At 73.2% G+C, this 55,497-nt stretch carries 54 protein-coding genes and 1 riboswitch (2 of these 55 only partly in view); of the genes, 28 read left to right on the top strand and 26 right to left on the bottom strand.

The window, feature by feature from the left end; translation table 11 throughout:
- Nucleotides 1-519: the 5' portion of an RNA 2',3'-cyclic phosphodiesterase gene (gene thpR, locus ACH4C6_RS25715; RefSeq protein ID WP_398110948.1), read on the bottom strand. Its footprint begins 54 nt before the window's first position; 519 of the gene's 573 nt are visible here — the first part of the coding sequence; it begins with the start codon at nt 517-519; its stop codon lies off the left edge, out of view.
- A gap of 112 nt (nt 520-631) precedes the next feature.
- Here thpR and ACH4C6_RS25710 point away from each other — a divergent pair, with 112 nt between their 5' ends.
- Nucleotides 632-1,219 (top strand): Uma2 family endonuclease, encoded by a 588-nt coding sequence (locus tag ACH4C6_RS25710; RefSeq protein ID WP_398110947.1) that lies wholly within the window; start codon nt 632-634, stop codon nt 1,217-1,219.
- 6 nt (nt 1,220-1,225) lie between these two features.
- Here the strand turns inward: ACH4C6_RS25710 and ACH4C6_RS25705 are convergent, their stop codons facing one another.
- Both ACH4C6_RS25705 and ACH4C6_RS25700 read right to left on the bottom strand, forming a co-directional pair.
- Complete coding sequence (locus ACH4C6_RS25705) at nt 1,226-2,602, bottom strand: MFS transporter (protein WP_398110946.1); 1,377 nt, start codon at nt 2,600-2,602, stop codon at nt 1,226-1,228.
- Between the two features lie 27 nt (nt 2,603-2,629).
- Nucleotides 2,630-3,067 (bottom strand): MarR family winged helix-turn-helix transcriptional regulator, encoded by a 438-nt coding sequence (locus ACH4C6_RS25700; RefSeq protein ID WP_398110945.1) that lies wholly within the window; start codon nt 3,065-3,067, stop codon nt 2,630-2,632.
- A gap of 155 nt (nt 3,068-3,222) precedes the next feature.
- On the opposite strand from ACH4C6_RS25700, the gene ACH4C6_RS25695 reads away from it, so the two are divergent.
- Entirely contained in the window at nt 3,223-3,450 is a 228-nt protein-coding gene (locus ACH4C6_RS25695) for a ribbon-helix-helix protein, CopG family (protein ID WP_398110944.1), read from the top strand.
- Here the strand turns inward: ACH4C6_RS25695 and ACH4C6_RS25690 are convergent.
- Nucleotides 3,420-4,874 carry an NCS2 family permease gene (locus ACH4C6_RS25690; RefSeq protein ID WP_398110943.1) on the bottom strand — a complete coding sequence of 485 codons (1,455 nt, stop codon included), beginning with the start codon at nt 4,872-4,874 and terminating at the stop codon, nt 3,420-3,422. The genes ACH4C6_RS25695 and ACH4C6_RS25690 overlap by 31 nt on opposite strands.
- A gap of 118 nt (nt 4,875-4,992) precedes the next feature.
- Here ACH4C6_RS25690 and ACH4C6_RS25685 point away from each other — a divergent pair, with 118 nt between their 5' ends.
- From ACH4C6_RS25685 to ACH4C6_RS25675, 3 genes are all read left to right on the top strand, one after another.
- Entirely contained in the window at nt 4,993-5,268 is a 276-nt protein-coding gene (locus ACH4C6_RS25685) for a DUF2530 domain-containing protein (protein ID WP_398110942.1), read from the top strand.
- 124 nt (nt 5,269-5,392) lie between these two features.
- Nucleotides 5,393-6,238 (top strand): class I SAM-dependent methyltransferase, encoded by an 846-nt coding sequence (locus ACH4C6_RS25680; RefSeq protein ID WP_398110941.1) that lies wholly within the window; start codon nt 5,393-5,395, stop codon nt 6,236-6,238.
- Nucleotides 6,239-6,371: 133 nt separating this feature from the next.
- Entirely contained in the window at nt 6,372-8,765 is a 2,394-nt protein-coding gene (locus ACH4C6_RS25675; protein WP_398110940.1) for an HAD-IC family P-type ATPase, read from the top strand.
- A gap of 21 nt (nt 8,766-8,786) precedes the next feature.
- On the opposite strand, the gene ACH4C6_RS25670 is transcribed toward ACH4C6_RS25675, so the two are convergent.
- The 3 genes from ACH4C6_RS25670 to ACH4C6_RS25660 all read right to left on the bottom strand — a co-directional run bounded on the left by ACH4C6_RS25670 (nt 8,787) and on the right by ACH4C6_RS25660 (nt 13,118).
- A complete protein-coding gene (locus ACH4C6_RS25670; RefSeq protein WP_398110939.1) occupies nt 8,787-11,951 on the bottom strand; it encodes a sacsin N-terminal ATP-binding-like domain-containing protein in 3,165 nt (1,054 codons plus the stop codon).
- A gap of 88 nt (nt 11,952-12,039) precedes the next feature.
- Complete coding sequence (locus ACH4C6_RS25665) at nt 12,040-12,243, bottom strand: DUF397 domain-containing protein (protein WP_398110938.1); 204 nt, start codon at nt 12,241-12,243, stop codon at nt 12,040-12,042.
- The gene (locus ACH4C6_RS25660) at nt 12,240-13,118 is read right to left on the bottom strand and encodes a helix-turn-helix domain-containing protein (protein ID WP_398110937.1); all 879 of its coding nucleotides are present in this window, start codon (nt 13,116-13,118) and stop codon (nt 12,240-12,242) included. Before ACH4C6_RS25660 ends, ACH4C6_RS25665 begins: the two co-directional genes overlap by 4 nt.
- A gap of 335 nt (nt 13,119-13,453) precedes the next feature.
- Here ACH4C6_RS25660 and ACH4C6_RS25655 point away from each other — a divergent pair, with 335 nt between their 5' ends.
- Nucleotides 13,454-14,323, top strand: coding sequence for a helix-turn-helix domain-containing protein (locus ACH4C6_RS25655; protein WP_398110936.1), 870 nt, complete (start codon nt 13,454-13,456; stop codon nt 14,321-14,323).
- Nucleotides 14,324-14,361: 38 nt separating this feature from the next.
- Here ACH4C6_RS25655 and ACH4C6_RS25650 read toward each other — a convergent pair whose 3' ends face one another.
- Complete coding sequence (locus ACH4C6_RS25650; protein ID WP_398110935.1) at nt 14,362-15,288, bottom strand: DUF3027 domain-containing protein; 927 nt, start codon at nt 15,286-15,288, stop codon at nt 14,362-14,364.
- A gap of 272 nt (nt 15,289-15,560) precedes the next feature.
- On the opposite strand from ACH4C6_RS25650, the gene ACH4C6_RS25645 reads away from it, so the two are divergent.
- The 4 genes from ACH4C6_RS25645 (at nt 15,561) to ACH4C6_RS25630 (ending at nt 19,109) form a co-directional block, all read left to right on the top strand.
- Nucleotides 15,561-16,991 carry an MFS transporter gene (locus tag ACH4C6_RS25645; RefSeq protein ID WP_398110934.1) on the top strand — a complete coding sequence of 477 codons (1,431 nt, stop codon included), beginning with the start codon at nt 15,561-15,563 and terminating at the stop codon, nt 16,989-16,991.
- 117 nt (nt 16,992-17,108) lie between these two features.
- Entirely contained in the window at nt 17,109-17,582 is a 474-nt protein-coding gene (locus tag ACH4C6_RS25640; RefSeq protein ID WP_398110933.1) for a DUF2771 domain-containing protein, read from the top strand.
- A gap of 23 nt (nt 17,583-17,605) precedes the next feature.
- Nucleotides 17,606-18,271 (top strand): futalosine hydrolase, encoded by a 666-nt coding sequence (locus ACH4C6_RS25635; RefSeq protein ID WP_398110932.1) that lies wholly within the window; start codon nt 17,606-17,608, stop codon nt 18,269-18,271.
- On the top strand, nt 18,261-19,109 hold the full coding sequence (locus ACH4C6_RS25630) for a 1,4-dihydroxy-6-naphthoate synthase (protein ID WP_398110931.1): 849 nt from the start codon (nt 18,261-18,263) through the stop codon (nt 19,107-19,109). Before ACH4C6_RS25635 ends, ACH4C6_RS25630 begins: the two co-directional genes overlap by 11 nt.
- A 34-nt stretch (nt 19,110-19,143) precedes the next feature.
- On the opposite strand, the gene ACH4C6_RS25625 is transcribed toward ACH4C6_RS25630, so the two are convergent.
- Nucleotides 19,144-19,527, bottom strand: a complete 384-nt coding sequence (locus tag ACH4C6_RS25625; protein ID WP_010035896.1) for a cold-shock protein — start codon at nt 19,525-19,527, stop codon at nt 19,144-19,146.
- A 258-nt stretch (nt 19,528-19,785) separates the two neighbouring features.
- Nucleotides 19,786-21,402 (bottom strand): recombinase family protein, encoded by a 1,617-nt coding sequence (locus ACH4C6_RS25620; protein WP_398110930.1) that lies wholly within the window; start codon nt 21,400-21,402, stop codon nt 19,786-19,788.
- Nucleotides 21,403-21,547: 145 nt separating this feature from the next.
- Between ACH4C6_RS25620 and ACH4C6_RS25615 the strand changes: the two genes are divergently transcribed.
- A complete protein-coding gene (locus ACH4C6_RS25615; protein ID WP_398110929.1) occupies nt 21,548-21,796 on the top strand; it encodes a hypothetical protein in 249 nt (82 codons plus the stop codon).
- Here the strand turns inward: ACH4C6_RS25615 and ACH4C6_RS25610 are convergent.
- Together ACH4C6_RS25610 and ACH4C6_RS25605 are read right to left on the bottom strand one after the other, a co-directional pair.
- Nucleotides 21,775-22,407: an HAD family hydrolase gene (locus tag ACH4C6_RS25610; protein WP_398110928.1), complete on the bottom strand. Its 633-nt coding sequence runs from the start codon at nt 22,405-22,407 to the stop codon at nt 21,775-21,777. The genes ACH4C6_RS25615 and ACH4C6_RS25610 overlap by 22 nt on opposite strands.
- A 494-nt stretch (nt 22,408-22,901) precedes the next feature.
- Nucleotides 22,902-23,924, bottom strand: a complete 1,023-nt coding sequence (locus ACH4C6_RS25605) for a hypothetical protein (protein WP_398110927.1) — start codon at nt 23,922-23,924, stop codon at nt 22,902-22,904.
- A gap of 152 nt (nt 23,925-24,076) precedes the next feature.
- On the opposite strand from ACH4C6_RS25605, the gene ACH4C6_RS25600 reads away from it, so the two are divergent.
- The 4 genes from ACH4C6_RS25600 to ACH4C6_RS25585 all read left to right on the top strand — a co-directional run bounded on the left by ACH4C6_RS25600 (nt 24,077) and on the right by ACH4C6_RS25585 (nt 29,522).
- Nucleotides 24,077-26,617: a helicase-associated domain-containing protein gene (locus ACH4C6_RS25600; protein ID WP_398110926.1), complete on the top strand. Its 2,541-nt coding sequence runs from the start codon at nt 24,077-24,079 to the stop codon at nt 26,615-26,617.
- Between the two features lie 195 nt (nt 26,618-26,812).
- Entirely contained in the window at nt 26,813-26,944 is a 132-nt protein-coding gene (locus tag ACH4C6_RS25595; protein ID WP_398110925.1) for a hypothetical protein, read from the top strand.
- 42 nt (nt 26,945-26,986) lie between these two features.
- A complete protein-coding gene (locus ACH4C6_RS25590; RefSeq protein ID WP_398110924.1) occupies nt 26,987-27,175 on the top strand; it encodes a hypothetical protein in 189 nt (62 codons plus the stop codon).
- 703 nt (nt 27,176-27,878) lie between these two features.
- Nucleotides 27,879-29,522 (top strand): DNA repair helicase XPB, encoded by a 1,644-nt coding sequence (locus tag ACH4C6_RS25585; protein ID WP_398110923.1) that lies wholly within the window; start codon nt 27,879-27,881, stop codon nt 29,520-29,522.
- Nucleotides 29,523-29,538: 16 nt separating this feature from the next.
- On the opposite strand, the gene ACH4C6_RS25580 is transcribed toward ACH4C6_RS25585, so the two are convergent.
- Nucleotides 29,539-29,730, bottom strand: a complete 192-nt coding sequence (locus ACH4C6_RS25580) for a hypothetical protein (RefSeq protein ID WP_363119841.1) — start codon at nt 29,728-29,730, stop codon at nt 29,539-29,541.
- Nucleotides 29,731-30,005: 275 nt separating this feature from the next.
- Between ACH4C6_RS25580 and ACH4C6_RS25575 the strand changes: the two genes are divergently transcribed.
- Nucleotides 30,006-32,066 carry a HelD family protein gene (locus ACH4C6_RS25575; RefSeq protein ID WP_398110922.1) on the top strand — a complete coding sequence of 687 codons (2,061 nt, stop codon included), beginning with the start codon at nt 30,006-30,008 and terminating at the stop codon, nt 32,064-32,066.
- Here ACH4C6_RS25575 and ACH4C6_RS25570 read toward each other — a convergent pair.
- Nucleotides 32,063-32,788: a copper homeostasis protein CutC gene (locus ACH4C6_RS25570; protein WP_398110921.1), complete on the bottom strand. Its 726-nt coding sequence runs from the start codon at nt 32,786-32,788 to the stop codon at nt 32,063-32,065. The two genes, ACH4C6_RS25575 and ACH4C6_RS25570, sit on opposite strands and share 4 nt — an antisense overlap.
- A gap of 99 nt (nt 32,789-32,887) precedes the next feature.
- Nucleotides 32,888-33,565, bottom strand: coding sequence for a maleylpyruvate isomerase family mycothiol-dependent enzyme (locus ACH4C6_RS25565; RefSeq protein ID WP_398110920.1), 678 nt, complete (start codon nt 33,563-33,565; stop codon nt 32,888-32,890).
- Nucleotides 33,566-33,612: 47 nt separating this feature from the next.
- Here ACH4C6_RS25565 and ACH4C6_RS25560 point away from each other — a divergent pair, with 47 nt between their 5' ends.
- Nucleotides 33,613-34,275, top strand: coding sequence for a hypothetical protein (locus tag ACH4C6_RS25560; protein WP_398110919.1), 663 nt, complete (start codon nt 33,613-33,615; stop codon nt 34,273-34,275).
- A gap of 10 nt (nt 34,276-34,285) precedes the next feature.
- The gene (locus tag ACH4C6_RS25555; protein WP_398110918.1) at nt 34,286-35,365 is read left to right on the top strand and encodes a GNAT family N-acetyltransferase; all 1,080 of its coding nucleotides are present in this window, start codon (nt 34,286-34,288) and stop codon (nt 35,363-35,365) included.
- Here the strand turns inward: ACH4C6_RS25555 and ACH4C6_RS25550 are convergent.
- Both ACH4C6_RS25550 and ACH4C6_RS25545 read right to left on the bottom strand, forming a co-directional pair.
- The gene (locus tag ACH4C6_RS25550) at nt 35,335-35,622 is read right to left on the bottom strand and encodes a DUF4031 domain-containing protein (protein ID WP_398110917.1); all 288 of its coding nucleotides are present in this window, start codon (nt 35,620-35,622) and stop codon (nt 35,335-35,337) included. The genes ACH4C6_RS25555 and ACH4C6_RS25550 overlap by 31 nt on opposite strands.
- 7 nt (nt 35,623-35,629) lie before the next feature.
- Nucleotides 35,630-36,013, bottom strand: coding sequence for a hypothetical protein (locus ACH4C6_RS25545; protein ID WP_376327012.1), 384 nt, complete (start codon nt 36,011-36,013; stop codon nt 35,630-35,632).
- A 55-nt stretch (nt 36,014-36,068) separates the two neighbouring features.
- Here ACH4C6_RS25545 and ACH4C6_RS25540 point away from each other — a divergent pair, with 55 nt between their 5' ends.
- Nucleotides 36,069-37,004, top strand: coding sequence for a MurR/RpiR family transcriptional regulator (locus ACH4C6_RS25540; protein ID WP_398110916.1), 936 nt, complete (start codon nt 36,069-36,071; stop codon nt 37,002-37,004).
- A 46-nt stretch (nt 37,005-37,050) separates the two neighbouring features.
- On the top strand, nt 37,051-38,010 hold the full coding sequence (gene murQ, locus ACH4C6_RS25535) for an N-acetylmuramic acid 6-phosphate etherase (RefSeq protein WP_398110915.1): 960 nt from the start codon (nt 37,051-37,053) through the stop codon (nt 38,008-38,010).
- Between the two features lie 82 nt (nt 38,011-38,092).
- On the opposite strand, the gene ACH4C6_RS25530 is transcribed toward murQ, so the two are convergent.
- On the bottom strand, nt 38,093-40,141 hold the full coding sequence (locus tag ACH4C6_RS25530) for a hypothetical protein (protein ID WP_398110914.1): 2,049 nt from the start codon (nt 40,139-40,141) through the stop codon (nt 38,093-38,095).
- Between the two features lie 189 nt (nt 40,142-40,330).
- Here ACH4C6_RS25530 and ACH4C6_RS25525 point away from each other — a divergent pair, with 189 nt between their 5' ends.
- From ACH4C6_RS25525 to ACH4C6_RS25515, 3 genes are all read left to right on the top strand, one after another.
- Nucleotides 40,331-40,900 carry a hypothetical protein gene (locus ACH4C6_RS25525; RefSeq protein WP_398110913.1) on the top strand — a complete coding sequence of 190 codons (570 nt, stop codon included), beginning with the start codon at nt 40,331-40,333 and terminating at the stop codon, nt 40,898-40,900.
- 85 nt (nt 40,901-40,985) lie between these two features.
- Nucleotides 40,986-41,123: a hypothetical protein gene (locus ACH4C6_RS25520; RefSeq protein ID WP_398110912.1), complete on the top strand. Its 138-nt coding sequence runs from the start codon at nt 40,986-40,988 to the stop codon at nt 41,121-41,123.
- A gap of 1 nt (nt 41,124) precedes the next feature.
- Nucleotides 41,125-41,505 carry an ABC transporter permease gene (locus tag ACH4C6_RS25515; RefSeq protein ID WP_398111139.1) on the top strand — a complete coding sequence of 127 codons (381 nt, stop codon included), beginning with the start codon at nt 41,125-41,127 and terminating at the stop codon, nt 41,503-41,505.
- Here the strand turns inward: ACH4C6_RS25515 and ACH4C6_RS25510 are convergent.
- From ACH4C6_RS25510 to thrC, 6 genes are all read right to left on the bottom strand, one after another.
- The gene (locus ACH4C6_RS25510; protein ID WP_398110911.1) at nt 41,499-43,049 is read right to left on the bottom strand and encodes a carboxylesterase/lipase family protein; all 1,551 of its coding nucleotides are present in this window, start codon (nt 43,047-43,049) and stop codon (nt 41,499-41,501) included. The genes ACH4C6_RS25515 and ACH4C6_RS25510 overlap by 7 nt on opposite strands.
- Nucleotides 43,050-43,142: 93 nt before the next feature.
- Complete coding sequence (locus ACH4C6_RS25505) at nt 43,143-44,264, bottom strand: NADH:flavin oxidoreductase (protein ID WP_398110910.1); 1,122 nt, start codon at nt 44,262-44,264, stop codon at nt 43,143-43,145.
- 194 nt (nt 44,265-44,458) lie between these two features.
- Nucleotides 44,459-46,081 carry a chaperonin GroEL gene (gene groL / locus ACH4C6_RS25500; protein WP_037759437.1) on the bottom strand — a complete coding sequence of 541 codons (1,623 nt, stop codon included), beginning with the start codon at nt 46,079-46,081 and terminating at the stop codon, nt 44,459-44,461.
- A 394-nt stretch (nt 46,082-46,475) separates the two neighbouring features.
- Nucleotides 46,476-46,679, bottom strand: a complete 204-nt coding sequence (locus ACH4C6_RS25495; RefSeq protein WP_010035953.1) for a cold-shock protein — start codon at nt 46,677-46,679, stop codon at nt 46,476-46,478.
- A 447-nt stretch (nt 46,680-47,126) separates the two neighbouring features.
- Entirely contained in the window at nt 47,127-47,402 is a 276-nt protein-coding gene (locus ACH4C6_RS25490; protein ID WP_003991133.1) for a MoaD/ThiS family protein, read from the bottom strand.
- 126 nt (nt 47,403-47,528) lie between these two features.
- The gene (thrC, locus tag ACH4C6_RS25485) at nt 47,529-48,815 is read right to left on the bottom strand and encodes a threonine synthase (RefSeq protein ID WP_398110909.1); all 1,287 of its coding nucleotides are present in this window, start codon (nt 48,813-48,815) and stop codon (nt 47,529-47,531) included.
- An 18-nt stretch (nt 48,816-48,833) separates the two neighbouring features.
- Nucleotides 48,834-48,989, bottom strand: a riboswitch (SAM riboswitch).
- A 152-nt stretch (nt 48,990-49,141) separates the two neighbouring features.
- On the opposite strand from thrC, the gene ACH4C6_RS25480 reads away from it, so the two are divergent.
- From ACH4C6_RS25480 to otsB, 3 genes are all read left to right on the top strand, one after another.
- A complete protein-coding gene (locus ACH4C6_RS25480) occupies nt 49,142-50,086 on the top strand; it encodes a glucosyl-3-phosphoglycerate synthase (RefSeq protein WP_398110908.1) in 945 nt (314 codons plus the stop codon).
- A gap of 74 nt (nt 50,087-50,160) precedes the next feature.
- Nucleotides 50,161-51,549 carry a trehalose-6-phosphate synthase gene (locus ACH4C6_RS25475; protein ID WP_398110907.1) on the top strand — a complete coding sequence of 463 codons (1,389 nt, stop codon included), beginning with the start codon at nt 50,161-50,163 and terminating at the stop codon, nt 51,547-51,549.
- 7 nt (nt 51,550-51,556) lie between these two features.
- On the top strand, nt 51,557-52,396 hold the full coding sequence (otsB, locus tag ACH4C6_RS25470) for a trehalose-phosphatase (RefSeq protein WP_398110906.1): 840 nt from the start codon (nt 51,557-51,559) through the stop codon (nt 52,394-52,396).
- Nucleotides 52,397-52,533: 137 nt separating this feature from the next.
- Here otsB and ACH4C6_RS25465 read toward each other — a convergent pair whose 3' ends face one another.
- A complete protein-coding gene (locus ACH4C6_RS25465; RefSeq protein WP_398110905.1) occupies nt 52,534-52,782 on the bottom strand; it encodes a DUF3263 domain-containing protein in 249 nt (82 codons plus the stop codon).
- A gap of 55 nt (nt 52,783-52,837) precedes the next feature.
- Nucleotides 52,838-54,091 (bottom strand): ABC transporter substrate-binding protein, encoded by a 1,254-nt coding sequence (locus ACH4C6_RS25460; RefSeq protein WP_398110904.1) that lies wholly within the window; start codon nt 54,089-54,091, stop codon nt 52,838-52,840.
- A 132-nt stretch (nt 54,092-54,223) separates the two neighbouring features.
- On the opposite strand from ACH4C6_RS25460, the gene ACH4C6_RS25455 reads away from it, so the two are divergent.
- Nucleotides 54,224-55,165 (top strand): ROK family protein, encoded by a 942-nt coding sequence (locus ACH4C6_RS25455; RefSeq protein ID WP_398110903.1) that lies wholly within the window; start codon nt 54,224-54,226, stop codon nt 55,163-55,165.
- Nucleotides 55,165-55,497, top strand: the beginning of a protein-coding gene (gene nagA, locus ACH4C6_RS25450) for an N-acetylglucosamine-6-phosphate deacetylase (RefSeq protein WP_398110902.1). 879 nt of this gene lie beyond the right edge of the window; only the first 333 of its 1,212 coding nucleotides appear in the window; its start codon is at nt 55,165-55,167; the stop codon falls past the right edge of the window. Before ACH4C6_RS25455 ends, nagA begins: the two co-directional genes overlap by 1 nt.

Below are 55,497 nucleotides of genomic sequence, written 5' to 3'. Positions count from 1 at the left end.
ACCCGGCACTCCCGACACCGGCAGCCGGCTGCGCACCAGCGCCAGCTCCTCCACGGTCCAGGTCCGGCCGCCGAACGCCGCCAGGGCGTCCACGTAGGGCCGCACGTCCCTCGCCTCCCGGCTGCGCGCCACAGTCAGGTGGGCCTTGTACCGCCGGTGCTCCCCCATCGGCACTCCCGCCTTCCGCGCCGCCGCCTCGGCCCGTTCGGCCAGCAGGCGCAGGGCGGCCACATCCTCCCCGGCCCCGGCCCACAGGGCCCTGCCGTGCCCGAACTGGCCCCCGCCCCGCACGGCCAGCGGGAAGGGGGCGGTCCGCTGCGCGGCCCGCTCCAGCCGGGCCGACAGCTCCGGCACGAGCGCGTCGTCGACCTCGCCGTAGAAGGCGAGGGTGAAGTGCCAGCCGGGGCGGCCGGTCCAGCGCATCCGGTCGGCACCGGGGAGGCGCCGCAACCCGTCGACCACGGAACCCAGTTCACGCACCACGTCGTCGGGAGGCAGCACGGCCGCGAAGAGTCTCATGGGTCCACGATGGCACCCGGGCCCGCGGACCCGGGCGTGTCCCGGTCACCGTGCGTATCGTTGTACCGCGCGGCCGGTCCGACCACGGGTGCGGCCGGGGAGGAGCGCCACGATGACCGTCCTTGACGACAGGATCGAGATGGCCGACAGCAGCGGCGAACTCACCCTCGACATGATGTTCGAGTGGGTGGAGACGATGCCCGTCCCCGAGGGTTACAAGGTCGAGATCGTCGGGGGGAACATCTTCATGGCGCCTCAGCGGGACACCCACTGGGACATCATCGCGGACATCTACGACCAGCTGCGGACGACGTATCCGCGCAGGCGCGTGAAGTCCGACGTCCGGGTCGACTACCCGGGTCACCTCAACGGCTTCGCCTCGGACGTGACCCTGATGGCGGAGGGCGCGGCGAAGAACGGCAAAGGGCTGTGGCGTTACGAGGACGTCGAGTTCGTCGCCGAGGTGATCTCGCGGAAGACCGCGGCGAACGACTACGGGCCGAAGAAGGACGCCTACGCGGCGGCCGGCGTGCCGGTGTACCTGATCGTGGACCCGTACACCGGCCGCTGGCATCTGCACACCAAGCCCAAGGACGGCGAGTACCGGGGCGAGCTGAGTCTCGACTTCGGGGACGAGATCGACCTGACGGGCACCGTGGTCGGGCTCGTGCTGGAGACCGGCGAGTTCCCCCGGGACTGACCAGCCCTACGCCGCCGGGGCCAGCTCCTCCCGCCGCTCCCGGGGGACGAAGCGGACCGTCGGGTGGCCGCGGTGCCAGCCGACCGACAGGCGGAGGTCGCCGACGCGGGCCAGGACCAGGCCGATGACGGCCGCGGCGAGGGCGGCCACCGCGCCTCCGGCCGCCAGGCCGACCCGGGCACCGTAGGTGTCGGTGACCCAGCCGACGATCGGGGCGCCGACCGGGGAACCGCCGAGGAAGATCATCATGTAGAGGGCCATCACCCGGCCGCGCATGGCCGGGTCGGTGGACATCTGGATCGCGGTGTTCGTCGTGACGTTGACCGTCATGCCGAACAGCCCCAGCGGGACCATGAGCAGGGCGAACATCCACAGCGCCGGGGTCGTCGCCGCGAGCATCTCCAGCGCGCCGAAGGCCATCGCGGCCACGATCAGCAGCCGCAGCCGGGCCGTGCCCCGCCGGGCCGCGAGCAGGGCGCCCACGACCGAGCCGACGGCCATCAGCGTGTTGAACATGCTGTAGGCGCCCGCGCCGGCGTGGAAGACGTCGTCCGCGAAGGCGGAGAGGTAGACGGGGAAGTTGAAGGCGAACGTGCCGACGAAGCCGACCAGGACGATCGGCCAGATCAGCTCCGGCCGGCCGGTGACGTAGCGGACGCCCTCCCGCAGCTGTCCCTTGCCGCGCGGGGCGCGCTCGGCGACGTGCAGGTCGCGGGCGCGCATCAGCAGCAGCCCGGCGAGGGGCGCCACGAAGGACAGGCCGTTGAACAGGAAGGCGTACCCGGTGCCGACGCCGGTGATCAGCAGGCCCGCCACGGCGGGGCCGACCAGGCGGGCGGACTGGAAGTTCGCCGAGTTCAGGCTGACGGCGTTCTGCAACTGGCCGGGGCCGACCAGCTCGGAGACGAAGGACTGCCGGGCGGGGTTGTCGACGACCGTGGCCAGGCCGACCGCGAAGGCGGCGAGGTACACGTGCCACACCTGGACGTGGCCGGTGAGGGTGAGGACGGCCAGGGCGATCGCCGTGAGCCCCATCGCCGTCTGGGTGACGAGCAGCGTGGGCCGCTTGCGCAGCCGGTCGACGAGGACGCCGCCGTACAGGCCGAAGAGCAGCATCGGCAGGAACTGCAGCGCGGTCGTGATGCCGACCGCGGCGGAGGAGCCGGTGAGGCTGAGCACCAGCCAGTCCTGGGCGATGCGCTGCATCCAGGTGCCGATGTTGGAGACGACCTGCCCCAGGAAGAACAGGCGGTAGTTGCGCACCTGGAGGGAGGAGAACATCGAGGACGTGCGGGCGGGCCGGGAGACGGGGGATCGGCGTGCGGGCGGGGAGTCGTGGGGTTCAGGTGCGGGGGCGGAAGGTGTTCCGGGTCCCGAACTCAAAAGGTTCGCCTCCTTGGCGCATACGGCTTACAGGTGCGCGAGCTTCTCCAGCACGGGGGCGGCGGCGCGCAGTTTCGCCCACTCGTCCTCGTCGAGGTTCTCCGCGAGCGAGGCCAGGAACGCGTTGCGCTTGGCGCGGCTCTCCGCGAGCATCGCCTCGGCCTGCTCGGTGCGGGTGACGACCTTCTGGCGCCGGTCCTCGGGGTGCGGCTCCAGCCGGACCAGGCCCTTGGCCTCCAGCAGCGCCACGATGCGGGTCATCGACGGCGGCTGGACGTGCTCCTTGCGGGCGAGCTCGCCCGGCGTCGCCCGGCCGCACAGGGACAGGGTGCCCAGCACCGACATCTCGGTGGGGCTGAGCGACTCGTCGACCCGCTGGTGCTTGAGACGACGGGACAGCCGCATCACGGCGGAGCGGAGGGAGTTCACGGCGGCTACGTCGTCGCCATGGCTGAGGTCCGGCATGTTCGTTAGTCTAACTCATTACTCTCGCTAAGGACCACCGGTAACACACCTCTCCGGCCGTGACCCCCGCCACTGCCCCGCGAGATCACTCGTTCGAGTGACGCGGGGGCGGAACGGGACACACCGCCCCGAACGGTGCCGCGACCCTCATGGGCATGGGGACCAGCGTGCTCAGCCTGCGAATAGACCACGACCTGCTCGAACGGCTCCGGCACCATGCCGCGAAAAGGGGAATGAGCGTCCAGGACTATGTCGTCCGGACGCTCATTCGGGATGACTTCGACCAGCGGTTCCAGGCCGCGGTCGAGGAGACGGAGCGGTTCTACGGTTCACCCGGCTCCGAGGACGGCGATCAGGTCAGGCCCAGCGCCGGCATCAGGTAGTAGAAGGCGAAGACCGCCGCCACCGCGTACATGGCCGCCGGCACCTCACGGCCCCGGCCCACCGCGAGCCGCAGGACCACGAAGGTGATGAAGCCCATGCCGATGCCGTTGGTGATCGAGTAGGTGAACGGCATCATCACCATCGTCACGAAGGCCGGTGCGGCGATCGTGTAGTCCGCCCAGTCGATCTCCTTCACCGACCCGGCCAGGATCAGGAAGCCCACCGCGACCAGGGCGGGGGTGGCCGCCTGCGACGGGACCATCGTGGCGACCGGCGTCAGGAACAGCGCGACGGCGAACAGGGAGCCGGTGACGACGTTGGCCAGGCCCGTCCGGGCACCTTCGCCGACCCCGGCCGTGGACTCGACGAAGGCGGTCGTCGCCGAGGAGGAGCTGGCACCGCCCGCGGCGACCGCGAGACCGTCGACGAACAGCACCTTGTTGATGCCGGGCATCTGCCCCTCGCCGTCGGTCAGCTTCGCCTCGTCGGAGACGCCCATGATCGTGCCCATCGCGTCGAAGAAGCACGACAGCAGCACCGTGAAGACGAACAGCACACCGGTCAGCACACCGACCTTGTCGAAGCCGCCGAACAGGCTGACCTGGCCGATCAGCCCGAAATCGGGGCTGGCGACGGGGTTGCCGGGCCACTTGGGCGTGGTCAGGCCCCAGCTCGGCACCTTCGCGACCGCGTTGATGACGACCGCGAGGACCGTCATGGCGACGATCGAGATCAGGATCGCGCCCGAGACCTTGCGCACGATCAGCGCCAGGGTCAGCAGGACGCCCAGCACGAAGACCAGGACGGGCCACCCCTCCAGGTGCCCGGTGGCGCCCAGCTGCAGCGGGACGGTGGTCTGGGCGGCGTCGGGGATCCGGGAGACGAAGCCCGCGTCCACCAGGCCGATCAGCAGGATGAACAGGCCGATACCGATGGAGATCGCCTTGCGCAGCCCGTGCGGGACGGCGTTCATCACGCGCTCGCGCAGACCCGTGGCGACCAGCAGCATCACGACGAAGCCGGCCAGGACGACCATGCCCATCGCGTCCGGCCAGGACATGCGCGGGGCGAGCTGGAGGGCGACGACCGAGTTCACGCCGAGACCGGCGGCGAGCGCGATCGGGACGTTGCCGACGACACCCATGAGCAGCGTGGTGAACGCGGCGGTCAGGGCCGTGGCGGTGACCAGCTGGCCGTTGTCCAGCTGGTGGCCGTACATGTCCTTCGCGCTGCCGAGGATGATCGGGTTCAGCACGATGATGTAGGCCATCGCGAAGAAGGTGGCGAGACCGCCGCGGACCTCGCGGGGCAGGGTGCTGCCCCGCTCGGAGATCCGGAAGAAGCGGTCGAGTGCGCCGTACGTGGGCCCGGCTCCCGGCTGCTGATCAGGGGCGGGGACCTTGGCGGGAGCCGAGGAGGACATGTATTTGGTGTTTCCTACGAAGAGAAGTGGTCAAACGCAAACCGTTTCAGTATGAACATATGAGGCCCGGGTCGGCCATCTCCGCGCGTAGACCTGATCGCCTCGTAAGCTGTCCCCCATGGCGAAGTGGACCCCCCGACACGAGGCGCCGGAGCCCCTGGAGGGGCCCGTGGTCGCCACCATCACCGGCGGCACGATCCTGTGGTTCGTCCTCTTCCTGGTGCAGCTCCCCTTCTACGGCTGGTTCGACGACCACGGCCACACCTGGTGGGTGTGGACCTGCCTGGCCGGCGGCGGGCTCGGCCTCATCGGCATCTGGTACGTCCGCAGGCGGGACGCCGCCATCAAGCGGTCGGCGTCCGGCGGGCAGGCCCCGGCGCCCCCGGCCGGATAGCGCCGTCCCGCCCCGCTCCCCGGGGAGACACTCCCCCGGCTCGTCCCTACGCTCGAAGGAGGCGGCCGGGTGCGCCCGGGACCGTCGGTGCGACACCGCCGCCCGACCGGTGAGGAGCGCAGCCATGACCACGCAGAACAGCACGGCCGACGTCGACCGGGCACTGAAGGCCAAGCACCGCGCGATGTGGGCCCAGGGCGACTACCCCTCCCTGGCCGCCGAGGTCATTCCCGAACTGGGGGCGATCCTGGTCGAGGCGTGCGGGGTGGGTCCCGGGCAGCGGGTACTGGACGTCGGGGCCGGGTCCGGCAACGCCGCGATCCCGGCGGCCCTGGCCGGCGCGGACGTCGTCGCCTCCGACCTGACCCCCGAGCTCTTCGAGGCCGGACGGCTCGCGGCCGAGAGGCAGGGCGCGCGGCTCACCTGGCAGGAGGCCGACGCCGAGGCCCTGCCGTTCCGCGACGCCGCGTTCGACACCGTGCTGTCCTGCGTCGGCGTGATGTTCGCCCCGCATCACGAGCGGGCCGCCGGCGAACTCGTCCGGGTCTGCCGCCCCGGCGGCACCATCGGCGTGCTGAGCTGGACACCTCAGGGGTTCATCGGGCGGATGTTCGCCGCGATGAAGCCCTACGCGCCGCCGCCCCCGCCCGGCGCGCAGCCGCCCCCGCTGTGGGGCGACGAGGAGCATGTGCGCAGCCTCCTCGGCGACCGGGTCACGGACGTGCGCGCCGAGCGCCGGACGGTCCGGGTCGACCGCTTCGCCACACCGGAGGCCTTCCGCGACTACTTCAAGGAGCGCTACGGCCCCACCATCACCGTCTACAAGAACCTCGCCGGCGAGCCCGGCCGCGCCGCCGCCCTCGACCGGGACCTGGTCGCCCTGGCCCGCGACGGCGGCCTCGCGGCGGGGCAGGACGGGACGCCTCTGGAGTGGGAGTACCTGCTGCTCACCGCCCGCCGGGCCGGCTGACACCCGGCGGCGGCACCGCGGTCGGACGGGGTGCAACTGCCGTACGACCACGGCACGAAGCCGGTCCTTCCCAGGTCGGATCTTCGCCGCATTCGGCGGGTGAAGCGACACGACCGCACGTACCGTCGAAGGCATGACGCATCTCGACGCGGGTGCCCGGACCGGCTCCGCACCGCCGGGGACGATCACCTCACGCGAGACGGGGCTGACCGGCGCCCAGGTCGCCGAGCGGGTGCGGCGCGGGCAGGTCAACGACGTGCCGGTGCGCAGCAGCCGGTCGGTCGCCGAGATCGTCCGGGCGAACGTCTTCACCCGCTTCAACGCGATCATCGGCGTGCTGTGGCTGATCATGCTGGTCGTCGCACCGATCCAGGACAGCCTGTTCGGGTTCGTGATCCTCGCCAACACCGGCATCGGCATCGTGCAGGAGTGGCGGGCGAAGAAGACCCTGGACTCGCTCGCGGTGATCGGTGAGGTGCGCCCGACCGTGCGCCGCGACGGGGCCGCCGCGCAGGTCCACACCTCCGAGATCGTCCTGGACGACCTGATCGAGATCGGCCCGGGCGACAAGGTCGTCGTGGACGGGGTGTGCGCCGAGGCCGACGGGCTGGAGATCGACGAGTCGCTGCTCACCGGCGAGGCCGACCCGGTCGTCAAGCAGCCCGGCGACCCGGTGATGTCCGGCAGTTTCGTGGTGGCGGGCGGCGGGGCGTTCCAGGCCACGAAGGTCGGCCGGGAGGCGTACGCGGCGCAGCTCGCCGAGGAGGCCTCCCGGTTCACGCTCGTCCAGTCCGAGCTGCGCTCGGGCATCTCCACGATCCTGAAGTACGTCACCTGGATGATGGTCCCGACCGCGATCGGCCTGATCGTCAGCCAGCTGTTCGTGAAGGAGAACGCCTTCGACGACTCCGTCGCCCGCACGGTCGGCGGCATCGTCCCGATGGTCCCCGAGGGTCTGGTCCTGCTCACCTCGGTCGCCTTCGCCATCGGCGTGATCCGGCTGGGCCGCAAGCAGTGCCTGGTCCAGGAGCTGCCCGCGATCGAGGGTCTGGCCCGGGTCGACACCGTCTGCCTGGACAAGACCGGCACCCTCACCGAGGGCGGCATGGACGTCACGGGGATGCACCCGCTCCGGGGCGCGGACGAGACGCACGTGCGGAAGGTGCTCGGCGCCCTCGGCGCGTCGGACCCGCGGCCCAACGCCTCGCTGAAGGCGATCATCGACGCGTACCCGGCCGTGGCGGACTGGCCCTGCACCGAGGCGCTGCCGTTCTCCTCGGCCCGCAAGTACAGCGGTGCCGCCTTCGACGAGGGCGGCGGGCGGACCTCGCGGTGGCTGCTGGGCGCGCCGGACGTGCTGCTGGCGGACGACGACGAGGCGCTCGCGGAGACCGGCCGGCTCAACGAGCAGGGCCTGCGGGTGCTGCTGCTCGTCCGGGTCGCCCGGGACCTCGGCGATCCCCGGGTGACCGAGGGCGCCGAGCCCACCGCCCTGGTCGTGCTGGAGCAGCGGCTGCGGCCGGACGCGGCCGACACCCTGCGCTACTTCGCCGACCAGGACGTACGGGCCAAGGTCATCTCGGGCGACAACGCGGTCTCGGTCGGCGCGGTCGCCGCCAAGCTGGGGCTGTCCGGGACCACCGTGGACGCGCGGCGGCTGCCCGACGACCAGGACGGCATGGCGGACGCGGTCGACGACGGCACGGTGTTCGGCCGGGTCACCCCGCAGCAGAAGCGGAACATGGTCGGGGCGTTGCAGTCGCGCGGGCACACCGTCGCGATGACGGGCGACGGCGTCAACGACGTGCTCGCCCTCAAGGACGCCGACATCGGTGTGGCGATGGGCTCCGGCTCGGAGGCGACCCGGGCGGTCGCGCAGATCGTGCTGCTCAACAACAGCTTCGCGACCCTGCCGTCGGTGGTCGCCGAGGGCCGCCGGGTGATCGGCAACATCACGCGCGTGGCGACGCTGTTCCTCGTCAAGACGGTGTACTCGGTACTGCTGGCCGTCCTGGTGGTGTGCTCGCAGGTGGAGTACCCGTTCCTGCCCCGCCATCTGACCCTGCTGTCGACGCTGACGATCGGCGTCCCGGCGTTCTTCCTGGCGCTCGCGCCCAACAAGGAGCGCGCGAGGCCGCACTTCGTCCGGCGGGTCATGCGGTACGCGATCCCCGGCGGGGTGGTCGCGGCGGTGGCCACCTTCGCCACGTACCTCCTCGCCCGGGGGCACTACGCGGGGCCGGGCGCGCTGGACGCGGAGACCAGCGCGGCGACGCTGACACTGTTCCTCGTGTCGATGTGGGTGCTGGCGATCATCGCCCGGCCCTACACCTGGTGGCGGATCGCGCTGGTCGCCGCGATGGGCGGGGCGTTCCTGCTGGTGCTGGTGGTCCCGTGGTTGCAGCACTTCTTCGCGCTGAAGCTGGTGGGGATGACGATGCCGTGGACCGCCGTCGGCATCGCGGCGGTGGCGGCGGCCGCCCTGGAGCTGTTGTGGAGAGGGGTGGACCGCCGCTTCCCCGCGTGAGTCAGACCGAGCGTGAGTGGCTCAGTCGAACCACCGGTCACGAGCCAGTTCCTCGGTGCGGGACGGGTCCTCCAGGAGGGCTGCCACCTCGAAGCGGCGGGGCCACTGGCCCGCCGCCCAGGCGAGTCCGGCGGCGACGCCCTCCAGGGTGGCCGCGTGCAGCACACCGTCGTCGGTCAGCCGCCAGTCGATCTCCACCCCGTCCACGACGAGTTCCTCGTGCTCGACGTAGGACGCCGGGGTCCGCGCCCCGAGCAGCGTCCGCACCGCCTCCGGCACCTCGTGCCCGGTGCCCTCGGAGGTGACCTCGCCGGTGACGGACTCGCTGAGCCGCCGCACCTGGAACAGCTCGGCCAGCTCCGCGGCCCGGGCCGGGCGTACCGGCAGCAGGGGCACACCCCGGGTGAACGGCAGCAGGTCGGGCGAGTCGCAGACCACCGCGTCGGCCGCGTCCACGACCTCCACCCGGCCGTCGACGACCGCGCGCAGATCGTCCGGCAGGGTCACCTGGTCCGGGTCCAGGTCGGCCAGCGCCCCGTACAGCGCGTGCAGTTGCGCGGCCGTCACCTCCCGCTCCGGGTCGGCCAGCCGGTCGAGCAGTTCGGCGGCGCCGCCGGGCTCGTCCAGCAGCGCGGCGACGGACGTGCGCACGCCCAGCGCCCGCAGCACCTGCTCGTCGTCGAAGCCGGTGGCGTCGGCCTCGTCGTACAGGCCCCGCAGCAGCCGGTCCCCTCCGGCCGAGCGCAGGCCCGCCGGGCGGCGGCCGTCCAGCACGGGGTTCCCGCGCAGCCACCAGGCGGTGTACGGCCGGACGACCTCGTGCGTCCCGTCGTGCAGCAGGATCCGCACGGGCTGCACCAGGGCGTCCCGCAGCGGCGGCCGGGACAGCAGCGCCAGCGCCTGCGGCCACTTGTCCTCGTCGACCAGGTCCAGGTCCCGCACCGCGACGATCTCGGTCGCCACCGGCGGCACCGGGCTGTCGGGGAACCGGTCGAGCACGTCCTCGCACCACACGTCGACGGCGTCCAGCAGACCCGGATCGTCCGGCTCCGCGAAGTCGCCCTCGCGCGGCTCCAGTTCGTCCGGGTCGAGGACGACGTCGGTGGCGCGCACCAGCGCGAAGTCCACCAGCACCCCGCACGCGGCCAGCGGCTGCTCCCCCCAGCGCGACGCCAGCTCCGCGTCCACGAAGGCCAGTTCGCCCTCCCGCATGACCCCGGCGAACGGCCCGCCCGGGTAGACCAGTTCGCACGCCGGGGCCGGTTCGCCGTCCTCGTCGGGCAGGGCGAGCGCGCCGAGCCAGGGCTCCTCGCCGGGCTCCAGACCGGCGTCCCGGACCAGGCCCAGCACGGTGTCGGCCAGCTCCTCGGCGTCGAGGACGTCGTCCTCCCAGTTCAGCCCGCCCTCGTCGTCCAGGGAGGCGGCGACGGCGGTCCTCACCTGCGGGGTGGTGAGGACGGCCCGCGGGGTGGCGGGCAAGGCCCCCAGCTTCTCCAGGATCGGATGGACGGCGTCCGGGTGGGCGACCTTCAGCCCCAGCCGGGCCAGGACCTCCGGGTCGATGCGGGCGGTCTCCGGCCCGGGCAGCAGCACCTGCCGCGGCCCGATCGTCGTACGCCCCGCTCCGCCGCCGGACGTCTCGGGCCCGCCCCCGGCCAGCGGCACGGGCAGTCCCGACAGCCGGTCCGGGTCGACCCCGGCGAGACTGTCGTAGAGCCGCCGCCACCAGCCCGGCTCCTTCTCCAGCCCGGCCAGCCGGTCGATCGCGTCGGTCAGGGGGACCCGGGCGACACCGAGGGTGCGCAGCTCGGGGCGGCGCTCCAGTCCGGCGGGCAGCAGCGTGGGCAGCACCTCGGCGAGGACCCGCACGGCGTCCGCGCCCGCGCCCTCGACGAGTTCGGCGTCCCGCGGCCGCAGGGACTCGGGCAGGTCGTCGTCCTCCTCCGGCGGGAGCGCGGGCGGGAGGAACGCGGTGCGCGGCAGCCGCTGGAGGACCGCGTGCCGCAGGGCGCCGTCCAGTTCGCCCTTGCCGAGCGGGCCGGGCACCAGGTCGATGATGCCGGTGGACACCGGGCGCCAGGCGGCGAGGAGTGCGGCGTAGGCGTCGGCGGCACGCTCGACCAGGAAGTCGGTCAGCGGGCCCGGGGCGGCGTGGCGGCGCGTGGAGTCCAGCGGGAAGGACGCGATGAGCAGCGCGGGGACACCGAGCGGCTCGTCGCTGGGCGTGGGGGCGTGCACCACGGGGCTGGTGCGCGGCCGGGCCGGGCCGCCGTCGCCGTCCACGGGCACGGCCCAGGTGACCGACCAGTGCGGCCGCAGCCGTTCCTCGACGGGCCGGTCGGCGAGCAGGCCCGGGTCGAGGGGGCCGTGGGCGGCGGCGATGCGCCAGTGGGTGACGCCGTCGCGGGAGTCGTCGACGACGGTGAAGGGACCGTCGGTGCGGCGGGTGAGGGTGCGCGGGCTCTCGTCGCCGATCTCGACGACGACCTCCTCCAGCCCGGGCAGGGCGAGCAGCAGCGCGTCGTCGACGGACCGCAGCAGCCGCTCGGCGAGATCGGCGGCGGCCGCGTCGCGCAGCGGCAGGATGACGGCCGTGTCGTACGGGGCGGGCGCGGTGCCCTCGGCGGCGAACGGCAGCCGCAGCAGCGGGACGTGGCCGTCGCGCCGGCGCACCTCGTCACCGAGACCGGGGCTGTGCCGTGCGGTGTCGGCGGCCAGGTCCCTGGCCTCGGCGAGGGACCAGCGCACCCCGCCGTGCCGGCCGACGACGGCGGGCTCGTCGGTGACGGACAGCACGGCGGCGAAGCCGACGCCGAACCGCCCGACGGAGGGCGTGTCGCGTTTCGCGGACGCCCGCAGCGTGGACAGCGACTCGACACCGGCCGCGTCCAGCGGGGCACCGGTGTTGGCGGCGACGAGCACCCCGTCGCGCAGCGTCAGCCGCAGCCGCCCGGCGGCCCCGGAGCGGGCCGCGGCGTCGGCGGCGTTCTGGGCCAGTTCGACGACGAGCCGGTCCCGGTAGCCGCCCAGGACCAGGTCCTCCTCGGCGTTGGCGTCCTCACGGAACCGGGCCGGGCTGGTGGCCCAGGCGTCGAGGACACCGCGCCGCAGCCGGGCCGTGCCGAAGGGGTCGGCACCCTCGGCGGCGGGGCGCACGAACTTGCTGCTCACGTTGACTCTCCTCATCGGCCCTGATCGGCGTGAGGTCGAAGGTACCGCTCCCCGGCGGGGCGGCGAGACGGCCGTGAGCGGCGCGGGCCCGGTGCGCCGGGCGTCAGACCCGGGAGGCGTACGGCACGAACGCCGCCCAGGTGCCCGGGGTGAAGCCGATGCGGGGGCCGTCGGCGTCCTTGGAGTCGCGGACGAGGACGGCGCCGGGGGTGAGGGCGAGTTCGACGCACGACTCACCGTTGTTGCCACTGCTGTAGCTGCTCTTGAACCACGCCGGCTCGCCCCCGGCGGTGATCTCGCGGATCATCTTTCTCCCAGCAGTTGCTCGATGAGGGTCAGCGACTCCCGCGGCGAGAGCGCCTGGGCTCGGATCGTCCCATACTGCAGTTCAAGGATGCGCAGGTGTTTGAGGTCGGACGTCGGCCGCCCGTTGAACTCACCGTCGGCCCGGCCCACCGCCGTACCGTCCGCGAACTTCAGCAGCTCGATCGTGCCGTCGGTCCCGGAGTGGGTCTCGCAGTTCATCGGCATCACCTGCAACACGACGTTGTGCAACCTCCCCACCTCCAACAGGCGTTCGAGCTGCCGACGCCACACCATTGTGCCTCCGATGGGCCGACGCACGACCCCCTCTTCCAGGACGAAGCTGAGGGCCGGCGCCGGATCACGCTCGAAGACGGAACGCCGTGCGATACGCGCAGCCACCATGCGCTCCACGTCGTCAGGAGAGTAGGGCGGCTGTGCCGCGCCGATGACAGCCCGCGCGTGTTCGGGCGTCTGCAACAAGCCGTTGATGCTGTTGGACTGGTACACCGCGATCTCGGCCGCTCGCGCTTCCAGTTTCCCCAGCGCACGAACCTTCTGCGGATACCGGACCTTCTTCACGTCCTCCCAGGCCGCCGCGAGGAGTCCACCCGCGTCCAGGACCTCGTCCGCCCGGTCGAGGAACTCCTGGCGGGGGATCCGCTTGCCGCCCTCGATCTTGTAGACCATGTCCTCGCCGTAGCCGACCGCCCGGCCGAACTCGGCGGCCCGCATCCCCGCCGCCTCGCGCCGCAGCTTGAGCTGCCTGCCGACGGTGGTGATGACCGCGACACCCCACTCGTCGTCCGGGTCCACCTCCCAACCCGGCTCGTCCGCCTCGCTCTTGAGCCGACCCGTCCCCGCCTCGACCGCCGTCATGCCGCACCTCTCCCTCGGAACGAACACCCGAAGTGACCATAGACGCACAGCGGGTGACGGCACGCCGGTTGCCGGAACCCGCATTCCCGGGCTCCGGTGCCGTCGGTGCTCTCCAGAGAAAAGAACCGCGGGAGAAAGGACCCCGCCAAGCCCCACCCTTTCCCGCCCGGCGGCGCGCGCTCACTCGGGCGGGTGAACATCACCGGCTGAGCTGGATTTTCGGGGGCCCGGCACCTCTACGCTCAGCGCACACAACCGAAAAAGACTTCGGCCCCCGCCGGGACGGCAATCCCAGTGCGAGGGCCTGACCACCAAGGAAGAACAGCCCCTTCCCGATGGATACCCAAAACCCTAGCGCGCCCTCGCGCGCCCGGTCAGCCGCCGACCGCAATTCGACCCGTTCGCGTCACCGCTCGGGCGGCGTCGTCCACGAGAACACCCGCCACACCACCCGCTTCGTGGTGATCGGCAACCACCTCGCCCAGCACGAGGAGTTGTCGCTCCTCGCGATCGGCCTGGGCTGCCACATCCAGTCGCTGCCCGCCGGGACGCCCGTGGACATCAAGAGCCTCGCCGCGCGGTTCACGGAGGGCACCACGCGGATCGCCGGCGCCCTGCGCGAACTGGAAGCCCACGGCTACCTCCGGCGTGAACGCGTCCGCACCCCCACCGGCCGTATCGTCACCCGGACCATCTCCTGCAACCAACCGGGCCACCGGCGAGGGCCGGCCGACTCCGACTGCCCCGACCCGCGGCCCCGGCCGGAACCGGCACGAAGGCCCCGGCCCCCCAAGGCCCTCCCCGCCGTCCCCCGGCCGACCCCCGCCGCAGCCACCGCGCTGCACCAGCAGGCGACCGATCTCCTCACCGGCCTGCGCCGGTCCGACCCCCGCCTGCTGCTGTCCGCGACGGACACCGCGCATCTGGCCCCCGGCGTGGCGGCCTGGCTGGAGCGCGACGTCGCACCCGCCGCCGTACGCCACGCCCTGACCACCGGTCTCCCCGACGGGCCCCTGCGCCGCCCCGCGGCGCTGCTCGCCCACCGCCTCACGGCCCGGCTGCCGGACCCGCCCCCGTACGCCGCCCCGATCCCCCCACCCGCGCCACGCCACCCGCTGCGCTCCTGCGAGACCTGCGACCGCGCCTTCCGCGCCCCGGCGACCGAGAGCCACTGCCGCCGCTGCCTCACGCACCTGGGGCTCTGAGAGGAGGCCGGCGCACCACCGCCGGCCCCCGGGGCACGCTACGAGTGGCCGAGGTCGGCCGAGGTGTCGTCGTCCGTGACCGGCACCGAGCCGGAGTCCGGGGCCGGGCGGAGCGGGAAGGGGTCCACGCGCGTCTCGTCCACGACCGGCGGGGCCGGCTGCGGCGGGCGGGGCATGACGGCCGCCTCGGAGTGGCCGCCGCAGCCGTAGGCCAGGGAGACCAGCCGGCCGTCGGCCGGGGAGAACTCGTTGGCGCAGGCGCCGAAGGCCTGGCCGAGGGAGCCGCCGATCGGGACCAGGAAGCCGCAGCTGACACAGGACGCGGGGGCCGACTGGGCCATGGGGGTCTTGGCGCCGAACGCCTCCTCCCAGCGGTCGGCCGCGGTGTGCAGCCCGTAGCGGGACAGCACCCGGGCGCGGCGCATGCCCAGCTCCTCCGCGACGGCGGCGATGGAGCCGCGCGACGGGGTGAGCGGGAGGCGGGCGGGGCCGTCCCCGGTGACGTCGGCGTCCTCCGCCTCCACCAGGTCGGCCATCTCGTGGGAGACCGCGGAGTTGGGCGGCGGCTCCTCCTCACCGGAGAAGCCGGGCTCCAGGCGCAGGTCCTCGGCGTCCGTGGGGAGCAGGTCGCCCGGGCCCATGTCGCCCGGCCGCAGCCGCTCGCTCCACGGCACCCACTCGGGCGCCAGCACCGCGTCCGGCCCGGGCAGCAGGACCGCCTCGTCGACCGTGACCACCTTCGCACGGGACGCGCGGGCCACGGTCACGGCCCAGCGCCAGCCCCGGTAGCCCAGTTCCCGGCACGCGAAGAAGTGCGTGACAACGCGGTCCCCCTCGGAGACCGCCCCCACGTGCTCGCCGACGATCCCCGGCGCGGCGGCCTCCTCGGCGGCGGCGCGTGCGAGGTCGACGGCCTCGGCGCACAGGCGGTCAGGGGTGCGGCTTCGCGTTGTCGCTGCGCTCACAGGTATCGCTTCTCTCCATACGCCGTCTCACGAGTGCGCCACTCCCGGCGCGGGGACGGACGGAGCGGACCGGGGGACCGCGTCGACGTCCTTCATCCATTCTGCGGGATGGCTGAGATACGCACGCTACCCTTCCGCCCCACTTCGCGTACACCGACGGTCCTGATACCCACCGGACCGGTCATCACCGATCGCCCCCGGACAGTCACCCCAGAGGCCCTATACAAGCGGTAATGGCACTAGCCACAGCCTTATCGGGGCACTATGACGACGTGGCAGCCGCGAAGACGCCCCAGGGCGCCACCGGGACCGGTGGGTCGAAAGGGGTCAAGGGAACCAGCCGACCGCACACGCCGGGCCGTCGGGGCCCCTTCCGCGCGTTCGGGCGCGCCCTGCACTTCCCGTTCACCGGAACCGCCCGCGGCATCCGCAAGGCCACCCACGCGCACGGCGCCGGCGAGTCCGGCCTCGGCAAGCTGATCGAACTGCACGCGGTCAACGGCGCCGGCGACGTCATGATCACCGTGGCCCTCGCCTCCACGGTGTTCTTCTCCGTGCCGACCGACGAGGCGCGCGGGCGCGTCGCGCTCTACCTCGCCATCACGATGGCGCCCTTCACCCTCCTCGCCCCCGTCATCGGCCCCCTCCTCGACCGCATCCCGCACGGCCGCCGCGCCGCGATGGCCGGGGCGATGTTCGCCCGGGCGCTGCTCGCGCTCGTGCTGTCCGGCGCCGTCGCCAGCGGCAGCCTGCAGCTCTACCCGGCGGCGCTCGGCGTCCTCGTCGCCTCGAAGGCGTACGGCGTGGTCAGAAGCGCCGTGGTGCCGCGACTGCTGCCCCCGCGCTTCTCCCTGGTCAAGGCCAACTCGCGGGTCACCCTGGGCGGCCTCCTCGCCACCGGCATCGCCGCCCCCATCGGCGCGGGGCTCCAGCAGATCGGCCCGCGCTGGCCGCTCTACGGCGCCTTCCTGATCTTCATCGCGGGAACGTTCCTGTCGTTCACCCTGCCGCCGAAGGTCGACTCCGCCAAGGGCGAGGACCGCGCCCTGCTGGCCGCGGACGAGCAGCACCTGCACGGGCCCCACCGCCGGCCGGTCAAACGCCCCGGGCTGCGGACGGTCGGGCCGGCCGTCACCCACGCCCTGGCCGTCAACGCCTCCATCCGCTGCCTCACCGGCTTCCTGATCTTCTTCCTCGCGTTCCTGCTGCGCGAGCACCCGATCTCCGGCCAGAGCGCCGCCGTGTCCCTGGGGATAGTGGGCGTCGCCGCGGGGGCCGGCAACGCGCTCGGCACGGCCGTCGGGGCGTGGCTGCGCTCCCGGGCCCCGGAGATCATCATCGTGACGGTCGTGGCGTGCGTGCTGGGCGCGGCGATCACGGCCGCGGTGTTCTTCGGGGCGATCCTCGTCGCCGTGCTGGCCGCGATCGCGGGCTTCGCCCAGGCACTGGCCAAGCTGTCGCTGGACGCGCTGATCCAGCGGGACGTGCCCGAGCTGGTCCGCACCTCGGCCTTCGCCCGCTCCGAGACACTGCTGCAGATGTCCTGGGTGCTGGGCGGGGCGATCGGCATCGTCATGCCGCTCAACGGCACGGCGGGGCTCGCGGTCGGCGCGGCGATCGTCGGCACCGGCTGGCTGGCGAACGCCCGCGGCCTGATCGACTCGGCCCGGCGCGGCGGCACGGGCCGGGCCCGTGTGGCCTAGGAGCCCCGGCCGGTGAGACACCACGCGGGCACCCGAGCCGGACCCGGACAAGGGGTGGCACGGGCGCGCCGGACCCCGCGTGGGCGGTGTGACCCGCGGGCCCGATAGCCTTCGCCCATGAACACGTTGCAATCCGCTGTGCGACGCCGCCGCGCCGTCGCCGCCGCCGGCGTCGTATCCGCCGGACTGCTCGTCCTGTCGGCCTGTGACAAGCCGACGTCGATGGCCACGCTGACCGTGGGCAGCGACTCGGTGAGCTCCGAGGCCACCTGCGGCGGCGAGGGCAAGTCCCTGAAGACCTCCGCGCTCAGCCAGTGCCTGAAGGACAAGGGCATCAAGAGCATCTCCGTCGACCCCGACGAGACCGTCCGGTTCGGTGTCGACCCGGAGATCGCCGACGAGGGCTGGACGATCCTGATGAACGGTCAGCCGCTGACCGAGGCCAGCAAGAAGACCTACCGCACGATCCCGGGCAGCGTGTTCTTCAACGCCCAGTACGGCGCGCAGGGCAACTCCACGCTGGTGTCCATCAAGGCCGGCGAGAAGGACACCCAGGGCCTCTGGAACTTCAAGCTCAAGAAGGACGCCTGATCGCTGCCGCCGAGCCCCACCGGGTGCTGGTCGCCACCGCGGTTCCCGTGGAGCGGGACGCGGTGGCCGCGGGCCTGCGCGGCAGCAGCAGCGGCGGCGGCACGGACGTGATCGCCGCCGGGGTCGGACCCGCGCTCGCCGCGGCCTCGACCGCCTCCGCCCTCACCACCGCCGCCCTGCGCGGCACCCCCTACGACCTCGTCGTCTCCGCCGGCATCGGCGGCGGGTTCCTGCCCGCGGCACCCCCGGGATCACTCGTGATCGCCGACGAGATCGTCGCGGCCGACCTCGGTGCGCAGACCGAGGACGGCTTCCTGTCGGTCACCGAGCTGGGCTTCGGCACGGTCCGGCACGAGCCGCCCGCCGCCCTGGTGCGCCGGGCCGCCGACGCCACCGGCGCCCCGGCCGGCGCCGTACTGACCGTGTCGACCGTGACCGGCACCGCCGCCCGGGCCGCGGCGCTGGCCGAGCGGCACCCGACCGCCCTCGCCGAGGCGATGGAGGGCTTCGGCGTCGCCGAGGCCGCCGCCGCGCAAGAAGTGCCCGTACTGGAGATCCGGGCGATCTCCAATCCCGTCGGACCGCGCGACCGCGCCGCCTGGCGTATCCCCGACGCCCTGACGGCCCTCACCGAGGCGTTCGGGAAGCTCGCGCCCGTCCTGGAGAGTTGGAACCGGCATGACCGCTGAGCAGCTGCAGATCGCGTACTCCCCCTGCCCGAACGACACCTTCGTCTTCGACGCCCTCGCCCACGGCCGCGTCCCCGGCGCCCCCGCGCTGGACGTGACCTTCGCCGACATCGACATCACCAACGGCATGGCCGAACGCGGCGAGCACGACGTGCTCAAGGTGTCGTACGCCGTCCTGCCCTACGTACTGGACGACTACGCCCTGCTGCCCTGCGGCGGCGCGCTGGGCCGCGGCTGCGGGCCGCTCGTGCTGACCCGGGAGGCGGGTGCCGACCTCACGGGGCGGACCGTCGCGGTGCCGAGCGAGACGTCGACCGCCTACCTGCTGTTCCGGCTGTGGGCCGCGGACACCCTGGACGGCGGGGTCGGCGAGATCGTCGTCATGCCGTTCCACGAGATCATGCCGGCCGTGCGCGACGGGAAGGTCGACGCGGGACTCGTGATCCACGAGGCGCGCTTCACCTACCGGAACTACGGGCTGCACAAGCTCGCCGACATGGGCGAGCACTGGGAGCGCACCACCGGCCTGCCGATCCCGCTCGGCGCGATCATCGCCAAGCGGTCGCTGGGCGAGGAGCGGCTGCGGCTGCTCGCCGACGCGGTCCGGGCCTCCGTGCGGGCCGCGTGGGACGACCCGGAGGCGTCCCGGCCGTACGTCATGGAGCACGCCCAGGAGATGGACCCGGCCGTCGCCGACCAGCACATCGGGCTGTACGTCAACGAGTTCACCGCCGACCTCGGCGAGGACGGCTACGCCGCCGTGCGCGGGCTGCTGACCCGCGCGGCGGCCGAGGGACTCGTCCCGCCCCTCGGCCCGGACGCGCTGCGGTTCCCCTGAGCCCGGTGGGCCCGCACGGCGGTCGGCCGGCCGGTCAGACGTCCAGCTGGTCGGCGACCGCGCGCAGCAGCCCGGCGATCTTCTTGCCGGCGGTCTTCTCGGGGTAGCGGCCCCGCTCCAGCATCGGCGTGATGTTCTCCAAAAGCGTGGTCAGGTCCTGGACGATCGAGGCCAGCTCGTCCGGCTTCTTGCGTGTCGCCGCCGCGACGGACGGGGTCGGGTCCAGGATCGTCAACGACAGCGCCTGGTCGCCGCGCTGCCCGGCCACGACGCCGAACTCCACGCGCTGGCCCGGCTTGAGCGTCTCGACTCCGGCGGGGAGGACCGAGGAATGGACGAAGACGTCACCGCCATCGTCACGGGAGAGAAAGCCGAAGCCCTTCTCACTGTTGAACCACTTGACCTTGCCAGTCGGCAAAGCACACGCTCCCTCGATCGGTCCCGGACGGGGCCGGACGCCACTGAACTGCCGTTGACCACCTTACTGGGGCTCTCCCCAGGGACACACGGCCTTAATCCCGCCCCGGACCCGGAGCCCCCGCCCAGGTAAGGCAGAGTCCCCGAGGGGCTGTTGGGGGGACTCGGCCAGGGTGCCGGTGCAGGGTGGCGCAGGAGTCCGGGACCCCGAGAGCCTCGGCGGCTCGGGACCGGCACGGGCACGCCCATCATCAACGTGTCAGCAAGCGAACCCCAACACCTTCCGTCGGTATCCCTCGGTGACGTTGTGACTGATCACCGTTCTTGCCATCTGGCTCTGATTTTCGGGGTGGGACAGAGCAAGCTCGTTCGCCATGGCTTGGATGTCTCCCAGGTCCATCACCATCCCTCTCCTCCTTTCGTCCGCCCCCTTGTCCCACGCCCAGATCCTCACGCCGTAGGTGCGGAGAAATTCTCTACGGTCCTCCTGATCCTTGGACTCCCAGACCTCCCCGTACTTCTTGCCCGTCACTCTCGGCGCCGGGTTGATCCTCTCCTCTTCCCACTTCGCCAGGAAAGCCACCTTCGCCGACAACCCTTTGTGCATGCGCCGGTACGACTCTTCCTGCCCCTCTGCGTCGTACTCACCTGCCAGGAAGTCGGCCTCCAGTTTTTCCAGGCGCGCCCTGGAGGACTGAAGTTCCCCGGCCTGCGAAGGTCCCTTACCGGCCCGCTCGTACATATCCCACGTACCTACGCTCCCGCGGATCTCCTGATCGACCCATGCATCGAGCACATCAGCACGGACGTAGAGACCAGTAGTGCAGTTGCCGCCCTTGAACTTGTTGGAGCAGCGGTAATACCTGTGGCCGGGAACCCTCGTGCCGTCTTTCCTGGTGTGCCCAGAGTTCAGAAGAGAAGTGACAGGAGCTCCACAGCTGCCGCAGCGAGCGATACCGGCAAGCAGACTCTTGCCACCGGTACGGCTTTCCGCCCCTACGGGCTTGGGAGTCGGTTTGATCCTGTCGACCAGGTCTGCCCATTCATCCATGGACGCCAGGGGCTTCTCAGGCAGAACAACAGGGTTCCCCTCGGCATCCAGAACAGCCTCCCCTTTGTATGTGTAGATACCGGGCACCCAAGAGGAGCGGAGAAACTTGTTGATGATGGTCGATTGCCATTGCGTTCCCTTGGTTTCCTCCCCCTTCAACTTCCTGAGGTGGTCCCCCCAGGTGAGCACGCCACGACTGTTGAAGTCTCGGGCAATCCTGTGCGTGGACTGCCCCTCACGTACACGGGTGAAAATCTCTTCCACGTAGGGGTGGAAGTCCTGATCAATCTCCAGGACCTTCCTCTTGCCTCCCTCCACGGTTTTGATGCGGTAGCCGGTAGGTGGAGCGCCCGTAAGCCATGAGCGGTTCTCCAGGCGGCTCTGGACTCCGTTGAGGATGCGCGCCTGGATGGTGTCCCACTCAGCCTCAGCGAATACGGCTGTCATACGAGCCATCATCTTGCCTTGAGGGGTGCTCAGGTCGAACCCCTCCTCCACGCAGACGATGAACTTCCCGTTTTCCTGCGCCCACTCCATCAGTTCGCTGAAGTGCACTGAGCGACGCGTCAGCCTGTCCATCCTGGCTGCGATGAGCACGTCGAACTCATCAGCCCTGGCCGTGAGCCAACGTCCGAGCCTGGGACGCTTGAAGGGGGACAAGGAGCCGGATACGTCCGTGTCCTCCGCCTCCCCCACCAGGACGCCGGACAGGTGCGGGGAGCTGACGTGGTGTCGGATCACGCCGCGCTGCCACTCGATGGACGTGGAGCCGTCCGAGTCGGCAGAGAGGCGGAGACAGGCGAGGTAGCGCAGGGCGGGCTGCATGAGGGGAGGCTAGCGAAGGGTGTGTGCCTAGGTGATCAGCTTGCGATTACCGGGAGGCACACTTCATCGCCTCGCGCTCGTCGGTACAGCCGGGTGACAACGGGGGCACCGGCTGCTCCGTCATGCTGGGAACTACCCTGGTCGGGTGCGTGACAACACCCGAACGAATTCCGCCGCTCCCGGTGACCGTCTGGTCCGTACCGGAGCCGTCGTCTTCTTCGTCGGCGCCGTGGCCACTCTGGTCACGGTCGCCCCGTTGCTCCTCGGGACGACGCCCTTTCCGACGTACATGTTCGGATTGAGCATGCTCATGGCCGTCGGTTTCCTGCTGGCCGGAGCGGGAGTGCTGCGTTCCGTGGCGGCCGGGCGGCGTCAGGCGCGCGCGGGGCGGTAGTCCGCCATCCAGCGCGGGAATTCGGTCAGGTCACCGAGCACCACGTCCGCGCCCGCCGCGCGCAGTTCCTCCGGGGAGCACGGGCCGGTGGCCACCGCGACGGAGAGCGCGCCGGCCGTGCGGGCCCCGCGGACGTCCCCGACGTGGTCGCCGACGTAGACGCCCGCCTCGTGCTCGCGCAGGGCCTCCGCCTTCTGCTCGGCCCACAGGTCGCCGATGACGGCGTCGGGTTCGATGCCCAGGTGGGCGAGGTGCAGCTTGGCGTTGGGCTCGTACTTGGCGGTGACGACGATCGCCCGTCCCCCGGCCTCACGCACGGCGTCGACGGCCTCGCGGGCGCCGGGCAGCGCGGGGGTCGCCTCGACGGCGTAGGCCGGGTACATCGCGCGGTACACGTCCGCCATGGCCGGCACCTCCTCGGCCGGGAACCAGTTGATCAGCTCCTCGGCCAGCGGCGGTCCCAGCCGGGTGACCGCGAGGTCGGCGTCGATGTACACATCCGTCCGCTCCGACAGCGCCCGGTAGCAGGCCCGGATGCCGGGCCGGGAGTCGATGAGGGTCATGTCGAGATCGAAACCGACGGTGAGCGCGGGCGAGGTGGTGTCAGCCATATGGGCCATTGTGCCCGGGCGCCGTCGACGCCGGCCGGGACCCCCTGACGGCCCGGCCCTCGCCCCTGCGGATGCCGGCCGCCGCCTGCGAACGGGTGGCGGCCCCGCGCCTACGGGCGCTGCCCCGGGGCCCCGGATATCCCGACGGCCGTCGGCCCCTGTGGGGGCGGCCGCCGCCTGCCGACGGTGGCAGCCCGGCGTCTACGGGCGCTGGCCCGGGGCCCGGAAATCCCGACGGCCGTCGGCCCCTGTGGGGGCGGCCGCCGCCTGCCGACGGTGGCAGCCCGGCGCCTACGGGCGCTGACCCGGGGCCCCGGATATCCCGACGGCCGTCGGCCCCTGCGGAGGGCGGCCGTCGCCTGCCGACGGTGGCGGGTGCTGGGCTGCGGCCAGGGTCTGCGGTCGGTGAGCAGCGGTCGGCGGGCGCGGGTGGCGGACCGTCGTCCGGGTGGGGGCGGCGGTGCTTGCGCGGTGGGGTGTCGGCCCGCCGTCGGCTATCCGCGGCGCTGGGAGCGCCAGACGAGGAACAGGGCCGAGGTGATCGCCGCCGCCCGTACCACCCACGGCCAGGTCTCCGACACCGCGTCGTTCAGGTGGCCCTCGGCGACGGGGTCGCCCCAGCGGTCGTTCATCCGGCCCCAGAGCCAGACCAGTCCCCCTGCCACGCACAGGCCGGGCAGGACGGCGACCGTCCACTTGGTCTCCGCCGGGGTGAGGCGGCGCGAGGCGTAGGCCAGGAGCCAGCCGAGGAGCAGGACGAACCAGTTGCCGAGGACGGCGCCCGTGACGAGGAGCCCGGCGGCGACCAGCAGGAAGGGGTTGCTCCAGCCCGGCGAGGGCAGGCCCGGGAAGCGGCGGCGGCCGCCGGGCTCCGGGGTCGCGGGGGCCGTCTCGACCGCCGGGGCGGTCCCGGCGGCGGGTCCGTCCGGTCCCTCGTTCTCCGGCTTGCGCTGCGGCGGCGGCTTGAGCAGGTCGGGCAGCTCCACCCCGCCCACGAACCCGGGCACCTCGTCGCCCACGCCGAACGGGCTGCTGTCCACGCGCCACCAGTCCGGCTCCACCGCGCTGCCGCCGAGTTCGTGCGCCGCGGCCAGGTGCGGCGGGGCCGCTCCCTCCGCGGGGGCCGGCCGGGCCTGTTCGGCGGCCCGGGACCGGCGGGGGCGCGGGACGATGCGCCGGACGCCTCCCTCGGGCCCCTCGTCCCGCGCCCGGGGCTCGCGCTCGCGCTGCACGGGCACGGCGGCGGGCGGCGCGGTGCCCGGCGCGGCACCGGCGGTGTCCGGGCCGCCGCCGTCGGCCGCCGCCGCCACGACCTCGTCGGGGCTGCCCAGCCGGGTCAGGATGCGGCGCACGGCGGCGGGCGAGTCGACGGTGGCCTTGGCGCGGCGCCGGTCGATCTCGTTGCGCAGGTCGGCGACCAGGCGCATCCGGGTGGCCGAGGACAACTGCTGCTGCTGGGCCACGTCGCCGACGCGGCTCAGATACTCGTAAACGACCTGGTCGCTCTCAATCCCCACGAAGTCCCCTCCGGGGCGCATCCGTTGCGTGACGCCGTCGGACGACGGTACCGCGCGGGGCGATGACCCGGCCAAATGCCCGTCCGCCGTCCGGGAGCGGGGCCCCGCACGGTCGGCCCGGGCGCCCGAGGCGACCCGCTACCGTGGACCGGATGAGCCCCGAGGACACGCCTTCGGCCCCCCGCTCCCTGGCGGAAGCGCTCCGCGCGCGGGGCGACGCTTCGCTGGGCGCGCTCCTGCGCAGCCGCCCGGACCTCATCACGCCCGTCCCCACCGACCTGACGCAGCTGGCGACGCGGGCGGGCACGCGTGCCTCGGTCGTCCGGGCCCTGGAGCGGCTGGACCGGTTCGCCCTGCAGACGGCGGAGGCGCTGGCGGTGGCCGGGGACCCGGCGGAGTACGGGGAGCTGCTCGGGCTCATGGCCGGGGACGAGGCGGACCCGGCCGTCGTCGCGGCGCTGCCGCACGCCCTGGACGTGCTGCGCGAGCAGGCCCTGGTGTGGGGTGGCGACGACCGGCTGCGGCTGGTGCGCACCGCGCGCGAGTTGCTGTCGCCCTCGCCGCAGCACCCCTCGCCGACGGGTCTGGGTCCGACGGTGCGGGAGGCCACCTCGGGGATGTCGCCGGGGCGGATCCAGGAGATCGTCACGGCGGCCGGGCTGCCCTCCACGCATGACTCGGTCTCCGCGGTGACCGCGCTGTCGGCGCTGTTCGGGGACCGGGAGCGGATGGCCGCCCTGCTCGACGGTGCCCCGGCCGACTCCCTGGAGGTGCTGGAGCGCCTGGTGTGGGGGCCGCCGTACGGGCAGGTCACGGCCGATCCGGCGCCCCGGTTGCGCTGGCTGCTGGACCGCGGGTTGCTGCTGCCGACCGCGCCCGGGACGGTCGTCCTGCCGCGTGAGGTCGCCCTGCACCTGCGGGGTGGTCGGGCCCATCGGGCGCCCGAGCCGGTGCCGCCGGCCGTCGAGGCCGCCGCCGCGTACCGTCCACAGGTTGTGGACAGCACCGCGGCCGGCCAGGCGTACACCGCGCTCGCGACCGTCGAGGAGCTGCTGAAGGACTGGGACGAGGGTGGTCCGGCGGTGCTGCGGGCCGGGGGTCTGAGCGTGCGGGACCTGAAGCGGACGGCGGTCGCGCTGGACGTGCCGGAGCCGGTCGCCGCGTTCTGGGTGGAACTGGCGTACGCGGCGGGCCTGATCGCCTCGGACGGGGAGGCCGACGAGCGCTACGCGGTGACCCCCGCCCATGACGAGTGGCGCGAGCAGCCCGCCGCCGAGCGCTGGGCGCGGCTGGTCACGGCCTGGCTGGCGGCGACCCGCACGGCGGGCCTGGTGGGCGGGCGCGACGCCAAGGACCGGACGCTGTCCGCGCTCGGGCCCGGACTCGACCGGTCGGCCGCGCCGGAGGTGCGGCACCGGGTGCTGACCCTGCTGGCCGGGCTGCCCGAGGGCGCCGCGCCGGCCGCCGCATCGGTGCTCGCCCGGCTGCGCTGGGAGCGGCCCCTGCGTGGGGACCGGGGCGAGGACGATCTGCGCGGGCGGCTCGCCGAGTGGGCGCTGTCGGAGGCGGAACTGCTCGGTGTGACGGGCCGGGGCGCGCTGTCGGGCCACGGCCGGGCGCTGCTGGGCCTGCCGCCGGTCCCGGCGAAGGAGACCGGGGCACAGCCGTCCGGGCCGGGCGACAAGCTGCCCGTCCACCATCACCACCGTCCCGCTCCGCCCGCCCCGCTGAACGCGGCCGAGCAGGCCGTCGCCGCCGCGGCCGCGGCCCGGCTGCTCGCCCCGCTGCTGCCCGAGCCGCTGGACCACGTGCTGTTGCAGGCCGACCTGACGGCCGTGGCGCCGGGGCCCTTGCAGCGGCCGCTGGCCGACATGCTCGGGGTGCTCGCGGATGTCGAGTCGAAGGGCGGGGCCACCGTCTACCGGTTCACGCCCGGTTCGGTGCGCCGGGCGCTGGACGCCGGGCAGAGCGCCTCGGACCTGCACGCCTTCCTCGCCGCGCACTCCCGCACGCCGGTGCCGCAGCCGCTCGCCTACCTGATCGACGACGTGGCCCGCCGGCACGGGCACCTGCGCGTCGGTGCCGCGTCGTCGTACGTGCGCTGCGACGACGAGGCGGTGCTCAACGAGATCCTCGCCGACAAGCGGGCGGGCGGCCTGGGGCTGCGCCGGCTCGCCCCGACGGTGCTGGCCGCGCAGGCCGACCCGGCCGGGCTGCTGGAGGGGTTGCGGGCGATGGGCTTCGCGCCGGCCGCCGAGTCCGCCGAGGGCGATGTGCTGATCACGCGCGCGCTCGCCCACCGCACCCCGCCCCGGGGCGCGCCCGAGCCGGTTCCCGACGGCCCGCCGGTGCCCGACGACACCCTCCTGTCGGCCGCGCTGCGCGCGATCCGCGCCGGTGACCTCGCCTCCACCGCTCCGCGCAAGCCCGGTACGGCCCCGGCCGCGGACGGTGAACTGCCGCGCACCGGTCCGGCGGAGACGCTGGCCACCATGCAGGCCGCCGTGCTCACCGGCGAGGCGCTGTGGATCGGTTACGTGAACGCCGAGGGGGCCGCTAGCCAGCGGGTCATCGCCCCGATCCGGGTGGAGGGCGGTTTCGTCACGGCGTACGACCACACCGCCGACGAAGTGCGCACGTATCCGCTGCACCGGATCACCGGTGTCGCGGAGCTCGCGGACGACGCCGGCTGAGACCGCCCGGCGTCTCACCCGTACGGGTGCACGCCGGCGTTCATGCGCGCCACGCCGGGGAGTTCCCACCCTCGGGCGACCTTGCCGGGTGCGCCGCATCACGGGCCGGGTGCGGGGGCAGCCACCGGGTGTCCTGATGCGGCCCGGTCCCGGGAGGGGGTTCGGGCCGGTCGCCACCCGAAAGGAAGTGTCCCCATGCGCGCTGTCCGCCGTATCGCCGCCGTCCTGGCCACCGCCGTGCTGATGACGTGCGGTTCGCTCGCCACTCCGGCGGCCGCGGTGAGCATCGACATCGCCGGTCTCGTCCTGGAGACGCCGCAGATCTGATCCGTTCCGCACCGCCGGCAGGGAAGGGGTCCCGTCGTCCTCATGCGTGAGAAGTCCGCCGCCGCCGTCCTGTTCGCCGTCGCCCTGCTGGTCGGGGCCGCGCCCGCCGCCACCGCGGGGCCCGCGCTGCCGCTGCCCCTGCCGGTCGCCGGGGTGGAGTCCCTGATCACCGAGGGGGTGAGCGTCGAGGGCCCACTGGTGAACAACATCACCCTGCCCGCACTGAGGTGACAGCGCCCGGGTCCGGGCGCCCGGGTGTACGGGCGCCGGGCGCCCGTGTGTCCGGGGGGGCGCCCGTGTGTCCGGGGGGGCGCCCGTGTGTCCGGGGGGGCGCCGGACGGCCCGGGGGCCAGGGCACCGAACAGCCCGGGGGCCAGGACGCCGGACAGCCGGGGCCGGGGCGCCGGGGCGCCGGGCAGCCGGGCAGCCGGGGCGCCGGACAGCTGGGGGGCCGGGACGCCGGAGGGCCAGGGCACCGGGGCGCCGGGCGGCCGGGGGCCGGGGGCCAGGGCGCCGGACGGCCCGGGTGCCAGGGCGCCGGACAGCCGGAGGGCCGGGACCCCGGAGAGCCGAGGCGCCGGACAGCCGGAGGGCCGGGACCCCGGAGAGCCGAGGCACCGGACGGCCGGAGGGCCAGGGCACCGGACGGCCGGAGGGCCCCGGGAGGCCGGGACACCGGAGAGCCGAGGCACCGGACGGCCGGAGGGCCGGGGCACCAGACGGCCGGAGGGCCGGGGCACCGCACGGCCGGAGGGCCCCGGAGTGCCGGGGCACCAGACGGCCGGAGAGCCGGGGCGCCGGACGACCCGGGGGCCCGGGGGGGGCGGACGCGCGTCACAGCGTGCGGTGGGGTGGATCAGGCACACTGGACGTTTGGCCGAGGCGTCGTGCTGTCGAGCCGTCCGAGCCCTCCGGCCGCAGAAAGGTGCCGCGCGTGAATGGTCCGCTGATCGTCCAGTCCGACAAGACCCTGCTCCTGGAAGTCGACCACGAGCAGGCCGGCGACTGCCGTCGGGCCATCGCCCCGTTCGCCGAGCTGGAGCGTGCCCCGGAGCACATCCACACCTACCGGGTGACCCCGCTGGGCCTGTGGAACGCGCGCGCCGCCGGCCACGACGCCGAGCAGGTCGTCGACGCGCTGGTGCAGTACAGCCGCTACCCGGTGCCGCACGCGCTGCTCGTGGACATCGCCGAGACGATGGACCGCTACGGCCGCCTCACCCTCTCCAAGCACCCCGCGCACGGACTGGTCCTGACGACCACCGACCGTCCGGTGCTGGAGGAGGTCCTGAAGTCCAAGCGGATCACCCCGCTGGTCGGCGCGCGGATCGACCCCGACACGGTGGCCGTGCACCCCTCGGAGCGCGGCCAGATCAAGCAGACGCTGCTGAAGCTGGGCTGGCCGGCGGAGGACCTCGCCGGGTACGTCGACGGCGAGGCGCACGCGATCGACCTGGCCGAGGACGGCTGGGCGCTGCGGCCGTACCAGCAGCAGGCCGTGGAGAACTTCTGGCACGGCGGTTCGGGCGTCGTCGTCCTGCCCTGCGGCGCCGGTAAGACGCTGGTCGGCGCGGGTGCGATGGCCCAGGCGAAGTCGACGACGCTGATCCTCGTCACCAACACCGTCTCCGCGCGGCAGTGGAAGCACGAGCTGGTGAAGCGAACCTCGCTGACCGAGGAGGAGATCGGCGAGTACAGCGGGACCCGCAAGGAGATCCGGCCCGTCACGATCGCCACCTACCAGGTGCTGACGACCCGGCGGAAGGGCGTCTACCCGCACCTGGAGCTGTTCGACTCCCGGGACTGGGGGCTGATCGTCTACGACGAGGTGCACCTGCTGCCCGCGCCGGTCTTCAAGTTCACCGCCGACCTCCAGGCCCGCCGACGGCTCGGGCTGACGGCGACCCTGGTCCGGGAGGACGGCCGGGAGTCGGACGTCTTCTCCCTGATCGGTCCCAAGCGGTTCGACGCGCCGTGGAAGGAGATCGAGGCGCAGGGCTACATCGCGCCCGCCGACTGCGTCGAGGTCCGCGTCAACCTCACCGACTCCGAGCGCCTGGCGTACGCCACGGCCGAGGCGGAGGAGAAGTACCGCTTCTGTGCGACGACCGCGACCAAGCGGAAGGTCACGGAGGCGATCGTGCGCCGGTTCGCCGGGCAGCAGATCCTGGTCATCGGCCAGTACATCGACCAGCTCGACGAGCTGGGCGAGCACCTCGGGGCGCCCGTGATCAAGGGCGAGACGTCCAACGCGCAGCGGGAGAAGCTCTTCGACGCCTTCCGCGAGGGCGAGATCAGCGTGCTCGTGGTGTCCAAGGTCGCGAACTTCTCGATCGACCTGCCGGAGGCGACGGTCGCGATCCAGGTGTCGGGCACCTTCGGCTCCCGGCAGGAGGAGGCCCAGCGCCTCGGCCGGGTGCTGCGGCCCAAGTCGGACGGGCACCAGGCGCACTTCTACTCCGTGGTCGCCCGGGACACCATCGACCAGGACTTCGCCGCCCACCGCCAGCGCTTCCTGGCGGAGCAGGGCTACGCGTACCGGATCATGGACGCGGACGAGCTGCTGGCGGGGAGCTGAGGTACGCGGGGTCCGCTCACCGAGGGCGGCGGACCACGCCGACCTCCTCCCCGTACTGACCGAGGACGATCACGTCGAAGGCGGCGCCCGCGAAGACCTTGACGGCGCGCAGGGCATCGCCGAGACGGTGGCGGTGGCTGCCCGCCACGGCGGTGGCGCCGGGCGGGCGGCCCGGTGCCGGGGCAGGGTGGATGGTGGCTGCGCTCATGTCTCCATGGTGCGTTTCGCCCCGTAAAGCCCGCGTCGGTCTCGGGACGGAACCTGCGGGCCGTGCGGGTACGCCCGTGGGCCGACCGGTCCCCCCGGGAAGGAGGGCTTGCGCCCGGTCCGTCCCCTAGGGGACGGAAAACGGTTCGCGGGCGGTGGTGCCGCTCCTCTAAGATCTCCGCTCTTGCCCGCCTCCCTCTCGGAGCGCCGCCGACCGGACGGAAACCGGCCGGCCTCACCGCCCTTCCCCCAGCAGGTCCCTCCGGAGGCACCCCCTTGTCCACGCCCGTCGACGATCCGCTCTCCCGTGAGCGCTCCCACCTCGCCGCGTCCCGTTCCGCCCTGCGCGCCATGCGCGAGGACGTCGAGGCCCTCGACATCACCGACGTCACCGCGAACTGGGTCAACGCCGAGGTGCTGGCCCGCCAGATCGAGGAGCGCGTCAAGTCCCTGGCCGACCTCAGCGACACCCCGCTGTTCTTCGGCCGGCTCGACTACCTGCACGCCCCGGGCGGCGACCGGGCCGAGGGAGCGGAAGGGGAACGCTTCTACATCGGGCGCCGCCATGTGCACGACCATGACGGCGACCCCATGGTCATCGACTGGCGGGCACCGGTCTCGCAGCCGTTCTACCGGGCGTCCAAGAAGGACCCGATGGACGTCGCGCTGCGCCGCCGCTTCGGCTACACCCGCGGCGACATCACGGCGTACGAGGACGAGCACCTCTCCGACCCGGCCGAGGCGGCCCGCACCAGCAAGCTGCTCCAGCAGGAGATCGAACGGCCCCGCGTCGGCCCGATGCGGGACATCGTCGCGACCATCCAGCCCGAGCAGGACGAGATCGTCCGGTCCGGGCTGGCCGGCTCGGTGTGCGTGCAGGGGGGCCCGGGCACCGGGAAGACCGCCGTCGGCCTGCACCGGGTCGCCTACCTGCTCTACGCGCACCGCGAGCGCCTGGCCCGCACGGGCACGCTGGTCATCGGGCCGAACCGGTCCTTCCTGCACTACATCGAGCAGGTGCTGCCCGCGCTCGGCGAACTGACCGTGCAGCAGGCCACCGTCGAGGACCTGGTGGCCCACGTGGAGATCAGGGGCACGGACGAGGCGGCGGCCGCGACCGTCAAGGGCGACGCCCGCATGGCCGAGGTGCTGCGCCGGGCGCTGTACTCGCACGTGACGATGCCCGCCGAGCCGGTCGTGGTGGTGCGCGGCTCCCGCCGCTGGCGGGTGCCGGCGTACGAACTGGAGGACATCGTCCGCGAGTTGCTCGACCGGGACATCCGCTACGGCGCCGCCCGGGAGGCCCTGCCGCAGCGCATCGCGCACGCCGTGCTGGTGCAGATGGAGCGCTCGGGCGAGGCCCCGGACGACCGCGTGCAGGACGCGGTGGCCCGCAACACCGCGGTGAAGGCGGCCGTGAAGACGATCTGGCCGGCCGTCGACCCGGCGAAACTGGTGCTGCGGCTGCTGTCGGACGCGGAGTTCCTCGCCGAGCACGCGGAGGGGATCCTCGACGCGGACGAGCGGAAGGCGATCCTGTGGGCGAAGCCTGCCCGCAGTGTGAAGTCGGCCAGGTGGTCGGCCGCCGACGCCGTCCTGGTCGACGAGGCCACCGACCTGGTCCGGCGCACGCACTCCCTCGGGCACGTCGTCCTGGACGAGGCGCAGGACCTGTCCCCCATGCAGTACCGGGCGGTCGGCCGCCGCTGCACCACCGGCAGCGCCACCGTCCTGGGCGACCTGGCACAGGGCACGACGCCCTGGGCGACGCGCAGCTGGCAGGAGGCGCTGCGCCACCTCGGCAAGCAGGACGCGGTGATCGAGGAGCTGACGGCCGGTTTCCGCGTGCCGACGGACGTCATCACCTACGCCTCCCGGCTGCTGCCGGACATCGCGCCCGGCCTCACCCCGGTGGTGTCGATCCGGGAGAACCCGGGCCGCTTCGAGATCCGGCCGGTGTCCGGCGCGGCGGACGTGGTCGACGCCTGCCGTGACGCGCTGCGGCACGAGGGCTCGACGGGCCTGATCGCGGCGGACGCGCGGATCCCGGAGCTGGCCGGGGCGCTGGAGCGCGCCGGGATGCCGTTTCTGGGCCCCGGCGAGGAGACCACCCGCGAGACCCGGCTGACCCTGGTCCCGGCGTCCCTGGCCAAGGGCCTGGAGTACGACCACGTCGTCCTGGACGAGCCGCGCGCGGTGGTCGACGGCGAACCGGACGAGCGAACCGGCCTGCGCCGCCTGTACGTGGCCCTCACCCGGGCGGTGTCGGGCCTGACGGTCACGCACACGGCCCCGCTGCCCCCGCAACTCGCCCAGGGCCCGGGGGTGTTGGCCTAGGTCGCCGCCAGGGGGGCGGCGGGCGCCTGCCGGGCGGCGTCCACCGCGGCGCGCCACTCGGCCACCGCCTCCGCCGACACCGGCGCGTCCCAGCCGCCCGGGCGGGCCGCGCCGCCGATGTGGAAGCCGTCGACGCCGGCCGCGCGCAGCACCGGCACGTGGTCGAGCCGCAGCCCGCCGCCCACCAGCACCTGCTGCTCGTAGCCCGGCTCACCGGCCCGCGCGGCCTCCGCGAGCAGCACGGGCAGCCCGTCGTCGACCCCGCCGGCCGATCCGGCCGTCAGGTACGTGTCGAGCCCGGGCAGCCCGTCCAGCTGCTTGCGCGCGGCGTCCCGGTCGGCGGCCCGGTCGATGGCCCGGTGGAAGGTCCAGGGGCATCCGTCCAGTGCGGCCACCACCCGCTCCACGGCCGGCAGGTCCACCGCGCCCCCGGCGTCGAGGAAGCCCAGCACGAACTCGCGCGCCCCGGCCTCCCGCAGCTCCGCGGCCGTACCGGCGAGCCGGTCGACGTCCCCCGCGGCGAAGCCGTCCGCGAGGCGGACCATCACCCGCAGGGGGATGTCGACGGCGCGCCGGATCCCGGCGACGGTGGCGGGCGACGGGGTGAGCCCGTCGGCCGCCATGTCGGTGACCAGCTCGAGGCGGTCCGCGCCTCCCTCCTGGGCGGCGACCGCGTCCTCGACGCCGAGGGCGATCACCTCCAGGACTGCACGCTTGCTCATGGGGCCCCTTCGTCGGCATGGCGGCGTTCGATGACAGGTCTAGTCCAATCACAGACTACGCTGCCCATTCCCACCGCCTCCCACGCCCCGGGGAGCGCCTCACCCGTAGATGTCGAGCTCCTCGGCCTCCACCCCGGCGAGTTCGAACACGGCGCCGCCGGCCGGCCGTCCCGTGTACAGGCGGACCAGGGTCGGCCCGTCGCCGATGAACCGGCCCGGGGGCCGCTCCCCGCCGCTCTCCCCCAGCCGCAGCGGCTCGTCCAGGTCGTCGAGGTCGGCGTGCAGCGGCACGTGGCCGCGCTCGCGGGTGAGGCGGGCCAGCAGCGCCAGCGCGTCGGGCAGCCCGGCCCCGCCGTACGCCCCCGGTTCGCCCAGGGCGTCCCGCACGTCCCCGGCGTGCACCCACTCCCCCAGGGCGAGGCCGTCCAGCTTCCCACCGGCCCGGGCGATCACCGGCCCGGCCGCGGTCATCCCGCGCTCCAGTTCGTCCACGACCTCGGCGTCGCTCCAGCCGGACCGCGCGGCGATGTCCCGGTCGTTGGACTCGGGCGAGAACACGTCCGGCCCCCATGCGCCCTCCACCGCCCGGGTCAGCGCGGCCGCGCAGTGGGCCAGCACGTCCCGCACCGTCCAGCCCGGGCACGCGGCCACCGGCCGGGCGAAGTCCTCCGGGGCCCGGCCCCGCAGCAGCGGGATCAGCGCGTCCCGTTCCGTCGCGAGCAACCGCCCGGGCTGCTCGGGGTCCCGTACGTCGTGCGCATCGGCAGGAGTCGTCATGACCCCCACGCTAGGTGCCCGGGCCGCCCCGGCGGGAGAATGCCCCCATGGCCGATCCCGAGATGCTGCGCACCCGCTTCGTCCGCGCCCTGGAGGGGGTCCGGGGCCCGGCGGGCGGGCCCGACCCGGTGCCCTACGCCGAGAACCTGCTGGCCCGCTGGCAGGAGCCCCAGCGCCGCTACCACACCGCCGAGCACCTCACCGCGGTCCTGGACCGCGTCGACGAGCTCCAGCGGTACGCCCGGGACCCGGACGTGGTGCGGCTGGCCGCCTGGTTCCACGACGCGGTGTACCTGCCCGACCGCTCCGAGAACGAGGAGCGCTCCGCCCGGCTGGCCGAGCGGGCCCTGCCGGAGGCGGGCGTCCCGGACGGCACGGTGGCCGAGGTGGCCCGGCTGGTCCGGCTCACCGTCACCCACGACCCGGCCGACGACGACCCCGACGGCCAGGTCCTGTGCGACGCGGACCTGGCCGTCCTCGCCGCCCCGCCCTCGGCGTACGCCGCGTACACCGCCGCCGTGCGCGAGGAGTACCACTTCGTGCCGAACGAGGCCTTCCGCACGGGCCGCGCCGCGATCCTGCGCCAACTCCTGGACCTGCCACGGCTGTTCCGGACGCCGCACGGCGCGGCCGAGTGGGAGGCCACGGCCCGGTACAACCTGGCCTCCGAGCTGGAAATGCTGTCGCTGCCGGGCGTGGATCCCTCGTAGCCTGCCCGCCATGTGGACAACGGGTGCGGAGCAGGTGGAGCAGGCCGTCGCCGAGTGCGTGGAGCTGCTGGGGGCGGTCACCGGCCGGGACTGGGAGGGCGTGCGGGCCGGGCGGCTGGAGTGGAGCTGCCGGCGGACGGCCGTGCACATCGCGGAGGACCTGATCGCCTACGCGGGCCAGTTGGCCGGGCGGGAGCAGGAGTCGTACGCCCCGTTCGAGCTCGTGCTGGAGGAGGGCGCCGGCAACGCGGACGCGCTGCGGGTGATCGGCACGACGGGGGCGCTGCTGGCCGCCGCGGTCCGCACCACACCGCGCGAGGTGCGGGCCTTCCACCCCTACCCGTTCCGCAGCGCGAACCGCGAGGGCTTCGCCGCGATGGGCGTGGCCGAGGTGCTGCTGCACACCCACGACGTCGCCGAGGGCCTGGGACTGGCCTACGAACCGGCCCCCGGACTGTGTGATTTCGTGCTCACCCGGATCTTCCCGCACGTCCGGCCCGGCGAGAGCCCCTGGCGGACGCTGCTGTGGGCCACGGGACGCGGAGAGCTGCCCGGCCGGCCCCCGGTCGCCGGCTGGCGCTGGAGCAACAACCTGGTCCTCGGCACCGAGCGGCTCACCCTCCAGGGCGTCACCCCGGCGGCGGCCGCGGATCTCGCCGCGGTGGGCGACGGCGGCTTCGCGTGGATCGAGGGCGGCCCGGTCGAGGGCACCCGGGTGGGCGCCGGGCTGGTGCACCAGCAGTACGAGGACGGCGTCCACCTGCCCGAGTGGGGCATGTACGTGCTGGTCCGCCGCGAGGACGGCCGGGCGATCGGCGCCATGGGCTTCCACGGCGTGCCGGACGCGCAGGGGCGGGTCGAGGTCGGCTACGACCTGGTCGAGGGCGCCCGGGGCCGCGGCCACGCGACCGAGGCGCTGGTCGCGCTGTCGCGGTGGGCACTGGACCGGCCGCAGGTGCGGACCGTCGTCGCGAACGTCGAGCGGGGCAACACCCCGTCGCAGAACGTGCTCGCGCGCGCCGGCTTCGCCCGGGTCGCCGAGGACCCCGGGCACCTGGCCTACGAGCTGCGCGAACCCGGGGAGGGATAGCGGCCCTTGGGCCGGCGCAGCCCCGCCGCGTGCAGCAGCCGCACCACCTCGCGGCTGCGCACCTCCACGGCACCGGCGGCCACCGCGTCCGCGTACCGCTGGGCGGGGATGTCGTAGTGGTCGCGCTCGAAGGCGCGGCGGGGCACGCCCAGGCGCTCGGCGAAGGCGTGGAGTTCGTCGTAGGAGACGTCGCTGACCAGGTGGGACCACATGCGGCCGTGGCCGGGCCAGGTCGGCGGGTCTATGTAGATCGTCACCCCGACCTCACGAGGACGCCGGACCGCCGAGGGCCTCGCCCAGCGACCCCACCGCGGCGACCTTCACCCCCGCCTCGCTGCACACCCAGTGCGGGTCGGGCCCCAACTCCGGCTCCACGTCCAGCGCGTGGGGCTGGCCCGTGCCGCACACCGGGCACAGGGGCCAGCGGCCGTACCGCTCCAGCAGGGCGTCCTGCACGTCCTGCGCGACCAGCCCGGCCACGTACCGCGCGCCCTCCGGCCACTGCTCGACCCACCAGCGCCGCTGCACGACGGACTCCTCGACCAGCGACACGACGTCCGCCTCGGCGACGCGTCCTGCGACGAGGTCGGCCAGCACGAGGGCGCGCGCGGCGTGCAGCGCCTGCTCCAGGGGGCTGATGGGTTCCATGCACCCATTGTGCGCACTCTTGACCCGCACGCCGCCCCGAAAATATCTTTCAGGGGTGACCCGCGACGTGAAGGAAATTTTCGCCCGGGACCGTGGCGGCCCCGGCGGCACGGTGGGCGCACCGCCCGCCCCCGCGGCCCTCGCGGCCAAGGTCCGCACGCTGGGCCCGTCGATGACGCGCTCCATGCAGCGCGTCGCCGAGGCCGTCGCCGGCGACCCGGCCGGCTGCGCGGCGCTCACGGTCACCGGCCTCGCCGAGCTCACCGGCACCAGCGAGGCGACGGTCGTGCGCACCGCGCGGCTGCTGGGCTATCCGGGTTACCGGGACCTGCGGCTGGCCCTGGCCGGGCTCGCCGCGCAGCAGCAGTCGGGCCGGGCCCCGGCCATCACCACGGACATCGCCGTCGACGACCCCATCGCCGACGTCGTCGCCAAACTCGCCTACGACGAGCAGCAGACCCTCGCCGACACCGCGGCGGGCCTGGACACCGTGCAGCTGGGAGCGGCCGTCACCGCGCTGGTCGCGGCCCGGCGCACCGACGTGTACGGCGTGGGAGCGTCGGGGCTGGTGGCCCAGGACCTCACGCAGAAGCTGCTGCGCATAGGGCTGATGGCGCACGCGCACAGCGATCCGCACCTGGCCGTCACCAACGCCGTGCAGTTGCGCGCGGGCGACGTCGCGATCGCCGTCACCCACTCCGGGTCGACGGGGGACGTCATCGAACCGCTGCGGGTCGCCTTCGAGCGCGGCGCGACGACCGTGGCCATCACCGGCCGCCCGCACGGCCCCGTCGCCCAGTACGCCGACCATGTCCTGACCACGTCCACCGCCCGGGAGAGCGAACTGCGCCCGGCGGCCATGTCGTCGCGGACCGGACAGCTCCTCGTGGTGGACTGCCTGTTCGTGGGGGTGGCGCAGCGGACGTACGAGTCGGCGGCGCCGGCGCTCTCGGCGTCGTACGAGGCGCTGGCCCACCGGCACCGCTCCTGAGCCGGCCGCCCCGCCCGGCACCTCACGCACACGGAAAGAGCCGTCCATGACCTCCGCCTCCCGACCCCGTGACGTCCGCGCCGAGTTGGCGACCCTGACCACCGAGGCCTTCCGGCCGGAGCTCGCCGAGGTCGACCGGCTGCCCACGCTCGACCTCGCGCGGCTGATGAACGGGGAGGACGCGAGCGTGGCCGGGGCGGTCGCGGCGCGGCTGCCCGAGATCGCCGCCGCGATCGACGCCGTCGCCGCACGCATGGCCCGCGGCGGCCGGCTCGTCTACGCGGGCGCGGGCACCGCGGGCCGGCTGGGCGTCCTGGACGCCTCCGAGTGCCCGCCGACGTTCAACACCGACCCCTCGCGGGTCGTCGGCCTGATCGCGGGCGGCCCGCAGGCCCTGGTCACCTCGGTCGAGGGCGCGGAGGACTCCCCGGAACTGGCCCGGGCCGCCCTGGAGCCGCTCCGCCTGACCGCCGACGACACGGTGGTCGGCGTCTCGGCCTCCGGCCGCACCCCGTACGCGATCGGCGCGGTCGGGTACGCCCGGGAGCGGGGCGCCCTCACCGTCGGCCTGTCGTGCAACGCGGGCAGCCCCCTGGCGGCCGCCGCCGACCACGGCATCGAGGTCGTCGTCGGCCCCGAACTGCTCACCGGCTCCACCCGCCTGAAGGCCGGCACCGCGCAGAAGCTCGTCCTGAACATGCTCTCGACGATCACGATGATCCGCCTGGGCAAGACCTACGGGAACCTGATGGTCGACGTCCGCGCCTCCAACGACAAGCTCCGCGCCCGCTCCCACCGCATCGTCGCCCTCGCCACGGGCGCCGAGGACAAGGAGATCGAGGAGGCGCTGACCGCCACCGACGGCGAGGTGAAGAACGCGATCCTCACGATCCTGGCCGACGTGGACGCCCCGACGGCGGCCCGCCTGCTCCAGGAGTCCGGCGGGCACCTGCGGGCGGCCCTGGGCACCCACGCGCAGGGCGGAGCGGAGGACGGCCCCGCCTGAGGGCCCCGCCCCGGCCCCGGTGACGGCCCGGCGGTACCGCCGGCCGGGCCGCCGGTACCGCCGGGCCGTCACCTCCGGGAGCTCACGTGAGCAGCACCGTCGGACCGGACACCACCACCGCGACGCGCCGCTCCTCCTCCTGCCGCTGGTCCCGCTCCGCCTCCGCCTTGGCGGCGAGGGCCTCCACCGCCGCGTTGAACCGCTGCATCGACGTCGGGCGGTCCGGACCCAGCACGTACTCCTTGAGGACGCGGCGCTCGGCGGCCATCGGGTCGTGCCGGGGCTCGCGGACCGAGCGGAGGATCTCCGGCAGCCGGGTGCAGTCCCGGTCGAGGAGGTACGCGCCCCCGGCCGTGGTGTAGGCGGCCCGGAACTCCGCGTCGGGCAGGTCGTTCGCGTTGGTCAGGACGTACGGCTTGAGGCTGGCCACGAAGTCCGCGACGACGGACGACACGTCGCTGACGAGCATGTCGGCCTCGTCGAAGCACGCGTACAGCGTCGGCAGCTGACCGGTGACCACCTCGTGCCGCAGGGGCCCCCGGCTCGCCCAGAACAGGCGGTGCCACTCGGCGCGCAGCTCGTGCCACTCGGCCTCGCCGTCCGGGCCCGGGACGCGGGCCTCGCGCGTCTGCTCGGCGTCGTCGCCGCGCAGCCGCCCGGACAGCTCGGCGAGCCGGTCGCGGATCTCGTCCATGCGCGGCCGGGCCTCGGCGATCGCGGACTGCGCCCGCTCGGCGTCCCGCCGCTCGTTGTCGGCGTTCAGCAGCTCCCGCACGGCCCGGTCCGCCTCGGCCGCAGCGGGCGAGCGCTTGCCGGTGAGGGGGTGCGGCTTGTAGAGGACCCGCACGTTCTCCGCGAGCAGCTTCTCGACCAGCGTCACACCCATCGGGATCAGGGACGTGTGGCAGTCGTCGTCGCTCCACCCCTCCCAGGTGGGCGCGTACAGCACGGTCGGCAGCGGCCCCGGCACGTGGTCGGCGTGCAGCCGGATCGACGACAGCTGGGGGCGGCCCACCTCGACGATCGCGGAGTCGCTGATGGCGTGGCGCACCCGCTGGTAGCGGTCGCGTCCGGCCCGGCCGGCCACCCAGATCTCGTCGTAGACCTTGCTCACGCGGTTGCTGCTGGCGAGCTTGTCGCTGTCGCCGTGCCCGATGAACACGTGCTTGGCCTCGGCGACGCGCAGCATGTGCACGTTCTTGCCCGCGTTGCCCGGGTAGAGGACGACCCGCAGCTCGGGCAGTTCCAGCAGCGCCACGTCGTCCGCCTTCGGCACGCACAGCACGGGGATCCGCGTCCGGCTCAGGAAGCGGAACGAGGCCCGCTCGCGCAGGATGATCAGCGGCCGGCGGTCGAGCTGCTCCAGCGTCTCGATCCACATGTTGACCTGGTACATGAAGTCGCGGGAGACGGACGCGAAGCTGAAGTACAGGGCCACCTCGGGGCGGTACCCGGCCAGCTGCCGGTTCACCTCGGCGATCACCTCGTCCCGGCCGGGCATCCGGCGGGCCCGGCGCAGCTGACCGAGCAGCGCCACCACGGCTGCCGCCGTCAGTCCGGCCGTCAGCGCGAACCCGGTCCCGGCGGCCTGCCACGCACCCGCGGCCAGCGCCACGAGCAGCCCCGCGTGCGCGGGCAGGTCGAGGTGCAGCAGCTTGCGCAGGAAGCGCCGGTACAGGAAGGCGGGCGGGGACTGCGGGATGCCCGCCCCGCTCATGTCGAGGTTGCGCACCACCACGGGCAGCACGCGGCGCCGCCGGATCGCGTGGTGCACGGCCGAGTACAGGATCACCAGGGTGAAGTGCAGGCTGAACACGGCCAGCGCGCCGACCAGCACGGTGTCGGGGGCGCCCAGGCGCTCCGCCAGGGCGAGCAGCATCACCGTCCGCACGGCGAACCGCAGGGTGCGGGTCAGCTGCAGCGCGGCCAGCCGCCGTACGAAGGCGGGGGCACGGGTGTGCAGCACCTCGTCGGCCACGTAGGTCACCAGCGAGGCCGCGGCGAAGCCCCACAGCGACGGCAGCAGCGCGAAGACGGGCAGTGCGGCGAAGCCGGCGGCGAACAGGAACACGAGCAGAAGGTCGGTCTTCCCGCGCACACGCAGGACACCGCACAGCCAACGGAACGTCATGGACAGGCTTTCTCTCGGGCAGACGTGCATTCCGGGCGGCGTGCGGTGGGGCGGACGCCGGGGTGTACGCGCGATACGCCTGTTAGACGGTGATCAGGGCCGTTTGGTTGTACACCCTTCGATCATCCGTACGTCACCGCGACGTCACCTCCCGATCGGTCCGCCGGCCGGCGGAGGACAATGGGGAGCATGAACCACGCCCAGCTGACCGCACTCGGCCGTGCCCTCCGTCTGCTCGGTGAGCACGGCGAGGCCCTGACCAGCGACACGCCGGACGCCAAGCTGCACGAGGTCAGGGCGGATCTGCGGCGGGCCCTGGACCTGCTGGAGGAGAGCGTCTCGAACGCCGCGCCCAGCACCCGCTGCCCCGAGCACCCGAACGGCCCGGTCGACGAGGCCGCCCCGGACCGGTGCCTGCTGTGCGAGACCCGGCGCAGGGCGGCCCGCCGGGCGGAGTTCAACGGCCCCGCCCCGCACCAGCCGCAGAGCGAGCCGGTCCAGACCCGCTACGGCGTGCGCGGCGACCGCCCCCAGCCCCAGCAGCGCTGGCTGCCGGAGCTGTGGAACGGCCAGAGCTGGCAGCTGTGCGGCACCCCGCGCCGCGACCGCCGCGAGGCCGAGCTGTACATCGCGGCCCAGCGCCGCGCACCCCGGGCGGCCATGGCGTACCGCCTGGTGCACGAGTTCACCGACTACGAGGTGCTGCGCGTGTGGGGCACCCCCGTACGCGTCGACATCGAGCCGATGGGCAACCTCTAGCGCGCTCACCGGCAGCACGGTCGCCGCGGCGGCCCTGATCGCCGTCGGTTTCGCCGCGGGCTCGGCCATCCGCTCCCCGCAGCAGGTGGCGGCGGACGCGGCGGGCCCCGGGCTCACCACACTGACGACGCCCGTCGAACGGCGCGTCCTGACGTCCACCGTCCTCCTGCGCGGCGACGTCACCGCCTCCCGGACCGTCGACGTCACGCCCTCCTCCAAATGACCTGGACAGCCTCTTCCTGCTGCTGTCCGGGGTCAGCCTCGCGATCGGCACCGTCGGCATCGCCAACACCACGCTGATCGCCGTGCTGGAACGCACCGGCGAGATCGGCCTGCGCCGGGCGCTGGGCGCCCGCCGCCGGCACGTCACCGCGCAGTTCCTCACCGAGAGCGCCCTCATCGGCAGCGTCGGCGGTCTCATCGGCGCCGCCGCGGGTGTGCTCGCGGTCGTGACCGTCGCGCTCCTCCAGCAGTGGACCCCGGTGCTGCCGACGGCCGTCGCCTTCCTCGCCCCCCTGCTCGGGACGCTGACCGGTCTCCTCGCGGGCGCCTGTCCGGCGCTGCGTGCCTCACGCGTGGAGCCGGTGGACGCCTTCCGTCACTGAGACCGCAGCAGCGGCAGCGGCCGGAACTCGTGGTCCTCCCACAGCCGCCGGGCCGTCTCCTCGGGGTACGGCACGACCACCGGCTCCGCGTCCAGCACCTGCACCAGCCGCTGCTCGTCGTAGACCGGCCAGCCCGGGTCGCCCGTGCGCGCGAACGCCGACCAGGACGAGCGGAAGCGCGCCGACAGCGCCCGGGCCTCGGCGGACGGCTCGGCGCCCGCGAACAGCAGGGCCCCCAGGTCCGCGCCGTACGTGCCGAACAGCAGCGGGATGTCCAGGCCGTGGCAGGCGCCGAACGCGCCGCCGCTGGCGGGGGCGGGCCAGGTCAGTTCGTAGACGTGCGCGGTGCCGCCGCCCGCGCGCTGCGCCTCGGCCAGGTGCAGGGAGGGCATGGAGAACAGCCACTCCGTCTGGACGCGTTCGTACAGCTCGCCCGCACCGGCACCGGGGAAGGCGTCCCGGTAGGACTGCTCGCCGCCGGGGGCGAACAGGCGCAGGGCCGAGGCCGCCCGCTCCTCGCCGACACCGCCGAGGTGCCCGGCCATGGCGAGGAAGAGGCGGTACTCCTCGCGGTTGTGGCCGACGATCAGACCCACGTCCCGGGCGCTTCCGGCCGCCAGGGCCCGCCACGGCGCCTGCGGCAGAACCTCGCCATCGACGACCGGGGCGAACGGCGTGACCGTGGGCGCCGCCTGGCCCCAGCGGTCGACGTACTGGGTCATCTTGGCGCTCAGTGTCTCGCCCGCGGTGGGCAGCCGCCGCGGGTCCACCGCCGACAGATCGGCGACGGTCGGGCGCAGGCCCAGCTCGGCGGCGAGGGCGCGGCCCATGTCGGCGGCGAGTTCGGCGGAGAAGAACGTGCCCGGCACGCTCTGCGCTATCGCCCGGCGGAACAGGCCGGCGGCCCGGTCCATGGCGAGCAGCGAGGCGATCGACCCCGCACCGGCGGACTCGCCGAACAGCGTGACCAGGCCCGGATCGCCGCCGAACGCCTCGATGTTGTCGCGCACCCACTCCAGGGCCGCCACCTGGTCGAGCAGGCCCCGGTTGGCGGGGGCGCCCTCGACGGCGGCGAAACCCTCCATGCCGACGCGGTAGTTGAAGGTGACGACCACGACGTCGCCCTCGGCCGCGAGGTGCCGGGCGTCATAGCCGGGACTGCCGCCGTGGCCGAGCTTGTAGGCGCCGCCGTGGATCCACACCATGACCGGGCGGCGGGCGGCCGGATCCGGCTCGGGCGTCCAGACGTTGACGGTGAGCCACTCGTCGCCCTGGGACACGTCGATCAGGCCGGGGCCGCCCATCAGGCCGAGGTCCTGCGGGGGCGGCGGGCCGAAGGCGTGGGCCTCCCGCACGCCGTCCCAGGGCACGGCGGGCCGGGGCGCCATGAAACGGGCCTCGCCGACCGGGGGCGCGGCGAAGGGGACACCCCGGAAGACGGCGAGCCCCTCCTCCCTGCGGCCGCGGACCGCGCCGGCGGTGGTGCGCACCACCGGGCCGGGCCGCGGGCCGTCCGTCGAGAAGCGGGGCTCGGACGTCGTCATCTGGGGTCTCCTCACGAAGTGCCGTCGGACTGGCGCCCGTTCAGTGTCCTCCGGCCGTCGCGAGCGGGTGCGGGCACCCCGTGCCCGGCCGGCTCAGCTGAGGGTCTTCAGGGCGGACGGGTCGTAGGGGGCCAGCTCGTCGAAGCGGCCGGAGAGCACCTTGCGGGCCCACTCGGGGTCCTGGAGCAGTGCGCGGCCGACGGCGACCATGTCGAACTCGTCGCGCTCGAGGCGGTCGAGGAGGTTGTCGAGGTCGCCGACCTCGGCGCCCCGGCCCTGGAAGGACTTGAGGAAGTCGACGCCGTCGAGGCCGACCGAGCCGACCGTGATGGCGGGCTTGCCGGTGATCTTCTTGGTCCAGCCGGCGAGGTTGAGGTCGGAGCCGTCGAACTCGGGGACCCAGTGGCGGCGCGTGGAGGCATGGAAGGCGTCGACGCCCGCGGCCGCGAGCGGGGTCAGGATCGACTCCAGCTCCTCGGGCGTCTCGGCGAGGCGGGCGCGGTAGGCCTCCTGCTTCCACTGCGAGTAGCGGAAGACGACGGGGAAGTCGGCGGAGACGGTCTCGCGGACGGCCGCGACGATCTCCGCGGCGAACCGGACCCGGGCGACCCGGTCGCCGCCGTAGGCGTCGGTGCGGCGGTTGGTGCCCTCCCACAGGAACTGGTCGAGCAGGTAGCCGTGGGCGCCGTGCAGCTCCACGCCGTCGAAGCCGATGCGCTCGGCGGCCGCGGCGGCCTCGGCGAAGGCGCCGATGACGGCGTCGATGTCGGCCTGGGTCATGGCCTTGCCGGTGGGCTCGTCGGCGCCGATGCGCAGCCCGGAGGGGCCGACGGCGGGGGCGTCGGCGACGGGCGGCTCGCCCTGGTTGCGGACCATGCCGATGTGCCACAGCTGCGGCACGATCGTGCCGCCCGCCGCGTGCACCGCCTCGGCGACCTTCGCCCAGCCGGCGAGCTGCTCCTCGCCGTGGAACCGCGGCACGCTGTCGCTCTGCCCGGCCGACTCGTGCCCGACGTAGGTGCCCTCGGTGACGATCAGGCCGACCCCCGCGGCGGCGCGGCGCGCGTAGTAGGAGACGACGTCCTCGCCGGGCACGCCGCCCGGGGAGAACATGCGGGTCATCGGGGCCATCGCGATCCGGTTGGGGACGGTCAGGCCATTCAGGGTCACGGGCCGGGACAGGATGTCGGCTGCGCGGGAGGCGGCGTCGCTCACGTGGGGGCTCCTTCGGATACCGGACAGTACGCGCATACCGGTCAGTATGTGCATGCGCATAGGGCCTACGGTTCAACCAAGTGGCCCCGGCGCGCCATCCCCCGCCCCCTGTGATCCCGCACACGCCCGAGGGCGGCACCCCCTGCCGGAACAGGAGGTGCCGCCCTCGGAAAGGACGTGATCGACCGGGTCGATCAGAAGTCCATGTCACCGCCCGGCATGCCGCCGCCGGCCGGCGCGGCGGCCTTCTCCGGCTTGTCGGCGATGACGGCCTCGGTGGTGAGGAACAGCGCGGCGATGGAGGCGGCGTTCTGCAGCGCGGAACGGGTCACCTTCGCCGGGTCGATGATGCCCTCGGCGATCATGTCGACGTACTCACCGGTCGCGGCGTTCAGGCCGTGGCCGACCTGGAGGTTGCGGACCTTCTCCACGACGACGCCGCCCTCGAGACCACCGTTGACGGCGATCTGCTTCAGCGGGGCCTCCAGCGCGAGCTTCACGGCGTTGGCGCCGGTCGCCTCGTCACCGTCGAGCTCCAGCTTCTCGAAGACCTGGGAGGCCTGGAGCAGGGCCACGCCACCACCGGCGACGATGCCCTCCTCGACGGCCGCCTTGGCGTTGCGCACGGCGTCCTCGATGCGGTGCTTGCGCTCCTTGAGCTCCACCTCGGTGGCGGCACCGGCCTTGATGACCGCGACACCGCCGGCGAGCTTCGCCAGGCGCTCCTGCAGCTTCTCGCGGTCGTAGTCCGAGTCGCTGTTCTCGATCTCGGCGCGGATCTGGTTCACGCGACCCTGGACCTGGTCGGCGGAGCCGGCACCGTCGACGATGGTGGTCTCGTCCTTGGTGATGACGACCTTGCGGGCCTTGCCCAGCAGGTCGAGCGTGGCGTTCTCCAGCTTGAGGCCGACCTCCTCGGAGATCACCTCGCCGCCGGTGAGGATGCCGATGTCCTGCAGCATCGCCTTGCGGCGGTCGCCGAAGCCCGGGGCCTTGACGGCGACGGACTTGAAGGTGCCGCGGATCTTGTTGACGACCAGGGTCGACAGGGCCTCGCCCTCGACGTCCTCGGCGATGATCAGCAGCGGCTTGCCCGACTGCATGACCTTCTCCAGGAGCGGGAGCAGGTCCTTGACGTTGGAGATCTTCGAGTTGGCGATCAGGATGTACGGGTCGTCGAGGACGGCCTCCATACGCTCCATGTCGGTGGCGAAGTACGCCGAGATGTAGCCCTTGTCGAAGCGCATACCCTCGGTGAGCTCCAGCTCCAGACCGAAGGTCTGGGACTCCTCGACGGTGATGACGCCTTCCTTGCCGACCTTGTCCATCGCCTCGGCGATGAGCTCGCCGATCTGGGTGTCGGCGGCGGAGATCGAGGCCGTGGAGGCGATCTGCTCCTTGGTCTCGACGTCCTTGGCCTGCTCGAGCAGGGCGGCGGAGACGGCCTCGACGGCCTTCTCGATACCGCGCTTCAGGGCCATCGGGTTGGCACCGGCGGCCACGTTGCGCAGACCCTCGCGCACCAGGGCCTGGGCGAGGACGGTCGCCGTGGTCGTACCGTCACCGGCGACGTCGTCCGTCTTCTTGGCGACTTCCTTGACCAGCTCGGCGCCGATCTTCTCGTACGGGTCCTCGAGCTCGATCTCCTTGGCGATGGACACACCATCGTTGGTGATCGTGGGCGCGCCCCACTTCTTCTCGAGGACGACGTTGCGGCCCTTGGGGCCGAGCGTCACCTTCACGGCGTCCGCGAGCTGGTTCATGCCGCGCTCGAGGCCGCGCCGCGCCTCCTCGTCGAACGCGATGATCTTGGCCATGTGAAGTGGTCCCTCCAGGACTGGGGGTGATGACTCCGGACCGCGCCCGCGCCCGCGACGGACGGCTCGCCGGCCTCGTGGTTCCTTCCCACTTCGGCCTGCGGGCCTCACCGACCCGGTCCTTACGTTGTCACTCTCACCTTCAGAGTGCTAACGCAATGATTAGCACTCGACCCCCCGGAGTGCAAGGCGCGCCCGCGAAGCGGGTGCTCATTGAGGGGTGGCGGTCGGGTGACGGGCGGGCACAAGCGCCTCCGGGGATCGGGTGGGGCGCTCAGCCGCCCGCGAACACGCCCCCGCGCGCCCCCCGGGCACGCGGAAGGGCCCGCACCCCCGGAGGGTGCGGGCCCTTCTGCGAAGACCGGTCGCGTGAGCTTGTGGTCGTGGTGCGCGTTCAGGCAGAGACGCGAACCATGTCGGCCTGCGGCCCCTTCTGGCCCTGCGAGATCTCGAACTCGACCCGCTGGCCCTCTTCCAGGGTGCGGTAGCCGTCCATCTGGATCGCGCTGTAGTGGACGAAAACATCCGCACCACCGTCGACCGCGATGAAGCCGTACCCCTTCTCCGCGTTGAACCACTTGACGGTGCCCTGAGCCATGCCTAACTCCCCTATTACTGGCCCTTGCACAGATCCACACTTCGCGGATCCGGGTCAGACCTCACCCCCCACGGTTGGGGGCGTGCGCCGGAACGCGTCGACCGCGGCTGAATGTATCTGTCCAACTGCCGTCTGCAACAGGTCAATCGGACGAGAATTCTGGACGCACAGGGTCCGGAATGTGGGGAGAGTTCGCCCGAATTCAGGGCAAGTCGGGCCGCACAAAAAGAACAAAAGCCGCGAAAGACGCGCACACTTTGGCTACATCTTGTCGGGCTCGCGGCAGGAATTCCGGGTTCCGGTCAGCGGATCCGGAACGCGTTCCCCAACTGTACCGCGCTCAATCACGCAGAATTGCCCCCTCCGCTTCTCTCACGGTGAGGGCAATTCGATGCACGCTCGGTGACCGGCATTACTCAAGGTAACAATCAAGCCGGTCGGCCGGATTCAGCCGCCGGCGACGGCCGGGATGATCGACACTCCGGCACCGTCCGGCGTGGCCGTCTCCAGACCCTGCTCGAACCGCACGTCGTCGTCGTTGACGTACACGTTGACGAACCGCCGGAGCTTGCCCTGGTCGTCCAGCACCCGGGCGGCGATCCCGGTGTGGTTCTTCTCCAGGTCGGCGATGACCTCCCCGAGGTTCGCGCCCTCGGCGGCGACCTCGGCCTGCCCGCCGGTGTAGGTGCGCAGGATGGTGGGGATGCGAACGGTGACGCTCATCGGACATGTCCTCCGGTTCTTCTTGAGCTACGGCTGGGGCGCGCCCTCAGGGGCGCGGGGCTGTAGTGATGTGCGGCTCCGCCGCGTGGGCGCGACCAGCCCCCACCGGCCCGCAGCGAACAACGATCAGACGAGCCCGGCATCCCGGAACGACTCCAGGCTGGGCCGGATGGTCGCGGTCAGCCCGGTCCCGGCCACCGCGTCCAGCGTCTTCAGACCGTCCCCGGTGTTGAGCACCACGGTGGTCTTCGTCGGGTCGAGAACACCGTTCTCGATCAACTTCCGCGTCACACCCACGGTCACCCCGCCGGCGGTCTCCGCGAAGATCCCCTCGGTCCTGGCGAGGACCTTGATCGCGTCGACGACCTGCTCGTCCGTCACGTCCTCCACCGCGCCACCGGTGCGCCGCGCGATGTCCAGCACGTACGGCCCGTCCGCCGGGTTGCCGATCGCCAGGGACTTGGCGATCGTGTCCGGCTTCTGCGGACGCACCACGTCGTGCCCGGCCTTGAACGCCGTCGACACCGGCGAGCAGCCGAGCGCCTGCGCGCCGAAGATCTTGTACGGCTTGTCCTCGACGAGGCCGAGCTTGATCAGCTCCTGCAGCCCCTTGTCGATCTTCGTGAGCTGCGAGCCGGAGGCGATCGGCACGACCAGCTGGTCCGGCAGCCGCCAGCCGAGCTGTTCGCAGATCTCGTAGGCGAGGGTCTTGGAGCCCTCCGCGTAGTAGGGGCGCAGGTTGACGTTGACGAAGCCCCAGCCCTCGCCGGCCGGGTCGCCGATCAGCTCCGAGCAGAAGCGGTTCACGTCGTCGTAGTTGCCCTCGATGCCGACGAGCTCGCCGCCGTAGACCGCGGCCATGACGACCTTGCCCTGCTCCAGGTCGTGCGGGATGAACACGCACGAGCGGAAGCCGGCGCGGGCCGCGGCGGCGCCCACCGCACCGGCGAGGTTGCCGGTGGAGGAGCAGGAGAGCGTGGTGAAGCCGAAGGCGCGCGCGGCCTCCAGGGCCTGGGCGACGACGCGGTCCTTGAAGGAGTGCGTCGGGTTGCCTGAGTCGTCCTTCACGAACAGCTTGCCGGCGTCGACGCCCAGCTCGCGCGCGAGGTTGTCGGCCTTGACGAGCTTGGTCCAGCCCGGGTTGATGTTCGGCTTGTCCGCCACGTCGGCCGGGACCGGCAGCAGCGGGGCGTAGCGCCAGATGTTCGCGGGTCCCGCTTCGATGCGCTTGCGGAGCTCTTCGGTGTCGTAGGCCGAGAAGTCGTAGGCGATCTCCAGCGGGCCGAAACACTCCTCGCAGGCGAAGACCGGGCCGAGGGGGACGCGATGACCGCACTCGCGGCAGCTGAGAGCCGCGGCGGGACCGAGGTCCACGGTGGAGTCGGTGGTGCTTGCAACAGTCTGCACAGCCATGTGAGGCGAGGCCCTTTCTCCTCATCTTCCTCACGACGCATCTCGCCGTGAGACGGATTTGGCACCTTCCCTAGCCGGGAGCCTCGCCGAGTGGTCAGCAGTGACCTACGAGTACCGACTGGAGGGTTGCCGGGGCTTCATCGGGCCGTTTCCCTCTGCCCCTCTGGATGAGCTGTATGTGGTTGTAGGCGGCGGGCGACCCCGGACATGCGAGGGTCATCCGCGTTGTTCAAGACTGTAACCGACGACCAGGACAGTTGAGATAGTCGTCCGAACCGCGAGACGCGTCACATTCGTCCCGCCGAGAGAACGCAAGGAGCAGCACGGTGCTGGAAGAAGTCGATCGCTGGCTGAGCGCCCGTTCCTGGTCCGTGCACGACCGTCCGCTCCACAGCGTCCTGGCGGCCAAGCAGCGCACGGGCCGCACGGTGAGCGTGGTGCTGCCCGCCCTGAACGAGGAGGAGACCGTCGGCGACATAGTCGCCGCGATCCGCCACGACCTGATGCTGCAGGTGCCGCTCGTCGACGAGCTGGTGGTGATCGACTCGGGGTCGGCCGACCGCACGTCCGAGGTGGCCGCCGCCGCGGGCGCGACGGTGGTGCACCGGGACGCGATCCTGCCCCGCCTGCCCGCCCTGCCCGGCAAGGGCGAGGTGCTGTGGCGCTCGCTGCTCGTCACCCGCGGCGACATCGTCTGCTTCGTCGACGCGGACCTGCGGGAGTTCTCGTCCGACTTCGTCTCGGGCATCGTGGGCCCGCTGCTGACCGACCCGGAGGTCGAGCTGGTCAAGGCCATGTACGACCGTCCCCTCGGCGCGGCCGCCGGGCAGGGCGGCCGGGTCACCGAGCTGATGGCGCGCCCGCTGCTCAACATGCACTGGCCGCGGCTCGCCGGGTTCGTGCAGCCGCTGGGCGGCGAGTACGCGGCCCGCCGCTCCTTGCTGGAGCAGCTGCCCTTCCCCGTCGGGTACGGCGTGGAGCTGGGCGTCCTGGTCGACGCGCTGCACCTGGCCGGCCTCGACGCGCTCGCCCAGGTCGACGTCGGCGTGCGCAAGCACCGGCACCAGGACGGGCAGGCACTCGGGCGGATGGCCGCCGAGATCTACCGCACGGCCCAGCTGCGGCTGGCCCGGGGGCATCTGATCCGGCCGTCCCTGACCCAGTTCGAGCGGACCGGGGACGGCTTCGAACCGCGCACGTACTCCGTGGACACCGAGGAACGCCCGCCGATGGTGGAGATCGCCGAGTACCAGGCGCGGCGGGCCGCCTGACCCGGGATGTTTTTCGGCCGGGCGCGGCAGGTCCGTACGTTTGAGCGTTTACAGGCCGGGCTAGGTTGAGGCCTATGGGTTCGACGTACGGTTCTGCACGGGTATTGGTGGCCTCCAACCGCGGCCCGGTCTCCTACACGGTCGGTGACGACGGTTCGCTGAACGCCAGACGGGGCGGCGGCGGTCTGGTCTCGGGGCTCTCGGCGATCGGCTCCGACGCGGACGCCCTGTGGGTCTGCTCGGCGCTGTCCGACGGCGACCGGGAGGCCGTGCGGCGCGGTGTCGGCGAGGACGGCGTGCGGATGCTGGACATCCCGGCCGACGTGCACGCCGACGCCTACAACGGCATCGCCAACTCGGTGCTGTGGTTCGTCCACCACATGCTCTACCAGACCCCCCTGGAGCCGGTCTTCGACGCGGAGTTCCGCCGCCAGTGGGCGTCCTACGAGACGTACAACCGGGCGTTCGCCGAGGCGCTGGCCGAGGAGGCGGCGCAGGGCGCGGCGGTCGTGGTGCAGGACTACCACCTGACGCTGGTGCCGGGCATGCTGCGCGAGCTGCGCCCGGACCTCAGGATCGGCCACTTCTCGCACACGCCGTGGGCGCCGCCCGAGTACTTCCGGATGCTGCCGGACGACGTGGCCGGGCAGGTGCTGCGCGGCATGCTCGGCGCGGACCGGCTCGGCTTCCTCACCCAGCGCTGGGCGGACGCGTTCACCGACTGCGCCGAGCGGTTCGCGGGCGGGCTCGGCGGCACGCGGATCGGCGTGCACGGCCTCGGCGCCGACGCGGACTTCCTGCGCGAGCGGGCCCACGAGCCGGACGTCGAGGAGCGGATCACCGCGCTGCGGCAGGAGATCGGCCAGGGCCGCCGCACCATCGTCCGGGTCGACCGCACCGAGCTGTCGAAGAACATCGTGCGCGGCCTGCTGGCCTACCGGCGGCTGCTCGAGGCCCACGGCGAGTGGCGCGAGCGCGTGGTGCACGTGGCCTTCGCCTACCCCTCCCGGCAGGACCTCGCGGTGTACCGGGACTACACGGCCGAGGTGCAGCGCCTGGCCGACGAGATCAACGCCGAGTTCGGCACGCCGGGCTGGACGCCGGTCGTGCTGCACGTCAAGGACGACTTCGCCCGGTCCCTGGCCGCGTACCGGCTGGCCGACGTGGCCCTGGTCAACCCCATCCGCGACGGGATGAACCTGGTGGCCAAGGAGGTCCCGGTCGTCTCGGACGCGGGCTGCGCGCTGGTGCTGTCCCGCGAGGCGGGGGCGCACGAGGAGCTGGGCGAGGACGCGATCACCGTCAACCCGTACGACGTCACCGGCACGGCCGAGGCCCTGCACGAGGCCCTGTCGATGCGCCCGGAGGAGCGGACCGAGCGCAGCAAGCGCCTGGCGGCGGCGGCCACGGCACTGCCGCCCGCACGCTGGTTCGTCGAGCAGCTCGACGCGCTGAGGGGCTGAGCGGCAGATGAGCACCACGCCCGCGTCCCAGCCGCTGCCCGCCCCCGTCACCGAGGCCGGCCAGGAGGGCCTGGACGCCCTGCTCGCCGGTCCGGGCAAGGCCCTGATCGGCCTCGACTTCGACGGGACGCTCGCGCCGATCGTGGCCGACCCCGAGCGGGCCCGGGCCCACCCGGAGGCCCTGTCCGCACTCGCGGCGCTCGCGCCGAAGGTGGCCGCCGTCGCGGTGATCACGGGCCGGCCGGCCGAGGTCGCCGTCCGCAACGGCGCCTTCGCGGACGCACCCGGCCTGGAGCACCTGGTCGTCCTCGGGCACTACGGCGCCGAGCGCTGGGACGCCCGGACGGGTGAGGTCACCGCCCCGCCGGCGCACCCCGGGGTCGACGCCGTGCGCGCCGAGCTGCCCGGGCTGCTGGGGGGCACCGGGACCCACGTGGAGGACAAGGGCCGGGCCGTGGCCGTGCACACCCGGCGCGCGGCCGATCCGCAGGGCACCTTCGAGGCCCTGCGCGAACCGCTCACCGCGCTGGCTGCCCGCCACGGCCTGATCGTCGAGCCCGGCCGCATGGTTTTGGAGCTGCGCCCGCCCGGCATGGACAAGGGGGTCGCCCTGACCGGCTTCGCCCGCGAGATCGGCGCGGGCTGCGTCCTGTACGCCGGCGACGACCTGGGCGACCTGCCCGCCTACACCGCCGTGGACACCCTCCGCGCGGAGGGCACCCCGGGCCTGCTGGTGTGCAGCGGCAGCGACGAGGTGACCGAACTGCGCGCCCGCGCAGACGTAGTGGTCCCCGGCCCCGAGGGCATCGTCCACCTACTCCAAGCCCTGGCAGACCAGATCCCCTGAGAAACCACCCCTCAAGGGGCGCGGGGAACTGCGCAAACGCTTTCAGGGGCGCGGGGAACTGCGCGAACAGCCACGACGCACCCGCAGACGACGGACAACCCGGGGTCCCCCGGAGGGCCGGGGACCCACGACCGACGTCACCGCTCCGCCCGCCGCCGCTCCCGCACCCGCCGCAACCGATTGACCGTCACCGGCGCATGGGCGAGAGCCCGAGGGTCGTCCAGCAGGGCGTTCAGGAGCTGGTAGTAGCGGACCGGCGCGAGACCCAGCTCCTCACGTATGGCCCGCTCCTTCGCGCCCGGGCCGGGAAAGCCACGCCCCTCCAGCGCCAGGATGTCCCGCTCCCTGCGCCCGAGCCCCGTCCCGCCGCCGCTCTCCTCGTCCATGCCCGGCACCGTAACCCCTGCCACCGACAGCCGCGCTCCCGCGCACGCCTCCGCGCTACTCCGCGCTCTCCGCCCGGCTCGCCGACGCCTGGAGGTGGCCGAGGACGCCCGAGACGCTGCCCCCGGGGGCCACGGCCTTGCCGATCTGCTGCTTGACCTGCGCGCTGACCTCGGCCCAGGACGTCTTGCCCACCGGGTAGATCTCGGAGGCGGGCAGCTCCTCCAGGAACGGCCCGAGGTGCTTGTCCCGGTCTGCGGCGGCCATGGTCGCGGACGCCGAGTTCGTCACCGGCAGCAGGTCGTACTCGCGGGAGAAGGCCAGCACGTTCTTCTCGCTGTAGACGAAGTCGAGGAAGTCCCCGGCCTCGTCGCGGTGGCCGTTCTTGCGGAAGGCCATCATCCAGTCGGCGACACCGAGGGTGGAGCGGCTCCTGCCGTCCTTGCCCGGCAGCGGCACCATCCCGTAGTCGACGCCCTTCTTCTCCGCCATCCCCATCAGCGAGGGATGGCCCGTCAGCATGCCGACCTCCCCGTCGGCGAACGCGGAGAACGCGGCGGCCCGGTTGAGCTTCCCCGGCGCGACCGGCCCGGTCAGGCCCTTGCCGACCAGTTCGTCCTTCAGCCAGGTGAACGTGCCGATGTTGTCCGGGGAGTCGATGGCGTAGCTGCCGGAGGTGTCGGTGTAGCCGCCCCCGCCGCCGAGCATCCACTGCATCGTCTCGGCCTGCGCCTCCTCCGGCCCGAGGGGCAGGGCGTAGGGGTACTTCACGCCCTTCGCCTTGAGCTTCTCCGCGTCCTCGGCCAGCTCGTCCCAGGTCTCGGGCGGGGTGATGCCGGCCTTGGCGAAGAGGGACTTGTTGTAGAAGAGGACCCGCGTGGAGGAGGCGAACGGCATGCCGTACTGGACGCCGTTCACCTGCCCGGCGGTGGCCAACTGCCCGAGGAAGTCGGCCTGCACGGGTATGGAGAGCAGTTCGTCGGCCTTGTAGAGCCGGCCGCGCGCCGCGTAGTCGGCGTACGCGCCGATCTGCGCCAGGTCCGGCGGGTCACCGGCCGCGACCATCTCCTTGACCTTGCGGTCGACGTCGTTCCAGGAGTAGACGCTGACGTCCACGTTCACGCCGGGGTGGTCGGCCTCGTACTCCGCGGCCAGCTTCTCCCAGTACTTCTCCGAGCTGTTGGCGGCGCTGTCGCCGTAGTCGGCGGCGACCAGCTTCAGCGTGACGTCGGCCGAGTCGCCCGTATCCCCGCAGCCCCCGAGAACCGCCGTCATGCCCAGTGCGGACACCACCGCGACCGTTCCTGCCATCCGCCGCCGCTGCACCGCTGTCTTCCCCACCCCTGGCGTCACCGCCGTTCGAAACTTTTCGATATCCGGAACAAGGTCTACACCACGTGAGTGGACTAGACCTCTTGCGGGTCCCCGGGTCACACTGTCCCCGTGAGACATGTCATCGCCCTCGACGTGGGCGGCACCGGGATGAAGGCCGCCCTGGCCGGACCCGGGGGCGAGGTACTGCACCGGGCCCGCCGGGCGACCGGCCGCGCGCACGGCCCGGACGCGGTCGTCGCGGCCATCGTCGACTTCGCCGCCGAGCTGCACGCGTACGGCACCGAGCAGTTCGGCACGCCCGCCTCCGCCGCCGGCGTGGCCGTCCCCGGCATCGTCGACGAGGCCCGGGGCGTCGCCGCCTACGCGGCGAACCTCGGCTGGCGCGACGTCCCGCTGCGCGACCTGCTCACCGAGCGGCTGGGCGTCCCCGTCGCCCTCGGCCACGACGTGCGCACCGGCGGCCTCGCCGAGGGCCGGGTCGGGGCGGGCCGGGGCGCGGACCGGTTCCTGTTCGTGGCGCTCGGCACCGGCATCGCGGGCGCCATCGGCGTCGACGGCCGGGTCGAGGCGGGTGCGCACGGCTTCGCGGGCGAGATCGGCCACGTCGTCGTCCGCCCCGGCGGTGCCCCCTGCCCGTGCGGGCAGCGCGGCTGCCTGGAGCGGTTCGCCTCGGCGGCGGCCGTCAGCGAGACCTGGGCAGCGGCCTCCGGCACCCCGGGCGCGGACGCGGCGGACTGCGCCAAGGCGGTGGACGCGGGCGACCCCAGGGCATGCGCGGTGTGGCAGGAGGCCGTGGACGCCCTGGCCGACGGACTGGTCACGGCCCTGACCCTGCTGGACCCGCGCGTCCTGATCGTCGGCGGCGGCCTGGCGGAGGCCGGGGACACCCTCTTCACGCCCCTGCGTGAGGCGATCCGCAGCCGCATCACCTTCCAGAAGGAGCCGTCGATCGTCCCGGCGGCCCTGGGCGACGCCGCCGGATGCCTGGGCGCCGGGCTCCTGGCCTGGGATCTCCTCGACCGAACCGACCGCACGGAGGTAACTCCCTGATGACCAACGCCTCAGGGGCGCGGGGAACTGCGCGACAAGCCCCGACGCACCCGCACCCCGCGACGGCCGGACATCCCACGGTTCTCACCGGCGCGTCCGTGGTCCTGCCCACGGGAATTGTCGACGATGGCCAGGTAGCCGTCGACGGCACCCGCATCGCCGCCACCCCGCCGGAGAACGCCCAGGTCATCGACGTGACCGACCACTACGTCATCCCCGGCTTCGTCGACATCCACAACCACGGCGGTGGCGGAGCCTCCTTCACCTCCGGCTCGGTCGACGACATCCTCAAGGGCATCCACACCCACCGCCTGCACGGCACGACCACCCTG

Origin of the sequence: Streptomyces sp. NPDC017943, from assembly GCF_044328425.1 — a bacterium.
Lineage (GTDB): Bacteria > Actinomycetota > Actinomycetes > Streptomycetales > Streptomycetaceae > Streptomyces > Streptomyces djakartensis_A.
Note: the sequence above shows the minus strand (reverse complement) of the source record. Positions and strands in the feature narration are given on the sequence as shown.

Coding starts and splice junctions, on each gene's coding strand:
- ACH4C6_RS25710 (WP_398110947.1), top strand. CDS start 632: ATGACCGTCCTTGACGACAGGATCGAGATGGCCGACAGCAGCGGCGAA.
- ACH4C6_RS25700 (WP_398110945.1), bottom strand. CDS start 3,067: ATGCCGGACCTCAGCCATGGCGACGACGTAGCCGCCGTGAACTCCCTC.
- ACH4C6_RS25695 (WP_398110944.1), top strand. CDS start 3,223: ATGGGGACCAGCGTGCTCAGCCTGCGAATAGACCACGACCTGCTCGAA.
- ACH4C6_RS25690 (WP_398110943.1), bottom strand. CDS start 4,874: ATGTCCTCCTCGGCTCCCGCCAAGGTCCCCGCCCCTGATCAGCAGCCG.
- ACH4C6_RS25685 (WP_398110942.1), top strand. CDS start 4,993: ATGGCGAAGTGGACCCCCCGACACGAGGCGCCGGAGCCCCTGGAGGGG.
- ACH4C6_RS25680 (WP_398110941.1), top strand. CDS start 5,393: ATGACCACGCAGAACAGCACGGCCGACGTCGACCGGGCACTGAAGGCC.
- ACH4C6_RS25675 (WP_398110940.1), top strand. CDS start 6,372: ATGACGCATCTCGACGCGGGTGCCCGGACCGGCTCCGCACCGCCGGGG.
- ACH4C6_RS25670 (WP_398110939.1), bottom strand. CDS start 11,951: ATGAGGAGAGTCAACGTGAGCAGCAAGTTCGTGCGCCCCGCCGCCGAG.
- ACH4C6_RS25665 (WP_398110938.1), bottom strand. CDS start 12,243: ATGATCCGCGAGATCACCGCCGGGGGCGAGCCGGCGTGGTTCAAGAGC.
- ACH4C6_RS25660 (WP_398110937.1), bottom strand. CDS start 13,118: ATGACGGCGGTCGAGGCGGGGACGGGTCGGCTCAAGAGCGAGGCGGAC.
- ACH4C6_RS25655 (WP_398110936.1), top strand. CDS start 13,454: ATGGATACCCAAAACCCTAGCGCGCCCTCGCGCGCCCGGTCAGCCGCC.
- ACH4C6_RS25640 (WP_398110933.1), top strand. CDS start 17,109: ATGAACACGTTGCAATCCGCTGTGCGACGCCGCCGCGCCGTCGCCGCC.
- ACH4C6_RS25630 (WP_398110931.1), top strand. CDS start 18,261: ATGACCGCTGAGCAGCTGCAGATCGCGTACTCCCCCTGCCCGAACGAC.
- ACH4C6_RS25620 (WP_398110930.1), bottom strand. CDS start 21,402: ATGCAGCCCGCCCTGCGCTACCTCGCCTGTCTCCGCCTCTCTGCCGAC.
- ACH4C6_RS25610 (WP_398110928.1), bottom strand. CDS start 22,407: ATGGCTGACACCACCTCGCCCGCGCTCACCGTCGGTTTCGATCTCGAC.
- ACH4C6_RS25600 (WP_398110926.1), top strand. CDS start 24,077: ATGAGCCCCGAGGACACGCCTTCGGCCCCCCGCTCCCTGGCGGAAGCG.
- ACH4C6_RS25595 (WP_398110925.1), top strand. CDS start 26,813: ATGCGCGCTGTCCGCCGTATCGCCGCCGTCCTGGCCACCGCCGTGCTG.
- ACH4C6_RS25590 (WP_398110924.1), top strand. CDS start 26,987: ATGCGTGAGAAGTCCGCCGCCGCCGTCCTGTTCGCCGTCGCCCTGCTG.
- ACH4C6_RS25580 (WP_363119841.1), bottom strand. CDS start 29,730: ATGAGCGCAGCCACCATCCACCCTGCCCCGGCACCGGGCCGCCCGCCC.
- ACH4C6_RS25570 (WP_398110921.1), bottom strand. CDS start 32,788: ATGAGCAAGCGTGCAGTCCTGGAGGTGATCGCCCTCGGCGTCGAGGAC.
- ACH4C6_RS25565 (WP_398110920.1), bottom strand. CDS start 33,565: ATGACGACTCCTGCCGATGCGCACGACGTACGGGACCCCGAGCAGCCC.
- ACH4C6_RS25560 (WP_398110919.1), top strand. CDS start 33,613: ATGGCCGATCCCGAGATGCTGCGCACCCGCTTCGTCCGCGCCCTGGAG.
- ACH4C6_RS25555 (WP_398110918.1), top strand. CDS start 34,286: ATGTGGACAACGGGTGCGGAGCAGGTGGAGCAGGCCGTCGCCGAGTGC.
- ACH4C6_RS25545 (WP_376327012.1), bottom strand. CDS start 36,013: ATGGAACCCATCAGCCCCCTGGAGCAGGCGCTGCACGCCGCGCGCGCC.
- murQ (WP_398110915.1), top strand. CDS start 37,051: ATGACCTCCGCCTCCCGACCCCGTGACGTCCGCGCCGAGTTGGCGACC.
- ACH4C6_RS25530 (WP_398110914.1), bottom strand. CDS start 40,141: ATGACGTTCCGTTGGCTGTGCGGTGTCCTGCGTGTGCGCGGGAAGACC.
- ACH4C6_RS25525 (WP_398110913.1), top strand. CDS start 40,331: ATGAACCACGCCCAGCTGACCGCACTCGGCCGTGCCCTCCGTCTGCTC.
- ACH4C6_RS25510 (WP_398110911.1), bottom strand. CDS start 43,049: ATGACGACGTCCGAGCCCCGCTTCTCGACGGACGGCCCGCGGCCCGGC.
- groL (WP_037759437.1), bottom strand. CDS start 46,081: ATGGCCAAGATCATCGCGTTCGACGAGGAGGCGCGGCGCGGCCTCGAG.
- ACH4C6_RS25495 (WP_010035953.1), bottom strand. CDS start 46,679: ATGGCTCAGGGCACCGTCAAGTGGTTCAACGCGGAGAAGGGGTACGGC.
- ACH4C6_RS25490 (WP_003991133.1), bottom strand. CDS start 47,402: ATGAGCGTCACCGTTCGCATCCCCACCATCCTGCGCACCTACACCGGC.
- thrC (WP_398110909.1), bottom strand. CDS start 48,815: ATGGCTGTGCAGACTGTTGCAAGCACCACCGACTCCACCGTGGACCTC.
- ACH4C6_RS25475 (WP_398110907.1), top strand. CDS start 50,161: ATGGGTTCGACGTACGGTTCTGCACGGGTATTGGTGGCCTCCAACCGC.
- otsB (WP_398110906.1), top strand. CDS start 51,557: ATGAGCACCACGCCCGCGTCCCAGCCGCTGCCCGCCCCCGTCACCGAG.
- ACH4C6_RS25465 (WP_398110905.1), bottom strand. CDS start 52,782: ATGGACGAGGAGAGCGGCGGCGGGACGGGGCTCGGGCGCAGGGAGCGG.
- ACH4C6_RS25460 (WP_398110904.1), bottom strand. CDS start 54,091: ATGGCAGGAACGGTCGCGGTGGTGTCCGCACTGGGCATGACGGCGGTT.